56 protein-coding genes and 2 tRNA genes (2 of these 58 only partly in view) are annotated in these 55,149 nt (G+C 71.7%); 40 read left to right on the plus strand and 18 right to left on the minus strand.

Annotation, left to right across the window (positions count from 1 at the left end; genetic code table 11):
• The 6 genes in view from ACZ6Y1_RS07880 to ACZ6Y1_RS07905 are tightly spaced (at most 1 nt apart) and all read right to left on the minus strand, a layout consistent with a single transcriptional unit that may run on beyond the window.
• Positions 1-1,186: the 5' portion of a methylaspartate mutase gene (locus tag ACZ6Y1_RS07880; protein WP_469624677.1), read on the minus strand. Its footprint begins 71 nt before the window's first position; 1,186 of the gene's 1,257 nt are visible here — the first part of the coding sequence; the start codon lies at positions 1,184-1,186; its stop codon lies beyond the left edge, outside the window.
• A gap of 1 nt (position 1,187) precedes the next feature.
• Positions 1,188-2,705 (minus strand): PqqD family protein, encoded by a 1,518-nt coding sequence (locus ACZ6Y1_RS07885; RefSeq protein WP_469624680.1) that lies wholly within the window; start codon positions 2,703-2,705, stop codon positions 1,188-1,190.
• Complete coding sequence (locus ACZ6Y1_RS07890) at positions 2,702-3,943, minus strand: ATP-grasp domain-containing protein (protein ID WP_469624682.1); 1,242 nt, start codon at positions 3,941-3,943, stop codon at positions 2,702-2,704. The genes ACZ6Y1_RS07885 and ACZ6Y1_RS07890 overlap by 4 nt, the downstream gene beginning before the upstream one ends.
• Positions 3,943-4,431, minus strand: coding sequence for a cobalamin B12-binding domain-containing protein (locus tag ACZ6Y1_RS07895; protein WP_469624685.1), 489 nt, complete (start codon positions 4,429-4,431; stop codon positions 3,943-3,945). Before ACZ6Y1_RS07895 ends, ACZ6Y1_RS07890 begins: the two co-directional genes overlap by 1 nt.
• Positions 4,428-5,678, minus strand: a complete 1,251-nt coding sequence (locus ACZ6Y1_RS07900) for an MFS transporter (RefSeq protein ID WP_469624687.1) — start codon at positions 5,676-5,678, stop codon at positions 4,428-4,430. The genes ACZ6Y1_RS07895 and ACZ6Y1_RS07900 overlap by 4 nt, the downstream gene beginning before the upstream one ends.
• Positions 5,675-6,778, minus strand: coding sequence for an LLM class flavin-dependent oxidoreductase (locus ACZ6Y1_RS07905; protein ID WP_469624689.1), 1,104 nt, complete (start codon positions 6,776-6,778; stop codon positions 5,675-5,677). The genes ACZ6Y1_RS07900 and ACZ6Y1_RS07905 overlap by 4 nt, the downstream gene beginning before the upstream one ends.
• A 448-nt stretch (positions 6,779-7,226) precedes the next feature.
• Between ACZ6Y1_RS07905 and ACZ6Y1_RS07910 the strand changes: the two genes are divergently transcribed.
• Both ACZ6Y1_RS07910 and ACZ6Y1_RS07915 read left to right on the plus strand, forming a co-directional pair.
• Positions 7,227-8,222, plus strand: a complete 996-nt coding sequence (locus ACZ6Y1_RS07910; protein ID WP_469624691.1) for an asparagine synthetase A — start codon at positions 7,227-7,229, stop codon at positions 8,220-8,222.
• Positions 8,219-9,493 (plus strand): glutamate synthase-related protein, encoded by a 1,275-nt coding sequence (locus ACZ6Y1_RS07915; RefSeq protein ID WP_469624693.1) that lies wholly within the window; start codon positions 8,219-8,221, stop codon positions 9,491-9,493. Before ACZ6Y1_RS07910 ends, ACZ6Y1_RS07915 begins: the two co-directional genes overlap by 4 nt.
• 89 nt (positions 9,494-9,582) lie before the next feature.
• Here the strand turns inward: ACZ6Y1_RS07915 and ACZ6Y1_RS07920 are convergent, their stop codons facing one another.
• A complete protein-coding gene (locus ACZ6Y1_RS07920; RefSeq protein ID WP_469624697.1) occupies positions 9,583-10,500 on the minus strand; it encodes a ketopantoate reductase family protein in 918 nt (305 codons plus the stop codon).
• Between the two features lie 314 nt (positions 10,501-10,814).
• Between ACZ6Y1_RS07920 and ACZ6Y1_RS07925 the strand changes: the two genes are divergently transcribed.
• The 12 genes from ACZ6Y1_RS07925 (at position 10,815) to ACZ6Y1_RS07980 (ending at position 17,589) form a co-directional block, all read left to right on the plus strand.
• Positions 10,815-11,240 (plus strand): argininosuccinate synthase domain-containing protein, encoded by a 426-nt coding sequence (locus ACZ6Y1_RS07925; RefSeq protein ID WP_469624891.1) that lies wholly within the window; start codon positions 10,815-10,817, stop codon positions 11,238-11,240.
• The gene (locus tag ACZ6Y1_RS07930) at positions 11,164-11,493 is read left to right on the plus strand and encodes a hypothetical protein (protein WP_469624903.1); all 330 of its coding nucleotides are present in this window, start codon (positions 11,164-11,166) and stop codon (positions 11,491-11,493) included. The genes ACZ6Y1_RS07925 and ACZ6Y1_RS07930 overlap by 77 nt, the downstream gene beginning before the upstream one ends.
• Before the next feature lie 349 nt (positions 11,494-11,842).
• The gene (locus tag ACZ6Y1_RS07935; protein ID WP_469624699.1) at positions 11,843-13,636 is read left to right on the plus strand and encodes a sensor histidine kinase; all 1,794 of its coding nucleotides are present in this window, start codon (positions 11,843-11,845) and stop codon (positions 13,634-13,636) included.
• A gap of 29 nt (positions 13,637-13,665) precedes the next feature.
• Positions 13,666-14,100, plus strand: a complete 435-nt coding sequence (locus tag ACZ6Y1_RS07940) for a roadblock/LC7 domain-containing protein (RefSeq protein WP_469624893.1) — start codon at positions 13,666-13,668, stop codon at positions 14,098-14,100.
• The gene (locus tag ACZ6Y1_RS07945) at positions 14,097-14,537 is read left to right on the plus strand and encodes a DUF742 domain-containing protein (protein WP_469624701.1); all 441 of its coding nucleotides are present in this window, start codon (positions 14,097-14,099) and stop codon (positions 14,535-14,537) included. Before ACZ6Y1_RS07940 ends, ACZ6Y1_RS07945 begins: the two co-directional genes overlap by 4 nt.
• The gene (locus tag ACZ6Y1_RS07950) at positions 14,515-15,117 is read left to right on the plus strand and encodes a GTP-binding protein (protein WP_469624703.1); all 603 of its coding nucleotides are present in this window, start codon (positions 14,515-14,517) and stop codon (positions 15,115-15,117) included. The genes ACZ6Y1_RS07945 and ACZ6Y1_RS07950 overlap by 23 nt, the downstream gene beginning before the upstream one ends.
• Positions 15,114-15,659: a GAF domain-containing protein gene (locus ACZ6Y1_RS07955; RefSeq protein WP_469624705.1), complete on the plus strand. Its 546-nt coding sequence runs from the start codon at positions 15,114-15,116 to the stop codon at positions 15,657-15,659. Before ACZ6Y1_RS07950 ends, ACZ6Y1_RS07955 begins: the two co-directional genes overlap by 4 nt.
• Before the next feature lie 83 nt (positions 15,660-15,742).
• Positions 15,743-16,108 (plus strand): MmcQ/YjbR family DNA-binding protein, encoded by a 366-nt coding sequence (locus tag ACZ6Y1_RS07960; RefSeq protein ID WP_469624707.1) that lies wholly within the window; start codon positions 15,743-15,745, stop codon positions 16,106-16,108.
• Between the two features lie 93 nt (positions 16,109-16,201).
• Positions 16,202-16,278 (plus strand) — tRNA-Pro (locus ACZ6Y1_RS07965).
• A 349-nt stretch (positions 16,279-16,627) separates the two neighbouring features.
• Positions 16,628-16,900 carry a hypothetical protein gene (locus ACZ6Y1_RS07970; protein ID WP_469624711.1) on the plus strand — a complete coding sequence of 91 codons (273 nt, stop codon included), beginning with the start codon at positions 16,628-16,630 and terminating at the stop codon, positions 16,898-16,900.
• Between the two features lie 55 nt (positions 16,901-16,955).
• Positions 16,956-17,231 carry a hypothetical protein gene (locus tag ACZ6Y1_RS07975; RefSeq protein WP_469624713.1) on the plus strand — a complete coding sequence of 92 codons (276 nt, stop codon included), beginning with the start codon at positions 16,956-16,958 and terminating at the stop codon, positions 17,229-17,231.
• Positions 17,232-17,382: 151 nt separating this feature from the next.
• Entirely contained in the window at positions 17,383-17,589 is a 207-nt protein-coding gene (locus tag ACZ6Y1_RS07980; RefSeq protein WP_469624715.1) for a hypothetical protein, read from the plus strand.
• 81 nt (positions 17,590-17,670) lie between these two features.
• Here ACZ6Y1_RS07980 and ACZ6Y1_RS07985 read toward each other — a convergent pair whose 3' ends face one another.
• Both ACZ6Y1_RS07985 and ACZ6Y1_RS07990 read right to left on the minus strand, forming a co-directional pair.
• The gene (locus ACZ6Y1_RS07985) at positions 17,671-18,741 is read right to left on the minus strand and encodes an NUDIX domain-containing protein (RefSeq protein WP_469624718.1); all 1,071 of its coding nucleotides are present in this window, start codon (positions 18,739-18,741) and stop codon (positions 17,671-17,673) included.
• A gap of 151 nt (positions 18,742-18,892) precedes the next feature.
• Positions 18,893-19,516: a LysE/ArgO family amino acid transporter gene (locus ACZ6Y1_RS07990; protein ID WP_469624720.1), complete on the minus strand. Its 624-nt coding sequence runs from the start codon at positions 19,514-19,516 to the stop codon at positions 18,893-18,895.
• 69 nt (positions 19,517-19,585) lie between these two features.
• On the opposite strand from ACZ6Y1_RS07990, the gene ACZ6Y1_RS07995 reads away from it, so the two are divergent.
• From ACZ6Y1_RS07995 to ACZ6Y1_RS08025, 7 genes are all read left to right on the plus strand, one after another.
• The gene (locus ACZ6Y1_RS07995) at positions 19,586-20,503 is read left to right on the plus strand and encodes a LysR family transcriptional regulator ArgP (protein ID WP_469624896.1); all 918 of its coding nucleotides are present in this window, start codon (positions 19,586-19,588) and stop codon (positions 20,501-20,503) included.
• A gap of 10 nt (positions 20,504-20,513) precedes the next feature.
• Positions 20,514-20,906 (plus strand): TOBE domain-containing protein, encoded by a 393-nt coding sequence (locus ACZ6Y1_RS08000; RefSeq protein WP_384580467.1) that lies wholly within the window; start codon positions 20,514-20,516, stop codon positions 20,904-20,906.
• 272 nt (positions 20,907-21,178) lie between these two features.
• Positions 21,179-22,261, plus strand: a complete 1,083-nt coding sequence (gene corA, locus ACZ6Y1_RS08005; RefSeq protein WP_469624723.1) for a magnesium/cobalt transporter CorA — start codon at positions 21,179-21,181, stop codon at positions 22,259-22,261.
• 78 nt (positions 22,262-22,339) lie between these two features.
• Positions 22,340-22,942, plus strand: a complete 603-nt coding sequence (locus ACZ6Y1_RS08010; RefSeq protein ID WP_469624725.1) for a GNAT family N-acetyltransferase — start codon at positions 22,340-22,342, stop codon at positions 22,940-22,942.
• Positions 22,943-23,012: 70 nt separating this feature from the next.
• Positions 23,013-23,855 carry a chitosanase gene (locus tag ACZ6Y1_RS08015; RefSeq protein ID WP_469624727.1) on the plus strand — a complete coding sequence of 281 codons (843 nt, stop codon included), beginning with the start codon at positions 23,013-23,015 and terminating at the stop codon, positions 23,853-23,855.
• 125 nt (positions 23,856-23,980) lie between these two features.
• Positions 23,981-24,340: a DUF805 domain-containing protein gene (locus ACZ6Y1_RS08020; RefSeq protein WP_469624730.1), complete on the plus strand. Its 360-nt coding sequence runs from the start codon at positions 23,981-23,983 to the stop codon at positions 24,338-24,340.
• A 199-nt stretch (positions 24,341-24,539) separates the two neighbouring features.
• The gene (locus tag ACZ6Y1_RS08025) at positions 24,540-26,759 is read left to right on the plus strand and encodes an NADP-dependent isocitrate dehydrogenase (protein ID WP_469624731.1); all 2,220 of its coding nucleotides are present in this window, start codon (positions 24,540-24,542) and stop codon (positions 26,757-26,759) included.
• A 59-nt stretch (positions 26,760-26,818) separates the two neighbouring features.
• Here ACZ6Y1_RS08025 and ACZ6Y1_RS08030 read toward each other — a convergent pair whose 3' ends face one another.
• From ACZ6Y1_RS08030 to ACZ6Y1_RS08040, 3 genes are all read right to left on the minus strand, one after another.
• Positions 26,819-27,754 (minus strand): formylglycine-generating enzyme family protein, encoded by a 936-nt coding sequence (locus ACZ6Y1_RS08030; RefSeq protein WP_469624733.1) that lies wholly within the window; start codon positions 27,752-27,754, stop codon positions 26,819-26,821.
• Positions 27,755-28,092: 338 nt separating this feature from the next.
• Positions 28,093-28,509, minus strand: coding sequence for a hypothetical protein (locus ACZ6Y1_RS08035; RefSeq protein ID WP_469624735.1), 417 nt, complete (start codon positions 28,507-28,509; stop codon positions 28,093-28,095).
• 238 nt (positions 28,510-28,747) lie between these two features.
• A complete protein-coding gene (locus ACZ6Y1_RS08040; protein ID WP_469624737.1) occupies positions 28,748-30,157 on the minus strand; it encodes an MFS transporter in 1,410 nt (469 codons plus the stop codon).
• 151 nt (positions 30,158-30,308) lie between these two features.
• Between ACZ6Y1_RS08040 and ACZ6Y1_RS08045 the strand changes: the two genes are divergently transcribed.
• The 3 genes from ACZ6Y1_RS08045 to ACZ6Y1_RS08055 all read left to right on the plus strand — a co-directional run bounded on the left by ACZ6Y1_RS08045 (position 30,309) and on the right by ACZ6Y1_RS08055 (position 34,565).
• Complete coding sequence (locus ACZ6Y1_RS08045; protein ID WP_469624899.1) at positions 30,309-31,130, plus strand: helix-turn-helix transcriptional regulator; 822 nt, start codon at positions 30,309-30,311, stop codon at positions 31,128-31,130.
• Between the two features lie 85 nt (positions 31,131-31,215).
• On the plus strand, positions 31,216-33,105 hold the full coding sequence (locus ACZ6Y1_RS08050; RefSeq protein ID WP_469624739.1) for a glycoside hydrolase family 71 protein: 1,890 nt from the start codon (positions 31,216-31,218) through the stop codon (positions 33,103-33,105).
• 275 nt (positions 33,106-33,380) lie between these two features.
• Positions 33,381-34,565: an aminotransferase class V-fold PLP-dependent enzyme gene (locus ACZ6Y1_RS08055; RefSeq protein ID WP_469624742.1), complete on the plus strand. Its 1,185-nt coding sequence runs from the start codon at positions 33,381-33,383 to the stop codon at positions 34,563-34,565.
• Here the strand turns inward: ACZ6Y1_RS08055 and cobF are convergent.
• Complete coding sequence (gene cobF / locus ACZ6Y1_RS08060) at positions 34,552-35,304, minus strand: precorrin-6A synthase (deacetylating) (RefSeq protein ID WP_469624744.1); 753 nt, start codon at positions 35,302-35,304, stop codon at positions 34,552-34,554. The two genes, ACZ6Y1_RS08055 and cobF, sit on opposite strands and share 14 nt — an antisense overlap.
• 18 nt (positions 35,305-35,322) lie before the next feature.
• Between cobF and ACZ6Y1_RS08065 the strand changes: the two genes are divergently transcribed.
• From ACZ6Y1_RS08065 to ACZ6Y1_RS08080, 4 genes are read left to right on the plus strand one after another with little or no spacing between them, the layout of a single operon-like run.
• Complete coding sequence (locus ACZ6Y1_RS08065; protein WP_469624747.1) at positions 35,323-36,078, plus strand: (Fe-S)-binding protein; 756 nt, start codon at positions 35,323-35,325, stop codon at positions 36,076-36,078.
• On the plus strand, positions 36,075-37,547 hold the full coding sequence (locus ACZ6Y1_RS08070) for a lactate utilization protein B (RefSeq protein ID WP_469624749.1): 1,473 nt from the start codon (positions 36,075-36,077) through the stop codon (positions 37,545-37,547). Before ACZ6Y1_RS08065 ends, ACZ6Y1_RS08070 begins: the two co-directional genes overlap by 4 nt.
• Positions 37,544-38,185 (plus strand): LutC/YkgG family protein, encoded by a 642-nt coding sequence (locus ACZ6Y1_RS08075; protein ID WP_469624751.1) that lies wholly within the window; start codon positions 37,544-37,546, stop codon positions 38,183-38,185. Before ACZ6Y1_RS08070 ends, ACZ6Y1_RS08075 begins: the two co-directional genes overlap by 4 nt.
• Before the next feature lie 4 nt (positions 38,186-38,189).
• Positions 38,190-38,582, plus strand: a complete 393-nt coding sequence (locus tag ACZ6Y1_RS08080) for a VOC family protein (protein ID WP_469624755.1) — start codon at positions 38,190-38,192, stop codon at positions 38,580-38,582.
• Here the strand turns inward: ACZ6Y1_RS08080 and ACZ6Y1_RS08085 are convergent.
• Complete coding sequence (locus ACZ6Y1_RS08085) at positions 38,579-39,058, minus strand: DUF309 domain-containing protein (protein ID WP_469624757.1); 480 nt, start codon at positions 39,056-39,058, stop codon at positions 38,579-38,581. The two genes, ACZ6Y1_RS08080 and ACZ6Y1_RS08085, sit on opposite strands and share 4 nt — an antisense overlap.
• A 115-nt stretch (positions 39,059-39,173) precedes the next feature.
• On the opposite strand from ACZ6Y1_RS08085, the gene ACZ6Y1_RS08090 reads away from it, so the two are divergent.
• Positions 39,174-39,247: transfer RNA gene (locus tag ACZ6Y1_RS08090), tRNA-Pro, on the plus strand.
• Between the two features lie 241 nt (positions 39,248-39,488).
• Here the strand turns inward: ACZ6Y1_RS08090 and pabB are convergent.
• From pabB to ACZ6Y1_RS08105, 3 genes are all read right to left on the minus strand, one after another.
• Complete coding sequence (gene pabB, locus ACZ6Y1_RS08095) at positions 39,489-41,612, minus strand: aminodeoxychorismate synthase component I (protein ID WP_469624759.1); 2,124 nt, start codon at positions 41,610-41,612, stop codon at positions 39,489-39,491.
• 22 nt (positions 41,613-41,634) lie between these two features.
• Entirely contained in the window at positions 41,635-42,501 is an 867-nt protein-coding gene (folP, locus tag ACZ6Y1_RS08100; RefSeq protein WP_469624761.1) for a dihydropteroate synthase, read from the minus strand.
• Between the two features lie 145 nt (positions 42,502-42,646).
• Entirely contained in the window at positions 42,647-43,852 is a 1,206-nt protein-coding gene (locus tag ACZ6Y1_RS08105; protein ID WP_469624763.1) for a cytochrome P450, read from the minus strand.
• 270 nt (positions 43,853-44,122) lie between these two features.
• On the opposite strand from ACZ6Y1_RS08105, the gene ACZ6Y1_RS08110 reads away from it, so the two are divergent.
• From ACZ6Y1_RS08110 to ACZ6Y1_RS08160, 11 genes are all read left to right on the plus strand, one after another.
• Positions 44,123-45,556, plus strand: a complete 1,434-nt coding sequence (locus tag ACZ6Y1_RS08110; protein WP_469624765.1) for an AMP-binding protein — start codon at positions 44,123-44,125, stop codon at positions 45,554-45,556.
• Positions 45,553-45,810 (plus strand): acyl carrier protein, encoded by a 258-nt coding sequence (locus ACZ6Y1_RS08115; protein WP_469624767.1) that lies wholly within the window; start codon positions 45,553-45,555, stop codon positions 45,808-45,810. Before ACZ6Y1_RS08110 ends, ACZ6Y1_RS08115 begins: the two co-directional genes overlap by 4 nt.
• A gap of 45 nt (positions 45,811-45,855) precedes the next feature.
• Positions 45,856-46,233: an ectoine synthase gene (locus ACZ6Y1_RS08120; protein ID WP_469624769.1), complete on the plus strand. Its 378-nt coding sequence runs from the start codon at positions 45,856-45,858 to the stop codon at positions 46,231-46,233.
• A 10-nt stretch (positions 46,234-46,243) separates the two neighbouring features.
• The gene (locus ACZ6Y1_RS08125) at positions 46,244-47,404 is read left to right on the plus strand and encodes an acyl-CoA dehydrogenase family protein (protein WP_469624771.1); all 1,161 of its coding nucleotides are present in this window, start codon (positions 46,244-46,246) and stop codon (positions 47,402-47,404) included.
• Positions 47,405-47,416: 12 nt separating this feature from the next.
• Positions 47,417-48,121: a transglutaminase-like domain-containing protein gene (locus tag ACZ6Y1_RS08130; RefSeq protein WP_469624773.1), complete on the plus strand. Its 705-nt coding sequence runs from the start codon at positions 47,417-47,419 to the stop codon at positions 48,119-48,121.
• 17 nt (positions 48,122-48,138) lie between these two features.
• Complete coding sequence (locus ACZ6Y1_RS08135) at positions 48,139-49,506, plus strand: TrpB-like pyridoxal phosphate-dependent enzyme (protein ID WP_469624775.1); 1,368 nt, start codon at positions 48,139-48,141, stop codon at positions 49,504-49,506.
• Positions 49,503-50,771 carry an ATP-grasp domain-containing protein gene (locus tag ACZ6Y1_RS08140; protein ID WP_469624776.1) on the plus strand — a complete coding sequence of 423 codons (1,269 nt, stop codon included), beginning with the start codon at positions 49,503-49,505 and terminating at the stop codon, positions 50,769-50,771. The genes ACZ6Y1_RS08135 and ACZ6Y1_RS08140 overlap by 4 nt, the downstream gene beginning before the upstream one ends.
• Before the next feature lie 28 nt (positions 50,772-50,799).
• Positions 50,800-51,312: a hypothetical protein gene (locus ACZ6Y1_RS08145; protein ID WP_469624778.1), complete on the plus strand. Its 513-nt coding sequence runs from the start codon at positions 50,800-50,802 to the stop codon at positions 51,310-51,312.
• A 300-nt stretch (positions 51,313-51,612) separates the two neighbouring features.
• Positions 51,613-52,926 carry an MFS transporter gene (locus tag ACZ6Y1_RS08150; RefSeq protein WP_469624781.1) on the plus strand — a complete coding sequence of 438 codons (1,314 nt, stop codon included), beginning with the start codon at positions 51,613-51,615 and terminating at the stop codon, positions 52,924-52,926.
• Positions 52,927-52,969: 43 nt separating this feature from the next.
• Positions 52,970-54,208 carry an ATP-grasp domain-containing protein gene (locus ACZ6Y1_RS08155; protein WP_469624783.1) on the plus strand — a complete coding sequence of 413 codons (1,239 nt, stop codon included), beginning with the start codon at positions 52,970-52,972 and terminating at the stop codon, positions 54,206-54,208.
• A gap of 70 nt (positions 54,209-54,278) precedes the next feature.
• Positions 54,279-54,884, plus strand: a complete 606-nt coding sequence (locus ACZ6Y1_RS08160; RefSeq protein ID WP_469624785.1) for a malonic semialdehyde reductase — start codon at positions 54,279-54,281, stop codon at positions 54,882-54,884.
• A 68-nt stretch (positions 54,885-54,952) separates the two neighbouring features.
• On the opposite strand, the gene ACZ6Y1_RS08165 is transcribed toward ACZ6Y1_RS08160, so the two are convergent.
• A protein-coding gene (locus ACZ6Y1_RS08165; protein WP_469624787.1) for an alpha/beta fold hydrolase crosses the window boundary here: on the minus strand, positions 54,953-55,149 show its 3' end. Its footprint extends 595 nt past the window's final position; the window shows 197 of its 792 coding nt (coding positions 596-792); the start codon falls outside the window, past its right edge; the stop codon is at positions 54,953-54,955.

Genomic DNA, 55,149 nt, shown 5'->3' on the forward strand with positions numbered 1-55,149 from the left:
CGGAGCTGAAGTCGTGGAATCCGCGGCTCCCGGACACGGCGGGCAGCGGCAGGTTGCCGCGGGAACCCCACACCAGCGCCCCCCGGTCGTCGATGACGGACGTCACCGCGCCGGCGTTGTCGGGGTGCAGGCCGAACGGGATGTCGAGGATGCCCCGTTCGAACGCTTTCGTCAGCGCGGCGCCGACGTCGGGATCGAGGCCGAGCACCGTGTCGACGAGCAGCCTCGCCTCTTCCAGCACCTCGTCGTGGAAGGCGTCCTCCAGAGCCGTGGACGCCGCCGGGGTGCCGCCCGACGCCTCGGCGGACAGGCGCAGCGCGGCGAGGTTCTCCGCGACCGTGGGGATCTGCCACGCTTCGGAGACCGTCTTGACGATCATCCGCTCGCACCCGGAGTCGCGGGCGAGCCGGGCGCTGTCGCGGATCAGGGCCGTGGCACCGTCCGGCGTCTTGGGGAACAGACCCATGTACGTGTAGAGCACGACGTGCCAGTTCACCCCGGACAGGTGCTCCGCGGCGAGGGTGCGCAGTGCCCGCAGCGCCCCGCGGTCCTGCTCCGTGAGGACCCCCTGGGCGAAGCTCAGGGACATGTGGCGCAGTCCGTGCTGCCGGAAGAAGCAGCCCTCCAGCACGGAGGTGGCCACCAGCAGCGAGGGCGGGCAGAGCTGGCCCAGCAGACACCCGCCGAAGCTCTCGATGTGACCGGACTCGGTCTCGCCGGCCAGGAACCGGCAGCTCTCCGCCCAGGCCGCGACGGCACGGGCGAGGGGCAGCCGGCTGTAGGGGAGGCAGTAGGAGACCGGGCCCCCCTCGGTCGCGTCGAGGCCGACTTCGACCAGCTTCTGGAAGACCCGCAGCGGAAGCGCCGTGCCGTGCCGCACCTGGACCGGGAACCCCGGTCCGTACAGCCCGTCGAGCAGGGCTTCGGTGGCCTGTGCCGGATGGGAGACGAGCGGGTACCCGTTCACCTCCTCACCGGCGGCCAGCCGCTCCAGGGGCGTGGTGTAGTCGCCCACCCTGGTGTAGCTGTCGAGCGTGAGCGTCCCGACGGCCGGCAGCCCGAGCGACGCGACCTGGGACAGCCCGTCCCGCATCGCCCGGAGGCTGCCGAAGCCCATCCGCGGTTGAACGACCACCCTGCCCCGGTCGCGGCTTTCGGAGATGAACCGGTCGAAGTGTCCGGTCACGTCACCGACCTGATATCAGTTCGAGAACGGGCAGACCGGTGACCGGGTCGACCGTCTTCACCTGCGCCTTGTGCGGGTCGCCGGCGCGCACCCGGGACATCATCGACTGCGGCGCCGTGAAGTCCACCAGGGTGCTGCGGTACAGCGTGCGCAGGTCGGTCATGGACAGCGCGGACACCTTCTCCAGCCACTTCGCCGCCTCGTCCGTGGCCGCCTGGTCCGTGCCCGCCTCGCCGCGCAGCGCGGCGTGCAGCAGATCGGTCCGGCCGGTCATCTCCGGGTGGCAGGTCTCGACGAACGCCTCCAGCCGCGCGCCCTCGTTCGTGAAGGGCGAGAAGACCATGGCGACGAGGGAGTCCTCGCTCAGGCCGAACACGTCGCGGGCGTAGGCCGCGGAGAGCTCGCGCCGCTCGACCTGCTTCGCGGGCGAGTCGTAGCGGCTCAGCGCGAGCCGGATGAGGTTGTCCGGCATCTCCTTCTTGCGCATCATCGTCTCGGCCAGTTCCAGGTACTCGGCGATGCCCGCCTCGTAGGTGCGGCCCTCGGCGTACTGGGCGCGCAGACCGCGCAGGTGAGCCATCAGGGTCGGGTTGGCGCAGTCCGACTCGGTGAAGCTGAACGCGAGGTCGTCGAACCGGAAACCGAGGAAGTCGACGATCAGGTCCCAGTGGTCGTGGACCCGGTAGCTGACCATGTCGTAGATCGAGACGAACTCGGGCTGCATCGAGCGGTCCCCGGTGGAGACGCTGCGCTCGGCGACCTCGGCCTCGCGGTCGGCGCCGAAGAGCTCGCGGAAGTACGCGTCACCGATGCCGCGGAGGGCCGTGAGCAGGCCCTGGAAGCCCATCCGGCGGCATTCCTCCACGTCGATGCCGCTCGCCTTCGCCAGACGCAGGATCCAGGCCGAGTAGAGCGCCTGTTCGCGGCGGGAGTCGCCGGTCATGATCACGTCGACGCCGCCCTCCCACCATGCGGCGCGACCGTAGAAGTCGGCCACCGCCAGGTTGCAGCTGTTGCAGAACGTCGGGCGTCCGTCGCCGGCCGACCGGTGGCCGTTCATCAGCACGTCGAGCCGGTTGAGGTCGACCAGGCGCTCGGGGAGCGGGAGGTCGACGCGGAAGCGGCGGATCTCGGTGTGGTCGATGGTGAGCAGCTCCGCCCGCTCGTCGTCGAGCAGACCGAGGGCGTCGTACACCCGGTGGATGTTCTCCATCACGGCGAGCGGCACGCCGGCGTGCCGCATGTTGGCGACGCGCATGACGAAGGTGTGGCCGTGGGTGAGCTGGAGGTGCAGTTGCACGGCCCGGACGAAGGCCACCACGTACGTGCTGTCCTTGCCGCCGCCGTAGGCCACCATGACCTTGCGGTCGGGCAGCAGGGCGGGGCCGCCCACGGCCTCGACGAGACGGTCTCCGACGGCGGCGATGCCCTTCAGCTCGGTGTCGCTGAGGAAGGCGGCCAGCTGCTCGTAGCGTTCCTGGTCGCCGAGGGGCAGGGCAGGGGTCGGCTGGTCGTTCACGGTGCGGTTACCTCGAATTCGAAGGTCTCGATGATGCGGTGGATGTCGGCCTCCACCTGCTCCTGGTCGTCGTGCAGCAGGATGAAGCGGCCCGCGTGCAGGGCGTCGTAGGCACCGCCGGGTTCCAGTACCTCGCCCACGGCGGGCAACAGCTCGCGCCACACGGTCGGGACGGCCGCCCGTACGGAGGAGGCCTTGCGGACCACCGCCGGAAGGTTCGCCGGCTTGGGCACGACCAGCCAGCCGCCGGACGGGTCGCCCGCCCGGGGGGAGGGCGCGATCGGCTCCCCGCAGGCGGCCCGGAGCCAGACCTCGAAGAGGTTGACCCCGAACAGCTTGTTGAGGAGGTGGGGCACCTCGCTGCCGCCGACGCGGCCGCCGATCTCCAGGAAGACGATCTCGTCCTCGGGCGTGACGAACAGCTCCAGGTGGAACGGCGTGTCGGTCATGCCGAGGATGCGGACGCAGTCGCGGGTGAACTGCTCGATCCGGTCCCGGAGGGCGGAGTGCTGCAACACGACCGAGCCCAGCGGTTCGCCGCTGCCGAAGGACAGGCAGTCGTTGACGTACCGTGACGCGACCTGGAACCCCACCTCGGAACCGGCGCCGGCGAAGCCGTCCACGTGGTGGATGGTGCCGGTGACGAACTCCTCGATCTCGTAGCGCTCCAGGTCGACCGTCGCCAGGAGCTCGCCCAGCGTCGTCTCGTCCTCCACGCGGTGGACTCCGATGCTCGCGGCCCCGTCCACCGGCTTGAGGATCACCGGGTAGCCGCACGAGCGGGCGAAGGCGAGCCCGGCCTCGACGTCGGTGCACGCGGTGAACCGGGGAACCCGGACGCCGGCCTCGGCGAGGATCTCCTTCATCCGCACCTTGTCCCGGTAGACCGCGACCTCGGCCGTGGTCGGACCGGGCAGACCGAGGTCCTCCCGGACCTTGGCGGCGATCTCCAGGGTGAACTCGGACAGGGCGATCAACTGGTCGACGGGACCGACCTTCTCGGTCACCTCGACGACCGCCGAGCGCAGCGCGTCGACGTCGTTGACGTCGTCGATCCGCACCAGGTGCGCGATCTTCGCCGGGTCGGCCAGCACCCCCTCGGCACCGAGCCGGTCGACGACGTAGCTCACCTGGTGGGCGTCGTGGTCGATGAACTCCTCGTACCGGGTGAGCTCGTTGTCCCACCGTACGTCGTCTTCCTTGAACCGGGGCCACCGGTTGACGATGACGATGTGCATCAGCGCACCTCCATGGTGCTGAGCCCGGCGAGGTCCCACGGCGGGATGACCGCGGCGTCGGCCTGCCAGGCGGAGAATCCTTCGGACTTGCCGAAGTGAAGGAAGGCGAGGAACCGGTCGATGGCGTCCTCACCGGTGAATACGTCGGTGTAGCCGTGCGCGAGGAGCGTGCGGCGCGTGCGGTCGTTGTCCGACTCGGCGGTGGTCAGCTTGCCGCCCACGACGCTCGGGACGTCGAGCCGCCGCTCCCGCAGGGCCGAGAGCAGCTCACGCGCCCCGTGCAGGCCGTGGCCGTTGACGCTCGACACGACCAGCAGGTCGGGCCGGTTCTCGGAGACGGCCTGCACGACCTCGGCCACGGGGGTGCACGCGCCCAGGTTCTGCACCTGGGCGCCGTTCTCCTCCAGAAGCTTCTGCAGGTAGACGAGGTTCCAGATGTGGGAATCCGATTCGACGGTGCTCAGCAGGCACCGGAAGGCTTGGGTCATGCCGTGACTCCTAGGGCTGCCGCGTCGTCGCGGAGGGCGAGCGCTCTGTGGAAGCTGCGGATCGTCAGGGGCAGGAAGACGGCGCCGAAGAGGCAGAGCAGCACCGCGAGTACGACGACCAGCTGCTGCGGACCGGCTGCCGATCCGATACCGGCGACGAGCAGGCCGGCGATGGGGAAGGAGAGCAGGTTGAGGAGGTAGAAGGGACCCATGATCTTCCCCAGGTGCTCCTCGGGGATCACCTTCAGCCGCTGTGTCCGGTTGAAGACGTTGTAGTAGGCGTCGCCGATGAGCATGGCCACGAAGGCCGTGCCGTAGACGGCGAAGGACGGGGCGAAGCCCGCCGACAGCAGCGCGGCGCACAGCAGGCCGAAGCCGATGACTCCGAGCCAGCTGACGCTGAGCCGGCGCAGCAGGAGCGGGATCACCATGAGGTTGAGCAGGCCGATGACGCCGACCATCGTGTTCAGCAGCCCGAACGACGAGTCGGGAGCCTTGAAGACGTCGGTGACCATCGCCGCGTTGACGCTCAGCACGCTCGCCATCACGAAGTTGATGGCGAAGTTGAGGATGCCCAGAAGCAGCACGGGCTTGTTCCCGACCAGCAGCCGCCAGCCGAGAGCGAGTTCGGAGAAGATCTGCCGCGTGCCGGTCGCGTCGGCCGGGACGGGCGGGCGCAGCCCGCGGGGCAGCGGCAGCCAGGTCGCCGAGGAGACCGCGAAGGCCACCGCTGCGATCAGGAGCAGCCACACCTTGCCCAGGACGGACGCGGCCAGGATGGCGAGGGCGGGACCCAGCGCCATGGCCAGCAACTCCATGTTCTGGACCAGGGACTGGGTGCTCGCCACCTTGTCGCCCTTGGCCAGCTGGGGGACCATCTTCTCCACGGCCATCCGGGTCGGAGCCATGAAGACGGACAGGAAGGCTCCGCCCGCCATCAGGGCCCCGGTCGTCCACGACGGTTGGGTCAGACAGATCAGGAGCACGCTCAGCAGCACGGCGGCCCGCGCCGCCGTCACGCGCGAGAAGAGCCGGGCGCCGCCGTCCCGGTCGGCGATGAGCCCCGCGAAGGGGTAGGCGATGAGAGCGGGCAGCCATTCGAGTGCGAACGCGAAACCGAGGCTCGCCACCTGATGGGTGTCTTGGTAGATCAACAGCGGCACCGCGAACATCACGACCTGTTCCGCGATGAGCCCGAGCAGCACGCCGGAGGCGAAAAGGCTCCGGTGAAGCCGATTGTCCATCATGCGGACAACTCGTTTTGCTCGAGTTCGCGGATCAGCGGGAGCACATGCGTGTAGAACGTCCGCATCTCGTCGCGGGTCGGCCAGCCGGAGAAGATGAACTCGCTTACCCCTGCGGCCTTGTAGGAGTGCAGGTAAGAAGCTACTTCCTGGTAACTCCCCACCACGCACAGGGCGGGGCCGCCGCGATAGGCGACGGCGCCGGAGTAAAGGACCGGGGAGAGCCAATCGCCGTCGGCCTGTTCGGCCAGTCGGAAGGAGTTCTTGACGGCTTCGGAATCCGAGGCCGCGACGAACTTGGTGACCCATTCGCGGTGGTCCTCGTCCGGGTCGCGCATCATCTCGGCGAGGTCGGCGAGCGCCTCGGCGCGGGTCTCGCGAGCCAGGACGTGCATGCGGATCCCGAGCCGCCCGCCCTTGGCCAGTACCGGTGCGGCGGCCTCGGCGATCCCCTCCGGGGTGTCGCCGTAGCGGAGCCAGCAGTCGCCGTGCTGGAGCGCGGTCTCCTGGGCCGGGCCGGAGGCACCGCTGATGTAGACCTCCGGACGGCCGCCACCGAGATATCCGAGACCGAGCTGAGCCTCTTCGATGCGGTAGTGCTCGCCGGTGTAGCTTAGCGGGGTTTCCCCGCGCCAGAGACGGTGGAGGATGTCGAGGAATTCGTTGGTGCGGGCGTATCGGCCGTCGTGCGCGACGAAGTCTCCGTAATAGGCCTGCTCGGCGGGGGAAATACCGGCAACGAGATTCAGCGATATGCGCCCGTCGGACATCCAGGAGACCGTATTGACGATCTGGGCGAAAAGCGTCGGAGAAAGCAACCCCGGGCGGTACGCGAGGATGAACTTCACGCGCTCGGTTTCGCGGACCAAGGCGCCGATCATCGGCAGCGGATCGGGCATGTGATAACTGATTCCCATCAGGAGGGAATCCACGCCGAGCTGATCGGCTTCCTTGGCGAAATCGACGATTCCATTGAAGTCGAGGTGGCCGACCTGGTACTTCTCCGTGGCCTTCTGCTGGCCACTGTCCAGGGGGGAGCACCAGTGGAACCTAAGCTCCTCGGATCCCGGTTCGCGCTGGTCAGAAGGGTTGCTCAAACCCATGGTGCTACCTCCGGTTGTGTGACGCACCTGACTGTCTCGGCACACGGAAGGCCGGCCGGCGGGGAGGCTCCACCGCCTCCGGCTGAACTCTCGGCGATTCTTTTTCAGCTGTTCTTACGGAATTCACAGCGTGATCGCCCGAGATCGTGAAATGACGGGCATAGCAATCCCGTAGCCATTGATCCGTGCTTGAGGGATCTTGACATGGAAGCCCCATATGAGTCAAGATCAATTCCCGGGCGGCGGCGCCTTGTGGGGTGACGGCGGGGTATGCGTTTGAAGATTCCCCTACCTCCGTGATCCCGGCCACACTTCTCCGGCGGCGGATGTGGAATTCCAGATTCCAATGTTGCGGTACATTGCCCGAATTAGCCCGGCTTCGGGCTCGAACCGGAGTGCCGCCCCCCTAATGACCCACCTCGCCACAGCACTCGAACGGAACGAGAGATTGTCCGCAGAGAACACGGGGGCCGTGCTCCCGACGCCACGCGCTCACCTGACCGCGGAGCGCACCCGCGCCGCACTGCTCGTGCAGAACCGGTTCCTGGCCGGCGCCCGGGACTTCCTCACGGGTGAGGGCTTCACCGAGCTGTTGCCGCCGACGATCGGCCCCGTGACCGACCCGGGTGCCCGGGGTGCCAAGCAGGTCGACATCGACTACTACGGTCACCGCTACAAGCTGATGACGAGCGGCATCCTGTACAAGCAGGCCTCCCTGCTCAGCTTCCCCAAGATCTTCCACGTCGCCCCGAACGTCCGGCTGGAACCCCTCGAAACGACGGTCACCCACCGTCACCTGACCGAGTTCCATCAGCTGGACGTCGAGATCGCCGGCGGCTCGCGCGAGGACGCGATGCGCGTCGCGGAGGACCTGACCCGGCACTGCGTCGAACACGTCCTGCGCACCGCCGGGCGGGAGCTGGAGATCCTCGGCCGAGACCTGGACAGCCTCAAGAAGGTCCTCGACGCTCCGTACGGCCGCAAGAAGCACTCGCAGGCCGTGGCCGAACTGATCGAGGGCGGCTACGGGCAGGCCGAGAACACGGAGATCGAGTGGGAGGGCGAGGAGATCATCTCCGCGGCCGCCGACCAGCCGTTCTTCATCACCGACTACCCCAAGGGCTCGCGCGGCTTCTACGACAAGGAGAGCACCGAGGAGCCCGGCGTCCTGCGCAACTTCGACCTCATCTTCCCCGGCGGCTTCGGCGAGATGATGAGCGGCAGCGAGCGGGAGTCCGACTACCGCAACCTGATGATGCGGATCCGTGAGACCGGCGAGAACCCGGCCAAGTACGAGTGGTACCTCACTCTGGCGCGCGAGGGGATCCCCTCCAGCGCCGGCTTCGGTCTGGGCGTGGAGCGGTTCACCCGCTTCCTGGGCGGGCTCGACGCGGTCTGGCAGGCGACGGCCTACCCGAAGCTGCCGGGCGAGCTGCGGCCGTGAGCGGGCTGACGGCCCCCGGGTTCCCGGAACAGCAGGTACGGGCCCGCGCCCGGCACGGCGCGGCCGCGGCCTTCCCCGAGAGCGGGACCTACGGGACCACGCTGTACGGCGAGCACGGCGTGCAGACCGCCCAGCCCCTGGACGAGATCGACCGGGCCCGGCTCGTGCCGCCCGTCTTCGTGCCCCGCCGCATGGAGAAGCTCTTCGACCTCGGCCGGGAACCGGTCTGCGGCGACGTCGACCTGGCCACGGTGATCGGCGGCTTCAACTCCACCCTCCCGGTGTTCATCGCGGCGTTCGGATCGACCCGGGTGGCCAGCGGCGACCTCGGGGAAGCCGTCGCCCGGCAGGCCGGAAGCCTCGGCATACCCATGGTCATCGGCGAGAACATCGTCCCGGTGTCGGGCTACGGCCGGGTCGCCGACGAGAAGGAGAGCTCGCTGCTGCGCCGCATCACCGAGTACGCCTCGGCGGCGCCGGACGGACTCGGCGGCGTGGTGGTCCAGCAGAGCACCGAGGACGCCGACGCCGAGGTCTGGAACCTGGTGTACAGCGACCCCTCGGCCCGTCCCCTGCTGGACAGCGGCCGGCTGGCCTTCGAGCTGAAGGTGGGGCAGGGCGCCAAGCCGGGCGTGGGCGGCATGACGCTCGTCCCGCGTGATCGTGCGGCCGAACTGGCCGCGCAGTACGACGTCCTGGACATCTACGACCAGGCAGAGGACTCGGTGCTGCGCTGCAGCAGCCCGGGAACCTTCACGGAAGAGATCCTGCGTCAGCAGATCCGGCTCATGCGCAACAACTACCCCCGCTGCCGCGTGTGGGTGAAGCTTCCGCCCTCGCGCGACGTCCACCTGGCGGCGGCGGTCGCCTGGGCCGCCGGCGCGGACTCGGTCACCGTGGACGGGGCGGAGGGCGGCACCGGCTGGGCCCCCCGGGCGTTCCTGCACCACGTGGGGCTGCCGCTGGCGGAGTGCCTGGAGAGGCTCGACCCGCAGGAGAACTCCCTGCTGGTGAGCGGTCGTATCTGGGAGGGTGCCCGCGCGGTCAAGTGCCTGGCACTCGGGGCGTCCGCGGTGGGTCTCGGACGGTCCGCCCTGGTCGCCTCGGACGAGGACCCGAAGGCGGGCCTGACCAACTTCGTCGACTGCCTGGCGCTGGAGATGCGCCTGCTGATCAGCGCCCTGGGCAAGTACCGGGTCGCCGAGGTGGGCGCGGAGGACATCTGGACCGAGACGCGTTCCGGGGAGGGATCCGTCCCCCGGAACGCGTGACCGATCGGCCGCCCACGGGCCGGTACCGGCGAGCAACTCCTCGGCGGTACCGACCCGTACGGCGTTCCCCGCGGAGCGCGGCGACGTGCTCAGCCGGTGGTGAGCTCGGACATCAGCCGGGTCGCGATGGGCGCCGGCACGCCGTTCCGCTCGGCCGCTCGCAGGAGGGCCCCTCCGATGGCGTCGAGTTCCAGCGGCCGATCCGCCTCCGCGTCGCGCTGCATGGACGATTTGCTGTGCGCCGGGAACGCGTCGTACAGCGCCAACGCCTTGGCGGGATCGGCCGGTACGCCACAAGCGAGGCTCACGGCGGCGGCCTCCTCGACCAGGGCCACCAGTTCCTCGCGGCGCTCGGTGCGGACTTCGCCGATGGTGAGTCCGTATCGGGTGGTGAGCAGGGCGAAGGGTGCCAGGAAGGCCAGCTTGGTCCAGAGAGCGGTCGCCTCGTCATCGGACACCCGAGTCTTCACACCGGCTTCGGTGAGTACGGCGGCCAACGGGGCGAGGCGCTCCTGCGCTCCGGCCAGGTCGATCTCCGTGAACGGGCTGCCGTGCACGATCACGCCCGGTGCCGTGCGGGTCGACTCCACACGGATCACGCCCGCGGCGACCTGCTGTGCGGCGTAGTGCTCGCGCAACAGGTCTGCGTGCTCAAGCCCGTTGAGCAGGGGAAGGATCAGTGCCTGGCCGGCCGCGCGGGGCGGTATCCGCTCCAGCGCCTCGGCGAGTGCGGTCTGCTTGACCGTGATCAGACACAGGTCGACGGGCTCGCGCAGCTCCGTCTCCGCTTCGACCTGCGCGGTGAAGTCGCCGAACTGCTTGCTCTGTACGCGGATGCCGTCCTGGCGCAGCGCGTTCACGGTGTCCTGTCCCGCGAGGCAGATGACCCGGTGCCCGGCCTTGGAGAGCAGACCTGCCAGCAGGCCGCCCACACCTCCGGGTCCGAGCACCGCGACCGTCCAGGGGCGGGTGGCACCGGTTTCGGTGAGCTGGGATGAAGTGGACACGTGTGGTTCCTCTCGGACAGGGCTCGGGACCATCGAATCATCAACTGCCACCGGGGTACGCGGGAAGATTCATGTGCCATGCCTCACAGAGCACCTGATCGTGCGTTAATCACGTTTCAACCCGGTGGAATTGACAAGATATCAGATGCAGGTGTGTTGATCGTTTGCCAATTGGCCGACCTTGGGTAAACCGGACATGTTTCACGATCGACGCCCTGTGGTGCAGGCCACATTGCATGGGGGTCGCGTCTCGATAGGGTGAAGGCGGTCGTGCTGATCGATCGAATCCCGTGGCCTGCATCGACTTTGCGGAAATGCCCGCAAAAAATGTCCGAAACTCAATTGCACTGAGTGCGCCTCGGCTCCGCGGCGCGGGATTCGCCGACGTCCACGCGGTCGGCGTCGACCTCGCCGAAGCGTGCGGCGCGAAGCTCCACATCCTCGACTGCCAGCCGGAGTTCGCCCGGGACGTCGTATCCCCGGCCATCTCCGCGCAGGCCGTCCACCTGGGACTACATCCCGGCAGCTCCACTCTGAGCCGCCCGCTCATCACCCTTCGTGCCGAAGAGCCGGCCGCGTCGCCCGGTGCGCAGGCGGTGCTCCACGCGGCGACGGCTCCTCGGCTACGAAGGTCTGTACGGAAGCCCGTGCGACCTGGAGCCGGTGGGCCGGGCCGACAAACTGTTCGCGCCGGCCGATTCGGGAATCGACCTGCTCAAGGGCCGGTCGGTCAGCGGTGACTCGAATCCCTGGTGCCGCGAATTCGAATCGGGACTCGCTGTTCCAGTGGAGCGCGGTGAGGAGGGCGTCGAACCCTGCGGCATCTCCGTCGCCATCGGGTCCGGAATTCCGACTGCCATGGGCGGCCGGTGGATAACGCTCGTGGAACTCATCGCCGAACCCAACGAGCGTGTGGGCGCCGCCTGTGGAGGGGGGCGCTGTTCCGGGCCGGAACACCTGGACAACGGTGAGAAGGTTCTGGAACTCCGGTAGATGCCCGCCGCCTGGCTCCTCCTCCGCACCTACCGGCACGTCGAAGCGGCCTTGCCGCGCAGCCGTCCGGCCGGACGTGGCCGAGCGGTGCGCGGCGTCCGCTGTGGCGCACGCCTCCTCTCATCCGCGTGCCGCCGCGGTGAGGCGGTTGCAGGTGGCCGCCTGACGCGGGGCGCCGTCGGGATATTCGGGCTGCCGTACGAGCGCTCCACCGGGAGCGGGAAGCACCCCCGCGAAGTTCCACAACTGGCGCTCGGGGGCGGGACGGTGCGGTCTAGCGTGGGTATCCGGTGATCAACACCGGGCCCCGGGACCGCTGGGGGCCGGGCCCCACGTACCGAGGACGCAGATGTCCGGACTCCGCGCAGCCCGCCACACCCCGTCGAGACATGCCGCCACCGGTCCCGGCCGGCAGATAAGGCCCCAGCTGATCCGCGCCGCCGTGCTGCCCACGCTCGCCGCCGCGCTGAGCGGGGCCGCCGCGGTGATCTTCACGCTGCAGCTCGGCGGGGGAGCGGGGGAGCGGGACGCCCGGCTGTGGCCGGTGCTCACCGGCTGCGCCCTGCTGGTGCTCGGCGCCCTCGCCGCGGCGCTGCTCGGGGCCCAGCGTGCCGCCAAGGCCGTCCGGGACCGGTGCGAGGCGCTGCGCCGGTCCAGCGTGCGCGGCCGCCAGGAGCTGCGCACCACGGCCGAGCGGCTGGAGCGCGGCGAGGGCGCGCCGCGTCCGCTGCGTGGCGGCGGTGGCGGCACGGCCGGTCCTCGCTCCGGCGCGGACCCGGCGGGTATTGACGAGTTCTGGCTGCTCTCCCAGGAGTTGCGCGGGGCGCGGGAGCACGCGCACGCGACCCTCGTCCGCCTGGCGGGACCGGTGGCTCCGTCCGACAGCGACCGCAAGGTCGAGGTCTTCGTCAACCTCGCGCGGCGGCTTCAATCCCTCGTGCACCGGGAGATCTCCCTGCTGGACGACCTCGAGGACACGGTCGAGGACCCGGACCTGCTCAAGGAGCTCTTCCACGTCGACCACCTCGCCACCCGCATCCGCAGGCACGCCGAGAACCTGGCCGTGCTCGGGGGCGCCGCCTCCCGCCGCCAGTGGACACGGCCCATCGACCTGAGCGAGGTGCTGCGCTCCTCCGTCGCGGAGGTCGAGCAGTACACCCGGGTCAAGGTGGTACCCCCGGCCGGCGGCAGCGTGCGCGGCCACGCCGTCGCGGACGTGGTGCACCTGCTGGCCGAACTGGTCGAGAACGCCACGGTGTTCTCCGCGCCGGACACCGATGTGGTGGTGCGTGCGGAGCGGGTCACGGCCGGGATCGCGGTCGAGGTGGAGGACCGCGGACTGGGCATGCCGGCGGAGGAACAGCACCGGATGAACGCGCTGCTGGGCGACCCCGACCAGATCAGCGTCCGGCACCTGCTCGCCGACGGACGCATCGGCCTGTACGTGGTCTCGGCGCTGGCCCGCCGGCACGGCATCGCGGTCGAGCTGAAGTCGAACATCTACGGCGGCGTACTCGCGGTGCTGGTGCTCCCGAAGGAGTTGCTGGGCGCCCCCGACGCGGCCCCGCTTCCCCACCTGGAACCGGCCAGGGTCCCCACCCCGCCGCGGCGCACCGGGTCCGGCCCCTCCGTCTCCGCGCCCTCCGTCTCCGCAGCCCCCGTCGCGGGCCCCGGGCAGACCGCCGCCCCCGATCCGCATCCGCACCCGCATCTGGATCCGCACCCGGCCCCGGTCCGTCTGTCCGCGGACTACCCGGCGCCCGCCCCCGCCCCCACTTCCGCCCCCGCCCCCGCCTCTGTGCCGGGCCCGGTTCCCGGCGGCCTCGACCTGGGTTCCGGTGTCGGCGGGGCCCCGGGGGCCGGTGCCGGGTTCATGGTGCCCTCGCCCCGGGCGGAGGCCCGGGCCGTGCCCACGCCGTTGCCGGTGGGGCGCGCCGGGGCGGCCGGGGAGCCCGTCGCCGACGGGACGGGGCGGCCCGAGCTGCCCCGGCGGCAGGCCCAGCAGCACCTCGCACCGCAGCTCCGCGAGGCCCCCGCGCCCCGGCCGGCGGCCGACGACGCCGAGCGGCCCGTGCACGACCCCGGCCTGATGGCCGCCTTCCAGCGGGGCTTCGGCCTCGCCCAGTCGGAGAACCAGACATGACCCTTCACAGCGGCAAGGAGCACACCCCCATGGGCGGCGAAGTGGCGACCAGGGCCGGCAGCCGGCTCTCGGACCTCGACTGGCTGCTCAGCGGCCTGGTGCAGCGCGTGCCGTACACGCGCAGTGCCGTACTGCTCACCGCCGACGGGCTCGTGACCTGCGTACACGGCCTGGACGCCGACAGTGCCGACCATCTGGCCGCCCTCGCCTCCGGGCTGTACTCGCTCGGCCGGAGCGCCGGCGCCCGCTTCGGGGAGGGCGCGGAGGTGCGGCAGGTCGTGGTCGAGCTCGACACCGCGCTGGTCTTCGTCTCGGCGGCCGGCTCCGGCACCTGCCTGGCCGTGCTCGCCGATCGCGAGGCCGACGCCGGCGTGCTCGGGTACGAGATGGCGATGCTGGTCAAGAGCGTACGACCGTACCTGGCGGCCCCGCCGCGTCGGCCCGCCGCCGACCCGGAGCGATGAGGGCCCGCACGAGGGGGGCGTACGCGCACCGGGACACACCGTGGCTCGACGACACGGCGGGCCGGGTGATGCGCCCGTACACCGCCAGCGGCGGCCGCACCCGGCCGGGCGTCGCCCTCGATCTGCTCTCCCTGGTGACCGCGACCGGCGTACGGCCCCGCGTCCCGCTCGGGGCCGAGCACACCCTCGCACTCCGCACCTGCGCGGGCGCCGGTGCGGGCGCCGTCACGGTCGCAGAGGTGGCCGGGCAGCTGCGGCTGCCCGCCGCCGTGGCCAAGGTGCTGCTGGCCGACCTGGTGGAACACGGGGCCGTCGTGGCGCGGGCACCCCGGTTCCCCGGCACCGGCGGAGCATCCCAAGACCCCTTCGGCGCGTTCGCCGCCGCCGACCAGGACCTGCTCAGGGCGGTGCTCGATGGCCTGCGCGCACGACTGTGACGCCGCGGCCCCGGCGGCCGTCCCCGCGACCCTGAAGATCCTGGTCGCGGGCGGGTTCGGCGCGGGCAAGACCACGTTCGTGCGTGCGGTGAGCGAGATCGAACCGCTGTGCACCGAGGAACTGCTGAGCGACCTCGGCGCGGCCGACGACCCGCTGGACGGCGTCGAGGCCAAGTCCACGACCACCGTCGCGCTCGACTTCGGCCGGATCACCCTGGACGACCGGCACGTCCTCTACCTCTTCGGCACGCCCGGCCAGCACCGCTTCTGGTTCCTGTGGGAGGAGCTGTGCGCGGGCGCGCTCGGGGCGGTGGTCCTCGCGGACACCCGCCGGCTCGCCGACTGCTTCCCCGCCGTGGACTTCTTCGAGCGGCGCGGGATCGCCTTCGTCCTCGCCGTCAACGAGTTCGACGGGGGCCACCGCTACACGCCCGACGAGGTGCGCGAAGCGGTGGGACTCGGGCCCGGGGTGCCCGTCGTACGGTGCGACGCGCGCCTGACCGCTTCCGGGACGGGCGCGCTCGCCGCCCTCGTCCGCCATCTGCTGTGCCTGTCCGACGAGCCGGGGGGACCGCCATGACGTACTACGAATCGACCGGACACCTGCTGCTGACGCCCGTGGACCGGGAGGCGCCCGACCGCGTCGTCCGGCTGCGCGAGCTGGGCCTGGGGGAGCGTACGGACACCGAACTGGACGCCTTCGCGCGCCGCGTGGCCGACACGCTCGAAGCGCCGTACGCGGGGGTCAACTTCATCGGCGAGGAACGGCAGTTCTTCGCCGGCCTGCACCACGCGGCCGGTGCCCCGGCGAGCGGCTACCCGGCACGGGTCCTGCCCCGCGACCACGGCTACTGCCCGCACGTGGTCGTACGCCGCCGGGCTCTGGTGCTGGAGGACGTACGGGACTTCGCCCGCTTCGCGGGCAACGCCGTCGTGGACGGGAGCGGGGTGCGCTCGTACGCGGGCGCACCGCTGACGGACCGGCGCGGGATCGTCCTGGGCACGGTGTGCGCGGTGGACGTGATCCCGCGGCGGTGGGGCACGGAGGGGCTGGCCACGGCGAAGGCCCTCGCAGCCGAGCTGATGGAACTGCTGCACGAGAGGGAGGACCGGGGCGCGTGAGCCTGGTGCGGGCCGCGACTGTCAGTGGCCGGCCGTACGGTCGTGGGACGAGGTTTCACCGGTGGCTGAGAGGAGCCGCGACGATGGCCACAACCGCGCGGGACGTCCGCGTGATCGCGCTGTCGCTCCCGGACAGCACCGAGAAGCTCGCCTGGGGCATGCTGACCTTCCGGGTCGGCGGGAAGATCTTCGTGTCGCTGGCCGACGACGACACGGCGATCGGGGTGAAGTGCCCGAAGGAGGACCGGGCCAAGCTGATCGCCGCGGAGCCGGAGAAGTTCTTCGTGCGCGAGGGCCACGACGACAACTACTCCTGGCTGCGCGTCCGGCTCTCGGCGGTCCAGGACGTGGCGGAGCTGCGGACCATCCTGACCGACTCCTGGCTCCAGGCGGCCCCGAAACGGCTGGCCGCCGCCCACCCGGAACTGACCGCCGAAGACGCCTCCTGACCGGGCGGCCGAAAGGCGCGCGCGACGACCCTGTGAAGTGCGGTATTGTTCTCCTGCGCCTGCAACCGGGGGAAACCCCAGGTCAGCGGGCATCGGGACGTGGCGCAGCTTGGTAGCGCACTTGACTGGGGGTCAAGGGGTCGCAGGTTCAAATCCTGTCGTCCCGACCACGCGGAAACGCAGGTCGGAGGCCGTTCTCTCACTCGTGGGAGGGCGGCCTTCCGTGCGTCCGGACCGGGACGGGCCGTGCCCCGCGTCCGTGCCGTCACCCGGCGCGACCGTCTCCCGGTGACCAGGACGGGCGGGGGAGAGGGTGCGACCCTGGACTGAGGGCCCGTGAGTGGAGGTCCGGGTGCGTCCCACCCGGGCCGCGGCATCTCTGCCGGCCCGGTTACCGCCTGAACCTGCGGACCAGGGGCACGGGCACCCACTCCACGGGCGTCGCCAGGAGGCGTTGCCGCGCGGATCCGGCCCGCCGGGCCAGGAGCGCGCGACCGACCCGGAAGGCAGGTACGTCCCATGCGCACGTCCACCCGTATCGCAGGTGTCCTCACCGGCCTGACCCTCGCCCTCGGCGGCGCGGCCCTCATCGCGCCGGCCGCCCACGCGGACGTCACGGCCTGCATCAACCAGGTCGAGCGCGAACTGCGGGGCGGTGAGGCCCCGGACTACGTCCGCATGGCGTGCTATGTCGGCCTGACCGGAGACGACGCGCAGTGCGTGGCCGGCCTGACCGGTGGTGGTGTGACCAATGGGACGGCCGTGAGCGCCTGCCGGGTGGCCCCCGACTGACAGCCGGCGAGTCCCGTTCCCTGACCGAGCGAACGTCTGGAGAGCAGGTGTCCCCATGCGTAGTCCGATCCGTACGGCCGGTGTCCTCGGCGCGCTGGCCCTCACCCTCGGTGGCGCGGTCATCGCCGCCCCCACGGTCCGGGCGGACATCCCCGCCTGCACGCAGATGGCCACGCAGGCCGGTGCCACCGACCCCGATGCCGTCTCGGCCGCCTGCAGCCGGGGCGTGGTCGGAGACCTGCAGAGCTGTGTGAGCGGGCTGTCCGCGGCCGGAGTGGCGGGCGGCGCCGCGACCGCCGCCTGCCGCGCGGCGGCCTACGAACCGCGCTAGGGGGTGTTGCGAAAGTCCCGCACGTGCCGTGACCGGAACCAGGTCGGCAGGCGGGCGCCGCGCGGAGCGCCCATGCTGGGAACGAGGGCGCCGTCGTCCTGAGACTTGCCCTTCCCGAGGGCCGAACGAAGGCGCCCGGGAGGAGGAGGTCATGCGCATCCGAAGAATCCTCGGTCTCGCCCTGGCCACGGCGACCCTGGCCGGCATCAGCGCCGTCGGCGCGGTCAGCGCCCAGGCCGCCTCGTCCCCGAACATCAGCAGGGACGACTGCACGGCCGCCGGCGGACAGATCGTGGCACGTCCTTACGCCGGCTACGTCTGCACGCTGCCCGACGGGACCTCGCCGCCGGTCACTTGACGGACGGGGGCGACAACCCGTACCCGGCGGGGCACGGTGTATGCCAGGGCTGGTCAGTGATGGAGACGGCAGGCGCGGAGTTCAGTCCGCCGGACGGCCCGCGTGGAGTTCCAACGGGCCCGTGCGGGTGGTGCGGGCCGTGAGGGAGGCTTCGATCTGGCGGCGCAGGGCGCCCTTGACCAGGGAGCGGAGTTCCGTCCGGGGGACCGTGCGCCATGCCAGGAGTTCGACCGGGTCCAGGCGGATGCGGGCGAGGGCCGGGGCGTCGAGGACGCCGCCGTCGTAGAGGAAGCGGACGCGGGCCGGGCGGCCCGGTTTGTGGGACCAGTTCACGGCGAGGAGGCGGCCCGGCGGGAGGTCGAGGCCCAGTTCCTCCCGGACCTCCCGGCGGGCGGCGGCGCGGGGGGTTTCGCCCAGGTCGCTGTCGATGCCGCCGCCGGGGAGGTGCCAGCGGAGGGTGCTGCCGTACGCGGGGCGGACCAGCAGGATCCGGTCCTCGGCGTCGGTGAAGAGCACGCTCGCCGCCGTCAGGGCCTTGGGGCGGTTGGCCCGGTGGCTCGCGGCGTCCAGGGCGCCCGCGTGGCCCAGCGCGGCCCGGCGGGCCGGGTCCAGACCGGCCGGGGAGCCGGGCTGGGGCACGCCGTCCACCAGGTGGGCGAAGGAGCCGGAGTGCAGGGCGGCCAGGCCGGCGCGCAGCCGGGGCGCCACCCGGGCCGGCAGGGCCTCGTACGCCTCATCGGGCGGAAGCCAGCGGGCCTCGGTGATCTCGCCGTCGGGGAAGGAGAACCCCGCGGCCTGCTCGGCCGTCAGCGGTCCGACGAGGTGCACGTGGACGATGAGGGAGCGGCCGAGCGCCCCGGGCGGCCGGGAGTCCACGGCGAGCAGCCGGCCGACGGGCACGCGGAGGTCCAGCTCCTCCTCCAGCTCGCGCGCCAGGCCCTGTTCCGGGGTCTCGGTGTCCTCGACGGTGCCGCCGGGGAGTTCGAGCTCGGGCTTGTAGGAGGTGGTCAGTACGAGGACCCGCCCCCGGGTGTCGAGGACGATCCCGGTGGCGGCCACGAGCGGGGCCGGCTGGGCGGCGTAGTACGCGCGGACCTCGTCGGGGGAGGGGCGGTCGGGCACGGCGGGCTCCAGCTCCACGGGGTCGGTCACCCGCACTATGCCACGCGCGGTGCCGGGGGCCGGCGGGCCCGCGCCGGACGCCGCGCGGGTGTCACGGGCGCGTCGGGCGGAGGCCGGGCCGGACGCCACGTGGGTGTACACGGGCGCGTCGGGCGGAGGCCGGCCGGGCGCCGCGCGGGCCTCAGGCGCGGGCCAGGAGCAGGCCGCCCATGGTGACCATCGTCGCGGCGACCAGGCCGTCCAGGACCCGCCACGCCGACGGGCGGGAGAGCAGGCCGCTCAGCAGCCGGGCCCCGTAGCCCAGGGTGGAGAACCAGGTCAGGCTGGCCAGGCCCGCCCCGATGCCGAAGGCCCAGCGCAGGTCGCCGCGGTCGGCGGCGAGGGAACCGAGCAGCAGCACGGTGTCCAGGTAGACGTGCGGGTTGAGCCAGGTCATGGCGAGGCAGGTCAGTACGGCGGCCCGGCGGCCGGAAGCGGTGCCGCCCTCCGTGGTGAGCCCGGCGCCCGGTGCGGGGCGCAGCACGCGGCGGACCGCGAGGACCCCGTAGCAGATCAGGAACCCGCCGCCGGCGATCCCGACGGCGGTCAGGGCGGCCGGCCAGGCGGTGACGAAGGCGCCGACCCCGGCGACGCCGAGGGCGATGAGGACCGCGTCGGACACGGCGCAGATGGCGACCACGGCGAGGACCGCGTGCCGGCGCGCCCCCTGGCGGAGGACGAAGGCGTTCTGGGCGCCGATGGCGACGATGAGGGAGAGGCCGGTGCCGAAACCGGCGAGGGCCGCCGTGATGATGCCGTGTGTCATGACCTTGACGGTAGGCAGCGGGCCCCATTCAGTACAGCTAAAGATTTTTACGTACCATTAGCGCTCGTGATGGAAGAGCTTCCCCTGGACCAGGTACGGACCCTGCTCGCCGTGGTGGACGAGGGCACCTTCGACGCCGCGGCGGCCGCCCTGCACGTGACGCCCTCGGCGGTCAGCCAGCGGGTCAAGGCCCTGGAGCAGCGGACCGGGCGGGTGCTGCTCATGCGTACGAAGCCGGTGCGGGCGACCGCGTCCGGGGAGGTGGTGGTGCGCTTCGCCCGCCAGCTGGCCCGCCTGGAGCGCGACGCCCGGGCCGAGCTGGGCATGGCCGACGGGTCGGGCCCGGTGCGGCTGCCGATCGCGGTGAACGCGGACTCGCTGGCGACCTGGTTCCTGCCGGCGCTGACGCGGCTGCCGCAGGACCCGCCGGTCTGCGTCGAGCTGCACCGCGAGGACGAGGCGCACACGACGGAACTGCTGCGGGAGGGGCAGGTCATGGCCGCCGTGACCTCCTCGCCCGACCCGGTCGCGGGGTGCGCCTCGCGGCTGCTGGGACTGGCGCGGTACCTGCCGGTGGCGAGCCCGGGCTTCGCGGCCCGGTACCTGACGGGGGCGCCGGAGCGGGACCTGCCGATGGCGCCGACCATCGTGTTCGACCGCAAGGACGAACTCCAGGACGTGTTCGTGCGGGAGCTGACGGGCGACCCGGGAGCCGGCGCGGGGGCGTTGCGGCACTACATCCCGACGTCGGAGGGGTTCCGCGACGCGGTGGTCGCCGGGCTCGGCTGGGGGCTCGTGCCGGAACAGCAGTCGGGGCCGCTGGTGCGGGAGGGGGAGCTGGTGCTGGTGGCACCACGCCGGCCGTTGGACGTACCGCTGTACTGGCAGCAGTGGAAGCTGGACTCGCCGGCGCTGTCGGCGGTCGCCGAGGTGGTCGCGGCCGCGGCCCGCGAGGCCCTGCGACGCCCGCCCGCCGGCGGATCGTAGGCTGCGGGTCATGGAGTCCTACACGATCGGTCAGGCGGCACGGCTGCTTGGCGTCAGCGTCGACACGGCGCGGCGCTGGGCGGACGCGGAACGGTTCCCCACCCGCAGGGAAGGCACCCGGCGGATGGTGGACGGGCCGGACCTGGCCGCCTTCTGCGTGGAGGCCGCGCAGGAGGGCGCCGACGGTGAGGAGGCCCCGTACTCCTCGGTGCGCAACTCCTTCCCCGGGATCGTCACCGGCGTGAAGCTGGGGTCGGTCACCGCGCAGGTGGAGATCCAGGCGGGCCCGCACCGCATCGTGTCGCTGCTGACGCGGGAGGCGGTGGAGGAACTCGGCCTGGAGGTGGGCGCACGGGCCACGGCGCGGGTGAAGTCGACGAGCGTGTTCGTCGACCGCACCTGACCGGCGGGCTGCGCCGCCCTCCGGCGAACGAAGACCCGCCCCCCCTGGCTGTGCCCCCCGGCATGCGGCGCGCCGCCCCCCGGCAACGCCGGCCGTGCGGGGCTGCCGTACCCCGGCCGCTCCGGCGTGTGGGCCCCCGCCGTGCCGTGGTCCGGTGCCGCGGCCCGGTGCCCGGGGTTGTGTACCGGCCGGGCGGTGGTCCGGGCCTAAGGGCGTGTGGCGGCGGTGGCAGACTGGCCGCTGATCCGCCGAAGGGGAGTACGCCGTTGTCCATGTTCAGCAACCTGCGCAGGGCGGTCCGCCGCGGATACCGGCGGGCCGTCGACCTCAGCCACCCCGCCCGCTCCCCGCTCGGCAGCGCGGTGGTCAACTGCGTGGTCTACCAGGACGGCGTACGGCAGGACGGCTGCGCGGAGGCCGAGGAGGCGCTGCGCCGGGTCCGCAAGACGGGCGAGGGCTTCGTCTGGATCGGCCTGCACGAGCCCTCGCAGGAGGAATTCGCCGGGCTCGCCCAGCTCTTCGGCCTGCACCCGCTCGCCGTCGCGGACGCGGTCAACGCCCACCAGCGCCCCAAGATCGAGCGCTACGACGACACGCTCTTCGCCGTCTTCAAGACCGTGCGGTACGTCGAGCACGAGGAACTCACCGCGACCAGCGAGGTGGTGGAGACCGGCGAGCTGATGGCCTTCACCGGCCAGGACTTCGTCATCACCATCCGGCACGGTGGCCGCGGCACCCTCGGTCCGGTCCGCGAGGCCCTGGAGGCCGACCCGGAGCAGCTGGCCAAGGGCCCGGCGACGGTCCTGCACGCCATGGCCGACCACGTGGTGGACGACTACGTGGCCGTCACGGACGCCGTCCAGAACGACATCGACGCCGTGGAGACCGCGGTGTTCAGCGAGCACGGCGGCCGCGGCGACGCCGGCCGCATCTACCAGCTCAAGCGCGAACTCCTGGAGCTGCGGCGGGCGGTGGGCCCGCTGAGCCGGCCGCTCCACCAGCTGGCCACGCAGCCGATACCGGTCATCCCGCCGGAGGTCCGCGCCTACTTCCGGGACGTCGCCGACCACCTGACCCGGGCCACCGAGCAGATCGGCGCCTACGACAACCTGCTCGACTCCATCCTCCAGGCGCACCTCGCCCAGGTGACCGTCGCCCAGAACGAGGACATGCGCAAGATCACCGCTTGGGCGGCGATCGTCGCCGTCCCGACGATGGTCTGCGGGGTCTACGGCATGAACTTCGACCACATGCCCGAACTGCACTGGACCTACGGCTACCCGGCCGTCATCGGCGTCATGGCGGTGGCCTGCCTCGTCATCCACCGGGGCTTCCGCCGCAACGGCTGGCTCTGAATCCGGATGAGCCCGGGCCGGGCCGCCGGTTAGGGTCCGGCCTGTCACTGATGGTCACGGAGAACAGGCAGGTCGGACATGCGGCACACATCGGGGGAGACCCACGGCGGCGCGCTGGCGGGTGAGCGCGTACGGCTGGAGCCGCTCGCGCACCGCCACCACGACGGCCTGTGCGAGGCGATCCGGGACGGGAAGCTCTGGGAGCTCCCGGTGACGGTCGTGCCGCACCCGGACGAGGTGGCCGGCTTCATCGACGACGCGCTCGCGGCGCGCGAGGCGGGCACCCAGCTCCCGTACGCGACGGTCGACCTCGCCACGGGCCGGATCGCCGGGTCCACCCGGCTCATGGTGATCAACACCCAGTTCCGGCGACTGGAGATCGGCTTCACCTTCCTCGGCGCGTCCTGGCAGGGCACGGGGATCAACACCGAGGCCAAACTGCTCATGCTCACCCACGCCTTCGAGGCGATGGGCATGAACCGGGTCGAGATCCTCACCGACGTGCGCAACGGCCGTTCCAGGGCCGCGATCGAGCGGCTCGGCGCCACGCACGAAGGGGTGCTGCGCCACCACATGCCGATGCGGGACGGCTGGATCCGCGACACCGCCGTCTACAGCGTCATCCGCCCCGAATGGCCGGAGGTGAAGCGGGCGCTCGCCGCCCGCGTGCAAGGGTCTTGAGAAGCCGAGAAGGCTGGTAGTAAAGTTTCCTAACCAAACCGGGAAGCCTCAACTACCCCACGGAGGCCTTGTGTTCACCCCCCACCGCAAGACGCTGGTGGTCGGCGCACTGCTCGGCAGTGCGCTGATCGCCTTACCGGTCACCGCCCACGCCACCGCCCCGGCCGCCCCCGCGGCAACCCTCGCGGCCCCCGCCGCGGCGGCGACCGGGCTCGACGATCCGGCGAAGAAGGAGATCGCCATGAAGATCGTCTCCAGCGCGGAGAACTCCTCGCTGGACTGGAGGGCGCAGTACAAGTACATAGAGGACATAGACGACGGCCGCGGCTACACGGCGGGAATCATCGGATTCTGTTCCGGCACCGGCGACATGCTCGACCTCGTCGAGTACTACACCCAGGTCAAGCCGGACAACGTCCTCGCCAAGTACCTGCCCGCGCTGCGCAGGGTCGACGGCTCCGACTCGCACGCCGGTCTCGACCCGAACTTCACCAGGGACTGGGCCAGGGCCGCCCAGGACACCGAGTTCAAGAAGGCCCAGGACCACGAGCGCGACCGGGTCTACTTCAACCCGGCCGTCAAGCAGGGCAAGGCCGACGGGGTCGGTGTGCTCGGGCAGTTCATCTACTACGACGCCATCGTGATGCACGGCGACGGCGGCGACTCCACCAGCTTCCGCAACATCCGCAAGCGCGCCCTGGCCAAGGCCAAGCCCCCGTCGCAGGGCGGCGACGAGACCAAGTACCTGAACGCCTTCCTCGACGCCCGGGTCTGGGCGATGAAGCAGGAGGAGGCGCACAGCGACACCAGCCGCGTCGACACCGCCCAGCGGGTCTTCCTCAAGAAGGGCAACCTCAACCTCAACACCCCCCTCGACTGGAAGGTCTACGGAGACTCCTTCCACATCGGCTGACGTGCGCGGGGCCGGTCCCCCCGGGCGCCGTCGGCAGAACCTTGACCCGCGAGTAACAGAGGCATAGGTTCGGCCCGGCTTGCTCCAGAAGGACGGGCCCGACATCCGTCCTCCGGGGGGACCGCATGCGCTACTACACCGACGTCCTGAAGAAGTACGTGGTCTTCTCCGGCCGCGCGCGCCGGCAGGAGGTCTGGATGTTCATCCTGTGCAACTGGCTCGTCGAGGCCGTCGTCCTGACCGTTGACCTGCTGGTCGGGGCGCACTTCATCCTCTACGGGGTCTACACCCTGGCGATCCTCCTGCCGGTCGTCTCCCTGGCCGTTCGCCGTCTGCACGACCTCGGCAGGTCCGGCTGGTGGTACCTGATCAACTTCATCCCGGTCATCGGCTGGATCTGGATGATCGTCCTCATGGCCACCGAGGGCGAGCGCACCACGAACGCGTACGGTCCGAGCCCCAAGGCGGCCTACGCGCACCTGTAGCCTCCCCGCACCCGTGCGCGCGTACCCGAGCGCCGCCTCCGACGGAACCCGTCGGAGGCGGCGCTCCCGCGTGACATGTGCGACACGCCCCGGCCGGACCTCGGAGGCGGGGGGCTGTCCTGAGCGGCCCGATCACGAGATATCTTGATGTCGAGCAATGTTGCAGACGAGAGACGCAGACTGTGGAGCGGAGCAACCGGTGACTGACTCGACCATCATCTACACGCACACTGACGAGGCCCCGGCCCTCGCGACGTATTCCTTCCTGCCTGTGATCCAGGCCTACGCGTCGACTGCCGGTGTGAATGTCGAGACCCGTGACATCTCCCTGGCCGGTCGCATCATCGCGAGCTTCCCCGAGCACCTCGAGGAGGGCCAGCGCATCGCCGACGCCCTCGCCGAGCTCGGCGAGCTGGCGAAGACGCCGGAAGCCAACATCATCAAGCTGCCCAACGTCTCGGCCTCGATCCCGCAGCTGAAGGCCGCGGTCGCCGAGCTCCAGGGCCAGGGCTACGCCCTCCCGGACTACCCGGACGACCCGAAGTCGGACGAGGAGCGCGAGATCCGCGCCCGCTACGACAAGATCAAGGGCAGCGCCGTCAACCCGGTCCTGCGCGAGGGCAACTCCGACCGCCGCGCCCCCGCATCGGTCAAGAACTACGCCAAGACCCACCCGCACCGCATGGGCGCCTGGAGCCCCGAGTCCAAGACGAACGTCGCCACGATGGGGCAGAACGACTTCCGCTCCACCGAGAAGTCCGCCGTCATCACGGAGGCCGGCACCCTGCGCATCGAGCACGTGGACGCCGACGGCGCCACCACCGTGCTGCGCGAGTCCGTACCGGTCCTCGTCGGCGAGGTCGTGGACGCGTCCGTCATGCACGTCGACGCGCTGCGCACCTTCCTCAACGACCAGATCGAGCGTGCCAAGGCCGAGGGCGTCCTGTTCTCCGTGCACCTCAAGGCCACGATGATGAAGGTCTCCGACCCGATCGTCTTCGGCCACGTGGTCCGCGCCTTCCTCCCGAAGACCTTCGCCCGCTACGGCGAGACCCTCGCCGCCGCCGGCCTGTCGCCCAACGACGGCCTGGGCACCATCCTGAACGGCCTGGGCGCCCTGCCCGAGGGCGACGCGATCAAGGCCTCCATCGACGCCGAGATCGCCGAGGGCCCGGCCCTCGCGATGGTCGACTCCGACAAGGGCATCACCAACCTGCACGTGCCGTCCGACGTCATCGTCGACGCCTCGATGCCGGCCATGATCCGTACCTCCGGCCACATGTGGGGCCCGGACGGCAACGAGGCCGACACCCTCGCGGTCCTCCCGGACAGCAGCTACGCGGGCGTCTACCAGGCCGTCATCGAGGACTGCCGCGCACACGGCGCGTTCGACCCGTCCACCATGGGCTCGGTGCCGAACGTCGGCCTGATGGCCCAGAAGGCCGAGGAGTACGGCAGCCACGACAAGACCTTCGAGGTCGCCGCCGCGGGCACCGTCCGCGTCGTCGACGCCGCGGGCAACGTGGTCATCGAGCAGGAGGTCGCCGCCGGCGACATCTTCCGCGCCTGCCAGACCAAGGACCTGCCGATCCAGGACTGGGTCAAGCTCGCCGTCACCCGCGCCCGCGCCACCGGCGTCCCGGCCGTCTTCTGGCTCGACGAGACCCGCGCCCACGACGCGCAGCTCATCGCCAAGGTCAAGACGTACCTGGCCGGCCACGACACCGAGGGCCTGGACATCCGGATCCTCGCCCCGGAGGAGGCCACCAAGTTCTCCCTGGAGCGCATCCGCCGCGGCGAGGACACCATCTCGGTGACCGGCAACGTGCTGCGCGACTACCTGACCGACCTCTTCCCGATCCTGGAGCTGGGCACCAGCGCCAAGATGCTGTCGGTCGTCCCGCTGATGGCGGGCGGCGGCCTCTTCGAGACCGGCGCCGGCGGCTCCGCCCCGAAGCACGTCCAGCAGCTGGTCAAGGAGAACTACCTGCGCTGGGACAGCCTCGGCGAGTTCTTCGCCCTGGCCGCGAGCTTCGAGCACCTCGCCACCACCACCGGCAACGCCCGCGCCCAGGTGCTGGCCGACACCCTGGACCGCGCGACCGGCACCTTCCTCAACGAGGACAAGTCGCCGAGCCGCAAGCTGGGCGGCATCGACAACCGCGGCAGCCACTTCTACCTGGCGCTGTACTGGGCCCAGGAGCTGTCCCGGCAGATCGACGACCCGAAGCTGGCCGCGGCCTTCGAGCCGCTCGCCAAGACCCTGTCCGAGCAGGAGCAGGCCATCGTCGCCGAGCTCATCGCGGTGCAGGGCTCCCCGGCGGACATCGGCGGCTACTACCAGCCCGACCCCGCCAAGGCCGCGGCGATCATGCGTCCGTCCGCGACCTTCAACGAGGCGCTGGCCCTGCTGGGCTGAGCCGGCAGCGTTCTGGTGATCCGCCCCGGTCGGCCCTCTGCGCCGGCCGGGGCGGACCCCTACGCGGGGTCGGCCGCCACGCGGAAGCCGATGTTCCCGGCCGAGCTGTCCGGGGTGTTGCGGGTCCGGGCCGCGACCCGGTAACGGTTGCAGTACGAGTCGTGGCACATGTGGGAGCCGCCGCGCATGGCCCGCTCCGGGCCGCCCGCAGGGGAGAAACGGTCCGCGGACCACTCCCACACGTTGCCGACCGCGTTGTACAAACCGTACCCGTTGGGCCGGAAGGACTTGGCGGGCGCGGTGCCCGCGTACCCGTCGGCCCGGGTGTTGTGGACCGGGAAGTCGCCGTTCCAGATGTTGCACATGTACCGGCCGCCGGGCCGCAGTTCGTCGCCCCACGGGTAGCGCCTCTGCTCCAGCCCGCCGCGCGCCGCGAACTCCCACTCGGCCTCGGTGGGCAGCCGTGTCCCGGACCAGGCGCAGTACGCCTGCGCGTCGTTCCAGGAGACGTGCACCACCGGGTGGTTCTGCCGGGCGGCGAAGGAGGAGCCGGGCCCTTCCGGGTGGCGCCAGTCCGCCCCGGACACCGCACGCCACCACGGGGTGCCGGCCACCGCAGGTGACACGGCGGCGAGTCCGGGCTCCAGGAACCCCGCGAAGACGAAGCTGAAGCCGAACGACTCCGCCTCCGTGACATGGCCGGTGGCCTTCACGAACGAGGCGAACTGCGCGTTGGTGACAGTGGCCGGGGCGACACGGAACGCCCCGACCACCGCCTCCCGTACCGGGCCCTCGCCGTCCGCCGCGAACCCGTCCGGGTCTTCCGTCCCCATCAGGAACCTGCCGCCCGCGAGCGGGACGAGATCGCGGACGGCCCGTGCCGCGGCCGGATCGGCCGCCCGGACCGCGGCCTGCGGCGCCACCGGCCGGCGCACCAGGGCCAGCAGGCCGTCGGACGGCTCGCGGCCGGGGGTGCAGCAGGGCTTGGGCGGCATGGGGTTCTCCGAAGGAGGGACGGTCGGGGGTCAGGCCGTGCGGCCCACGGCACCGGTCCGGGGCGTGCCGATGCGCTCGCTCACGGAGGTCTCCTGACACGCGCGGGGAGTGTGACGTACGAACCGGGGACTTCCGGCGGCGCCGGCGACGCAACCGGAACCTGCAGGTCAGACCCTAGATTCGAGCGACCGGCCACTCAATGACCGGAGCATGGCAGTGCTGTTCCATTGCCGTGCCGGGGATGTGCCGGGGATGTTCCGGCGATGTGGCACCGTCATGAAGGCCACATGGCGGCGGTGCGGCCGATGCGACCGATGCGGCGGACACCGCGGGCGGTTCAGAGCCGGTGGACGCGTTCACCGTCGAAGCCCAGCGGCGACCGACCGGATGCCAGGATCCGCAGTCCCGGGGCCACGGCGAGCAGGTCCCGCAGCCAGGCGAGGGCGTCCGGCGCCAGCTGTTCCGCGCCGTCGACCACGAGCAGCATGTCCCGCTCGGCCAGCCAGGAGGCGACGCCCGCCGTCCTCCCGCACGGGGCCGGGGGCATCCCGGGCACTCCGCCCAGTTCGGCCGTCAGCTCGCGCACCCCGAGGAGGCCGCGGACCGGCTCCGCCGCGACGACGGCGACCCCGTCGTAGAAGTTCGACACGAGCCGCCGCGCGATCTCCCGGACCAGCACGCTCCGCGGCCCGCGTAACCCGCCGGCCACGGTCAGCACCCGCCCCCGCCGGACGGCGGAGAGCAGGCGGGACATCTCGGCGGATGTCGCGGGCAGTGTTCCGGACGGCGACCCTGAATCCCTCATCGGCACGATGCCCCCCATTGCATGCGTGACCAAGCGCGGCACCAGGGTTTCTTCGAGCCGCGTGACGACGATTATGCGCCACGTGGGGCAGAAGACCAGGGGAATACCGTATTCCGCCGCCTCGACCCCGGGGCCGCCCGGTACGGGCGGCCCACCGGGGGCCGGGGCGCGGCGCGGCGGTCAGGGCCTACGCGCGGCGGCGCAGGCCGAGGGCGACGAGCAGGGCCGCCGCCAGCACGATCGCGGCGTCGATCGCCAGGACCGTGCGCACCCCGCCGAAGAGCGAGGACTGCGTGGTGGCCAGCACGCCCAGCAGCGGGATGCCGATGGTCAGGCCGACCTGCTGGGTGGTGGTCACCAGGCCGGTCGCCAGGCCCTGTTCCGAGTCGGGCACACCGCTCGTCACCACCAGCCCGTACGAGATGATCGCGCCGAGGTGGAACATGCTCGCCAGCGACACCAGCACGGTCGCGAGGAGGGCGCCCGAGGACGAGCCCGCCGTGAGCAGCGCGCCGGTGAACACGGCCTGGCCGGCCAGGCAGACCACCAGGGTCCGGCGGGCGCCGACGCGGCCGATGACCCTGGGCGCGTACGAACCGGCGAGGACCGAGGCGACACCCTGGACGCCGAAGACCAGACCGGTGCGGAAGGCGGACAGCTCCAGCGTCTCCTGGAGGTAGAGGGTCAGCACGAAGACGACCGTGGACATCATCGAGAAGGTCACCAGACCGCCCAGGTTGCCCCAGGCGACCGTGCGCCGCTTCAGCATCGCCGGAGAGACCAGCGGAGCGGCGGACCTGGTTTCCACGGCCACGAACGCGACGAGCAGGGCCAGCCCGGCCACCAGGGTGCCCCAGACGTCCACGCCGCCGAAGCCGCGCTGGGCCGCCGTCGTCAGGGCGTAGATCAGCGCCAGCAGCGCGCCGGTGACGGTGACCGCGCCGGGCGTGTCCAGGCGCGGCCGCTCGGTCGTGCGCGACTCCCGCAGCAGGCCCGGGGCGAGGACCAGCACCACCACGGCGGCGACCGCGAGCAGGCCCATCGTCGAACGCCAGCCCAGGGTGTCGGTCAGGACACCGCCGAGCACCATCCCGACGGTGAAGCCGAGGGACAGCAGCGTGCCGGAGATGCCGAGCGCCTTGTCGCGCAGCGGACCCTCCGGAAAGGTCGTGGTGAGCAGGGACATGCCGGTGGGCACGATGACCGCAGCGCCCAGACCCTGCAGCGCGCGCCCGGTCAGGAAGGACGCCGGGTCCCAGGCCAGCGTCGCGAGCACGGAGGCCGCGCCGAAGACCGTGAGACCGGTCAGGAACAGCTTCTTGCGGCCGTACAGGTCCGCGATCCGGCCGAAGAGGAGCAGGAAGCCGCCGGACGGCAGCGCGAACGCGGTGACCGCCCACTGGAGGCCGGCCCGGCTCAGCCCGAGGTCCCCGCCGAGCACGGGGAGGGCCACGTTCAGCACGGAGAAGTCGAGCGCCACCATGAACTGCGCGGCGCAGAGGACGAAGAGGACCAGCCCGGCCCGGCCGGAGAGCCGGGCCTCCTCGGGAACCGCCGGGCGGGGCGGGTTGGTCGTGGAGTGTGTGTCAATCGCCATGGCCACCACCTTCGTGGCGCGGGAATGGCCGTGGAGAGTGGGAACTTATCCTGTTGGCGGCACCACCAGGCAGCAGCACATGTCGAACAGGGGGACGGGCGTGGCCACGCCGACCGAAGAGCACCGACGGACCGAGCTGCGCGGGTTCCTGATGAGCAGACGGGCCAGGATCAGCCCGGCCGAGGCGGGCCTGCCGGACGGCGGGGCCCGCCGCCGCACGCCGGGCCTGCGCCGCGAGGAGGTCGCCGTCCTCGCGGGCGTCGGGGTCTCCTGGTACCAATGGCTGGAGCAGGGCCGCGACATCACGGTGTCCTCGCAGGTCCTGGACTCGGTGGGCCGGGTGCTGAAGCTGAGCAGCGCCGAGCGCCGGCACCTGTACGTACTGGCCGGACTCAACCCGCCCGCCCTCGAAGTCGCCCCGGCCGACCGGGACATGTGCGACGGCCTGCAGCGGCTGATCGACGCGTGGATGCCGTTCCCCGCGCACATCATGGACGCGTACTGGAACACGGTGCTGTACAACGACGCGGCCGCGCTGGTGCTGGGGATGCGCCCCGAGATCGTGCAGAACTGCCTGATCGCCTTCTTCACGGACCCCGTCTACCGGTCCCGTTCCGCGCGCTGGGAGGAGAACGCCGAGTCGGTGGTGGCCCAGTTCCGCGCGGCCTGCTCGGAGCACCCGCACGACGAGGGGTTCCGGGCCGTCGTCGAGGAGGCCCGGGAACTCAGCCCGGAGTTCGCCGCGTTGTGGGAGCGGGGGGACATCCGTCCCGCCGGGCAGACCAAGAAGCAGCTGGAGCACCCGGTCGTCGGCACGCTGTACGTGGAGTCGACGCAGCTGCGCGTGCCGGCCCGCCCCGACCTGGCGATCGTGCTGCACAACCCGTTGCCCGGCACGGACACCGCCGCGAAGCTGGAGTGGCTGACCTCGCCCGAGGGCCGGCGGGGCTCGATGTACCCGATAGCGGGCTGAGGGGGCCCGCCGAGGCGGGTGAGGGCGGACGAGGGGGTCCGGGATGACGGAGCATCGGCGAGCCGGCCGGAGCACGGGAGGCAGCGTGGACGGCACGGCGGACGGCACGGCGGACGGCGCCGCAGGCCGGCAGGCCGGGCGGGCCGCGCACCGGGCACCCGGCGGGGGCGTGCGCGGGGGCGCGGACGGTACGGCCGACGGCAGCGCCGGCCGCGCCGGGGACCGGCGGTCCGGGCGGGCGGCACACCGCGCCGGTCGCGGGACCGCCGGGGCCCGGAGGGACGCCGCCACCGGCCGGGGCCGGCCGGGTGACGACGCGGCCCCGCGGTCCCTGCAGAGCCGGCACCGGCGGCGGAGAGGCTTCCGGGGACGGCGGCCGCTGCTGCTCCTGGTCTGCGGCTTCCTCCTCGTCGGCGTGTGCGCCGCCACCGGGATCGCCTGGGACCCCTTCGCCGCCGGACCCGACGGGAAGACCCCGGCGGCCGCCATCGGCACCCCCTGGTACGTCGGGCCCGCCGACGGCACGGCCGTGACTCCCGAGCCGCCGGCCGGGAGCACACCGCCCGCCGACGACCCGGCCCCCACGACCGACCCGCAGGCCGCCGCCGCCCCCGGCGGGGGCCCCCTGCCCTTCGACCTGCCCGCACCGGCCGCCCTGCGCTCCGGGGCGGCGGGCCGGAAGCTGGTCTTCGCGCACTACTTCACCCCGTACCCGCTCTCCCTCGACAACGAGAGCGCCGACAAGGACTACTACACCCGCAACTACCTCGACCCGGCGGGCGAGAACGGCAGGCACGGGGCGTACGGCGGACTGCTCCGCGACCGTCCGCTGCCCGTGCCGCCGCGGGGCGGTGACTGGGAGTACGCCAACCTCCAGCAGGAGGTGCGCACGGCCGCCGCGGCCGGCATCGACGGGTTCACCCTCGACCTGCTCTCCCTCTCCGGCAAGAACTGGGAACGCGCCCAGCGGCTGATGGCCGCCGCCCACGCCGTGGACCCGGGGTTCAAGATCATGCTCATGCCGGACATGACCTCCCTCGGGACCGACGACCCCGCCGTGCTGGCCGCGGCGATCGCCGAGCTCGGCGCGGCCCCCGCCGCCCACCGGCTCCCGGACGGCCGTCTCGTGGTGTCCCCCTTCAAGGCGGAGGCCAAGAACGTCGCCTGGTGGAGCCGGACCCTGGAGATCCTGGGCACCCGGCACGGCATCCGCACCGCCTTCGTCCCGCTCTTCCTCGACTTCGGCGCCCACAACGGGGACTTCGCCCCGATCAGCTACGGGTTCTCCGAGTGGGGCAGCCGCAGTTACGTCGGCCAGGAGGGCTCCACCCGCGACGTGCGGCGCGCCCACGACACGGGCAGGATCTGGATGCAGCCGGTCTCCGTGCAGGACGCCCGCCCCAACCAGGGCGTCTACGACGAGGCCGGCAACACCGCCACCCTGCGCGCCACGTGGACCCGGGCCATCGAGGACGACGCGGACTGGGTGCAGCTCACCACCTGGAACGACTACTCCGAGGGCAGCCAGTTCGCGCCCTCCCTGCACAACGGGCACACCTACCTGGACCTGAGCTCGTACTACCTGACCAGGTTCAAGACCGGCGGCTGGCCGAAGATCGTCCGGGACACGCTCTACCTGACCGCCCGCACCCAGTTCGCCGGCGCCGGCCCCACGGGCCCGCAGTCGCTGCTCATGTCGCCGCGCAAGGGGAGCGCCGCTCCCCGCGACACGGTGGAGGTGCTCAGCTTCCTCGCGGGGCCCGCCGTCGTCCGTACGGCCGTCGGATCCGCGAAGGACACCCACGAGGCCCCCGCCGGGCTGCACTCGGAACTGCTGCCGCTGAAACCGGGCACCAGTTCGGCCCAGGTGGTGCGCGACGGGAAGCCGGGGGCGGTGGTGGAACTGCCGTACCCGGCGGACCGCACGGCCGCGGTGCAGGACCTCCAGTACTACGGGGCGACAAGCGGACGCTAGGAGGGTGCGAAAGTCCCGCACGGCGACCCGCAGCACCCGCGGCACCCGCGGCACCCGCGGCACCCGCGGCACCCGCGGCGCCCACGGTGCCCGCGGCGCCCGGCACGCACTCTCGCCGCACCGGCCGAAGCCCCGAGTACGCCCCGTACGAGGGCCTTCACCCGGTACGCCGAGAGCACGCACCGGACACCGCGGGCACCGCACAGGCCTGGCGGCGCCGACGGCCGCGGGAGATGATCCGCACGACATACCGTGCCGCAACCACGGAGGATCCCGTGACCGAGCCGATACGACCCGCCGGCACCCAAGCCGGGTCACCCGCCGACCCGCCGGGGGAGTTCCCCGGCGGGCAGGCCCTGTTCCGCCTCGCCCCCGGCGTCTCCCACCTGAACCACGGCTCCTTCGGCGCCGTGCCCGTGCCCGTCCAGGAGGTCCAGGAGGCGCTGCGCGCCGAAGCCCACGCCGACCCCGACGCCTTCTTCATCGGCGTCTCGGACCGGCTGGCCGAGGCCCGGGGCCGGATCGCCGGGCGCCTCGGCGCCGACCCCGGCCACCTCTCCTTCGTCTCCAACGCCACCGAGGGCGCCAACCTCGCACTCGACGCGATCGGCTTCGCCGACGGCGACGAGATCCTGGTCAGCGACCACGGCTACGGCACGGTCGTCGCGGCCGCCGCCCGCCGCGCCCCGGTCACCAACGTCGCCCTGGACCCGCGGCTGCCCGACGAGGACGCCGTACGGCAGGCCGTGCTGGCCGCGGTGACCCCGCGGACCAAGGTGGCCCTGCTCGACCACGTCAGCTCGCCCACCGCCCGGATCATCGCCTCGCCCCGGCTCCTCGCGGAGCTGCGCGAACGCGGGGTCACCACGGTCGTCGACGGCGCCCACGCCCCCGGCATGCTCGCCGACCCGCTCGCCGGCGGCGCCGACTTCTACTTCGGCAACCTGCACAAATGGGGGTACGCCCCCTCCGGCACGGCCTTCCTCGCCGTCGCACCGCAGCACCGCGGGAGCGTCCGCGCCCTCGTGCCCTCGTGGGAGGACGAGCAGGGCTTCCCCCGCTCCGTCGAGTACCGGGCCACCGTCGACTACACCGGCTGGCTCGCCGCGCCCGAGGGGCTCGACCTCCTGCACCGCCTCGACGCGGCCAAGGTGCGGGCCCACAACAGCGCCCTCGCCGCCCACGGCGCGGCCCTGCTCGCCGAGATCCCCGGGATCACCCCGCTCCCGTACGACGACGCCCTGGCCATGCGGGCCCTGCGTCTTCCGCCCGGGGTCGCGGAGACCAGGGACGAGGCGGCCGCACTGCGCGAGCGGATCGCGGCCGAGCAGGGCATCCGGGTGCTGATCTGGCCCTGGCCGGGCGGCGGAGGCATCCGCGTCTGCGGGCAGATCTACAACCGCCCCGCCGAGTACGAACGCCTCGCCGCCGTCCTGCCGTCCTACCTCAGGCGCGCCTGAGCAGGTACGTGTCCATGATCCAGCCCTTGCGGGCCCGGGCCTCGGTGCGCAGCTCCTCGATCCGCCCCGAGACCTCGGCCAGCTTGCCCTGGACCAGGATCTCGTCCGGGGTGCCCACGTAGGCGCCCCAGTAGATGTACAGGTCCTGGTCCAGGTGGGCCGTGAAGGCGTGCCGCGCGTCGAGCATCACCACCACGTCGTCCACGTCGTCCGGCCAGCCCTGGGCGAGCCGGCGCCCGGTGGTGATCTGGACCGGCCGGCCCACCCGGTTCAGGTTGGTGCGGTGCCGGGCCAGCAGGGCGGAGATGCTGCTGATACCCGGTACGACCTCGTGCTCGAAGGCCACCCGGCCCCGTTCCAGGACCTCGTCCAGGATCGCGAGCGTGGAGTCGTACAGGGACGGGTCGCCCCACACCAGGAACGCCCCGGTCTCGCCCTCCGACAGGTCCTCGTCGATGAACCGCTCGAAGAGCTCGGCCCGCGCACTGCGCCAGCCGTCCACCGTCGGGGTGTAGTCGGCGGGGGTCCGGTCCCGGTCCGGGTCGCGGCCCTCCACCAGGCGGTGGCCGGGGCGGGCGTGCTCTTCGAGCATCGCGCGCCGCAGCCCGGTCAGGTCCGCCTTCTCCTCGCCCTTCTCCAGGATGAGGAATGCGTCCGCCGCGCCGATCGCCCGGACCGCCTGGAGGGTCAGGTGGTCCGGGTCGCCCGCGCCTATGCCGATCACTGAGAACTTCTTCACCCGGCTATTGTGCCCATCATGCGCGTCGCCCTGTTCGTCACCTGCGTCAACGACGCGCTGTACCCGCGGACCGGCATCTCCGTCGTACGCCTCCTGGAACGGCTCGGCGTCGGCGTCGACTTCCCGGCCGCGCAGAGCTGCTGCGGCCAGCCGCAGTACAACACGGGCTATCGGTACGAAACGGAACCGCTTCTGCGGCGTACGGCGCGGGCCTTCGCCGGATACGAGTACGTGGTCACCCCCTCCGGCTCCTGCGCCGCGATGATCCGCGAGCACTACCCGCGCATCGGCCGCAAGGCGGCGGGGGAGGGGCGCGGCACCGGACTCGCCGAGGCCGCCGCCTCGCTCGCCCCGCGCGTGTACGAGCTCACCGAGTTCCTCGTCGACGTGCTCGGGGTGACCGACGTCGGCGCGTACTTCCCCCACACCGTCACATACCACCCCTCCTGCCACGGCCTGCGCGGCCTCGGGCTCGGCGACCGGCCGCGCCGCCTGCTGGCCGCCGTCAAGGGCCTGCGCCTCGTCGAACTGCCCGGTGCCGAGGAGTGCTGCGGCTTCGGCGGCACCTTCGCCGTCAAGAACCCCGACGTCTCCACCGCCATGGGCGCCGACAAGATCGCCAACGCGGCCGCGAGCGGAGCCGAGGTGCTGTGCGGCGCCGACAACTCCTGCCTCGCCCATCTCGACGGCCTGCTGCGCCGCGCGGACGCCCCGCTGCGGGCCCTGCACCTCGCGGAGATCCTGGCCGCCACCGAGGAGGAACCCCTGACGTGACCGGCACCCACCTCGGCATGCCCGCCTTCCCCGAGGCCGCTCGCGACGCCGTACGGGACGACGTCCTGCGCGCCAACCTCCGGCACGCCACCCACACCATCCGCGACAAGCGGGCCCGGGCCGTGGCCGAACTGGCCGACTGGGACCGGCTGCGGGCCGCCGGAAAGGCGATCAAGGACCACACGCTGCGCCACCTCGACCACTACCTCCTCCAGTTGGAGGAATCGGTGACGGCCGCGGGCGGCACCGTCCACTGGGCGGCCGACGCCGACGAGGCCAACCGCATCGTGACGGACCTGGTGCGGGCGACCGGGCAGCGCGAGGTCGTCAAGGTCAAGTCCATGGCCACCCAGGAGATCGGCCTCAACGAGGCGCTGGAGGCGGCCGGGATCGCCGCCTACGAGACCGACCTCGCCGAGCTGATCGTGCAGCTCGGCCACGACCGGCCCTCGCACATCCTGGTCCCGGCCATCCACCGCAACCGCGGCGAGATCCGCGACATCTTCCGTACGGAGATGGGGAAGTGGGGCCGCCCGGCGCCCGAAGGGCTCGGCGACGACCCGCGTGAACTCGCCGAAGCCGCCCGGCTGCACCTGCGCGAGAAGTTCCTGCGCGCCGAAGTCGCCGTCTCCGGAGCCAACTTCATGGTCGCCGAGACCGGCACGATGGTCGTCTTCGAGTCCGAGGGCAACGGCCGCATGTGCCTGACCCTGCCCCGGACCCTGATCTCCGTCGTCGGCATCGAGAAGGTCGTCCCGACCTTCCGCGACCTGGAGGTCTTCCTCCAGACGCTGCCGCGCTCCTCGACGGCCGAGCGGATGAACCCGTACACGACGATGTGGACGGGCACCGAGGCCGGCGACGGGCCCGAAGCCTTCCACCTCGTCCTCCTCGACAACGGCCGCACGGACACCCTCGCCGACGAGACCGGCCGCCAGGCCCTGCGGTGCATCCGCTGCTCCGCCTGCCTCAACGTGTGCCCCGTCTACGAACGGGCCGGCGGCCACGCCTACGGCTCCGTCTACCCCGGGCCCATCGGTGCCATCCTCAGCCCCCAACTCCGCGGCACCGGAAGCGAGATCGACGCGACGCTGCCCTACGCCTCCACGCTGTGCGGCGCCTGTTACGAGGTCTGCCCCGTCGCCATCGACATCCCCGAGGTGCTCGTCCACCTGCGCGAGCGGGTGGTCCAGGGCGGCCCGGTGACCCGCGAGGGCGTCCGCGTGACCGTCCGCCCCGCGCACGGCCACACCGCCGAACGGGCCGCCATGCGCGCCGCGCGGCTGCTCCTGGACCGCCCGGCGGCGCTCCGCGTGGGCGAACGCCTCCTGGCCCGGGCACGCCGGCTGGCGCCCCGCAGGCTCCCCGGCCCCGGACGGGCCTGGACCGACACGCGCGAACTGCCCCCCGTCCCCGCGGAGTCCTTCCGCGACTGGTGGACGAACCGCGAACGGGAGACCCCGCAGTGAGCAGCAAGGACCGCATCCTGGCCCGCATCCGCCGGGCCGCACCGGGCCCGCACGCCCCCGGCCCGGACACCGGGATCCCCCGGGACTACCTGCGGGTCCACGGCGCCCGCACCCCCTCCGAGAGCGCCGACCTGCTCGCCGCCCACCTCGCCGAGTACCGCGCGAAGGTCCACCGCACCGACGAGGACGGCATCGCCCGGCTGCTGAAGCGGCTCCTGGCCGCGCACGGCTCGCAGACGGTCCTCGTACCACCCGCCCTGCCCCCGCACTGGCTCGCGGAGGCCGACCCGGTCCGCGTCCACGACCGGGCCGCCTCCACCCCGGCCCAACTCGACGCGGTCGACAGCGTGGTCACCGGCTGCGCCCTCGCCGTCGCAGAGACGGGCACGATCGTCCTCGACGCGAGCCCCGACCAGGGCCGGCGCCGCATCACCCTGATCCCCGACCACCACATCTGCGTGGTCCGCGTTCCCGACCAGCTCGTGGACTCCGTACCGCAGGCCCTGGAACGCCTCGACCCCACCCGCCCGCTGACCTGGATCTCGGGCCCCTCCGCCACCAGCGACATCGAACTCGACCGGGTGGAGGGTGTGCATGGCCCGCGCACCCTGGAAGTGGTCCTCCTCGGCGCACAATGAGGACATGCCCTCCCACATCGCCCTCACCGCCCTCGTCGTCCACGACTACGACGAGGCCGTCGACTTCTACACCCGCGCCCTCGGCTTCGACCTCGCCGAGGACACGCCCCGCCCGGACGGATCCCGCTGGGTCGTGGTGCGCCCGCCCGGCGCCACCGAATCGGCCCTCCTGCTGGCCCGTGCCAAGGACGACGCCCAGCGCTCCCGCGTCGGCGACCAGACGGGCGGGCGCGTCGGCTTCTTCCTGTACACCGACGACTTCGCGCGCGACCACGCCCGGATGACCGCCGAGGGCGTCCGCTTCCTGGAGGAGCCGCGCCACGAGCCGTACGGCTCCGTCGCCGTCTTCGAGGACCTGTACGGAAACCGCTGGGACCTCCTCCAGCCCGCCGGCTAGGACCCCGCCGGTCCGGTGAGCCGGGGTGCCTCCCGCGCCGGGTCGACGGGCCCGCCCGCCTCGACCCGGCCCGCCAGCTCCCGGGCCCACCCGGCCAGCCCCGCCACGTCCATCCCGTACGCCGCGTCCAGCCCGGCCAGCGACCCGGCCCCGCGGCGCAGCAGCCGCGCCCCGCCGACCGCGTTGCCCCGTGCGGCGTGCGTCAGCCCGACGGCGAGCTGCGCGAGCCCGCGCCACAGCGGGGCCTCCGCCGAGGGCCCCGACTTCCAGGCGTCCTCGAACACCTCGTGCGCGTGGAACGGCATCCCCGCGTCCAGCAGCCGCTGTGCCTCGCGCACGGTCTCCGCGGGCGAGCGCACCACCCCCTCGGGCTGCCGCTCCACTCCCGGAGCCCCGTAGGGCAGCGGCCGCCCCAGCCCGTCCCTGGGCCGGGCGCTCCGCGCCCGCCCTTCGCCATCCCGGTCCCGTCCGTTCACCGGTCCATCCTCCCCCGGGGCGGTTACCCGTGCATGCACACCCCTCGGCGTGGGGTAATGTTCTGCTTGTGCCGCCGGTCAGGGGAAACCCGCAGAAGACCGGACAAAGGCGCAACGGGACGTGGCGCAGCTTGGTAGCGCACTTGACTGGGGGTCAAGGGGTCGCAGGTTCAAATCCTGTCGTCCCGACTCGAAAGAGTCGCAGGTCAGAGGCTGTTTTGGAGCAATCCGAAACGGCCTCTTGATCGTTTTGGGGACCGCGGCGGAAAAGACCGGGCTCGCGGACGAGTCCCCTGGCCGGCCGTCAGGTTCGACGGCGGTGTCGCGGTCGTGCCGGCCGACCGGCGGTCGGAGCCTCTGGGCGGCCAGGGGACTTCGCCGCACCGAAGTGCGGCGAAGTCCCCTGCCTACGTGCGAATCGTCAGACCGTTCAGTGGACGGACAGCCCCGCCTCCCAGTCCAGGTGGACATCCACCGGGACGGGCGGGGGAGTCGGCTCGACCCGGCTCGCGGCGAGGGCTTCGGCCATGGCCCGCGCCTTGACGATCGTCTCCTCGAACTCGTCCGTCGGATCCGACAGCGCGACGATGGCGCCGCCCACGCCGAAGCTCACGGTGGTGGGGGTGGCCACGATGGTGCGGTTGACCACGTTGAGGTCGCAGCCACCGCTGAGCGAGAACCAGCCGAGCGCCCCCGAATAGACGCCCCGCGGCCCCTGCTCCAACCGGTCGATGATCTCCATGGTCCGGAGCTTCGGCGCGCCGGTCATCGAACCGCCGGGGAAGGCGGCCCGCACACAGTCCACGGCGGAGACGCCCTCGCGCAGCGTGCCGCGGACCGTGGACACCAGGTGGTGCACCTGGGCGAAGCTCTCCACCGCGCAGAGCGAGGGCACCCGGACCGAGCCGGTCTCGCACACGATGTTGAGGTCGTTGCGCACCAGGTCCACGATCATGAGGTTCTCGGCCCGGTCCTTCTCGCTGCCGTTCAGCGAGCGGCGGAGCTTCTCGTCCTCCTCGGCGGTTCGGCCGCGCGGGCGGGTCCCCTTGATCGGCTTCGATTCGACGTTTCCGTCGCTGTCGATGGTCAGGAACCGCTCGGGGGACGCGCTGAGGACCGCCAGCCCGGGGAAGTCCAGGAACGCCCCGTACGGGACGGGGCTGATCCGGCGGAGCTCGGCGTAGGTCCGCAGAGGATCGATGCTGGTGTGCACGACCGCCATGTTGGACAGGCAGATCTCGTAGGACTCCCCGTTCTGCAGCTCCTCCAGGCACTCGCCGACGAGATTGAGGTACGCGCCCTGATGGTGCCGCAGTTCCAGGGGCTCGACCGAGCGCGCGCCGCCCGACGCCGGGCGCGGCGCGTCCGGCCCGAGGGCCCTGGGGGCGGTGACGGCCTCGCGCGGCAGCACACGCAGACGGTCGCCCGTGGCGTCGAGCCACGCGGCCACCTCCGGATCGGCGTCCGTACGGCTGAGCCGCATCAGGTAGCAGGAGCGCTCCGCGTGATCGAGCACCAGGGCCCGGTCGGCGAAGACGAGGGCGGCGTCCGGCGTGGCGGCCCGATGCGTGGCCACCGAGCCGGTCTCGTCCCTGAGTTCGTACCCCAGATAGCCGACGTAGCCCAGGTTGAAGCCGAAGGGCAGGCTGTCGTCGGAGGGGAGGGCCCGGTCGCGCAGTTGGGCGTGGAGGTAGTCGAAGAAGGGGGTGGTGATCCGTTCCGTGGGCCGACCGGGCCGGTGCACCTCCAGGCAGCGGTCGGCGACCCGGTAGCTCAGGAACTCGCCGAGCGGACCCGATCCGTCGCCCATGATCGAGAAGCGGGCTCCCTGCTCGGCACCGGTGCTGCTGTCCAGCCAGAAGCCGTGCGCCTGGTCGGCGAACAGCTCGAGGTAGGCGGCCTGCGGATCGGGGGCCACGTCCAGCCGCCGCACGTGGAGACGGTACGCCGGGGTGGGGTCGTGCTCGGCGGTCGGCCGCCGCCAGGCCCGGGTGAGATCACGGAAGTTGGCCAGCAACTCGTGGCCGTACTGCGTGCTGATGGACTCCGGGTGGAACTGGACTCCCCAGATGGGGCGGTCCCGGTGGCGTATCGCCATGAGTACGCCGTCCTCGGACCAGGCGATGCCCTCGATCTCGTCCGGGAGCGAGCCGACGGCCAGCGAGTGGTAGCGCACCACGGAGAAGGGGGACGGCAGACCGGCGAAGAGATCCTGCCCGGAGTGGCTGACCTGGGAGAGGCGGCCGTGCCGCGGCTCGGGCGCGTGCCGCACCTCGCCGCCGAACGCCTGGCAGATCCCCTGATGCCCCAGGCACACCCCCAGGATCGGCAGCTCCCACTCCCGGATCACCCGGGAGCTGATGCCGAAGTCCTGCTCCCGGTCGGGGCGGCCGGGACCGGGGGAGATCACCACGTTGTCGAAGTCGGCGGAATCGAGGGCGGAGAAGTCGACGTCGTTACGGACGACCGTCGGTGCCTGCCCGTTCACCTCTGCCAGGAGCTGATGCAGGTTGTAGGTGAACGAGTCGTAGTTGTCGATGAGGAGCGTACGCATCACCACACCATGCCCTTCTTCATCATCGCCCGGCCAGCGCGGCGGCCTGGTCGGCCACCGCGCCGAAGACGGTCAGGGCGTCGTGCAGCGCGGCTGTGTCGTGCGTTCGGATGTAGTCCGCGCCCTCCAGAGCGGCGTACAACTCGGCCGCCAGCGTCGCCGGTCCGCTGTCCGCGATGTCACGTCCGGTCACCGACCGCAGGAACGACTTGCGCGAGGCGGAGATCATGACGGGCAGACCGAACCGCTCCTTGAGGCTGCGCACGCCGCTCAGCACGGCGAACGAGGTCTCCGGATTGCTGCCGAGGAAGTACCCGAGCCCCGGGTCGATGACGATCCGGTCCCGCGCGATGCCGGCGGCCTCCAGGGCCGCCAGCCGTTCGGTGAAGAACTCCTCGATACCGGCCCAGACTTCGGCCGGCCGCGTCGCGACCTTGGTGGCGGGTCCGAGGCGTTGGACGGAGTGCATGACGACCAGCCGGCAGTCCGCCGCCGCCAGCTCGGCGTACATGCCGGGGTCGGCGAAACCCTGGATGTCGTTCAGGTAGGCCGCACCGCCCGCGACGGCGAAGCGCTGGGTCTCGGGCAGGAACGAGTCGACGGAGGTCGCTATGCCCTCCGCGGTCAACCGCTCCAGGACCGGGCCCAGCCGCCGGCACTCCTCCCGCGCCGGGACGCGGGCCGAGTCCGGATTGCTGGCGGCCGGGCCGAGTTCGACGATGTCGGCCCCGTGCTCCCGCAGGAGCAGCGCGTGCCGCAGTGCATCCTCGGTGTCCAGATAGCGGCCACCGTCCGAGAACGAGTCCTCAGTGATGTTGACGATGCCGACAAGCAGGGGTCGGCGCTGCTCACTTCCGGGATACAGCTCACCGACGGCCAACTCGGCCATAGAACTCTCCAACTGCGAGGGACGGTCTGAGTGCCGCAAGACTACTGATCAAGTGACAGGCTGGCGAGAAAATCTCGCTCAACAGAGCAGAGCGGAGGGAGACTTTCTCGTCTGCACCCCGGGTGGCCGCACACCTGCCTGTGGATCAGAACGTCACCGGCACCGCCTCGGGTCGCAGGGTGATGTGGCCTCCCCGCCACTCGACCGTCTCCGGCTCCGCCGCCAGCGCGAGCCCGGGCAGCCGACGGGCCAGGGTACCGAGCGCGACCTGGACCTCCATCCGTCCGACGCCGGCCGCCGGGCAGTGGTGCGGTCCGTAGCCGAAGACCAGGTGCCGGTTGGCCGTCCGGGTGATGTCGAATCGCTCCGGTTCGGCGAAGTGCCGCTCATCGCGGGCGGCGGCGTGCATGAGCGGGATCACGCCCTCGCCCTTGCGGATGGTGGTACCCGCGAGCTCGAAGTCCTCGAGCGCGACGCGGAGCAGGCCCGCGTCGGAGGGCGGCGCGTACCGGAAGACCTCCTCGGCGGCGGACTCGGTCAGCTCGTCCGGGCGCTGGGTGAGCAGGTCCCACTGCTCGCGGTGGCGGAGGAGCTGGAAGATGCCCCGGCCCAGGGTGTTCACCGTGGTGTCGTGCCCGGCCAGCAGCAGTTCCGCCCCGAGCCAGGTCAGTTCTGCCTCGGTCAGCCGGTCGTCATCGTCACGGGCCTGGACCAGCGTGCTCAGCAGGTCGTCGCGGGGCTCCTCCCGCCGGGCGGCCACCAGCCCCCTGACGTAGCCGGTGAACGCCTCCCGGGCCTCGAGCCGGCGCTCGTTGGAGCCGACGCTCATCAGCGTCTCGGTCCACTCCTTGATCATGTCCCGGTCGGTGACCGGCGCACCCACGATCTCGCAGACCACCCAGATCGGGAGCAGGGCGCAGAACTCGGCGTAGATGTCCACCGGCTGCGGGAGCGTGGTCAGCCGGTCGATCAGCTCGTCGGCTATCTCCTGGGCCCGTGGCCTCAGGACCTCGGCGCGCCGCGGCGAGAAGGCCTGGGCGGTCATCCTGCGCAGCCGGGCGTGGTCCGCCCCTTCGAGGTTGAAGATGCTGTAGGGGTTGTCACCGAAGTCCGGGCCCTTGACGACCCGCACGGCACCCGGCTCCCGGAGCGCGGCGCGTGACAGACGCTGCTCCGACAGGGCCGCCACGACCTCGTCGTAGCCGGTGACGACCCACGCCTCGTCGCCGCTGGGCAACGACACCCGGCTGACCGGGCACTTGGCGCGCAGGCCGTCGAGCTGAACCGGCGGCTCGCCCAACGGGCCCGGTGCGAACGGGAAACTCGGCGTGGCGACCGAATCGTTGCTCACGATGTGACTCCTCTTCAGAGACCTGCCCTGTGTGAATGGGGGCCAGTCTGCAGGCTCCGGCAGCGCGCCGTCTTCGGGTCCGAGGCGTGCTTGTGGACCCGAAAGCCGGACCAAGGGACAGGTAGCGAACCGGTCGCCGGTCGGAAGTCCTGGTGGCGTCGGCTCCCGCAAGATGCTGTGCGGGAGGCACGGGGCTTCCGCGGACGGACCGTGCTGGATCGCCGGGTCGGGCCGCCGGGCTTAGCTGTTGGGAAGACATTGTCCAGATCATTGGCAGGCGACATCCTCGCCGTGGCCACGCGCACCCCGCATGCCCCGGCCCTGATCCCGGGCGGCGCCGACGCCCCCGTCACCTACGCCGAGCTGGCGGAGCTGACCCACCGCACCGGCGCCGAGCTCGGCGCACGATACGGCGAGGAGGGCGGGCCGCTGGCCCTGGTGGCCGCCAAGTCGCCCCTCTCGCTCGCCGTGATCCTGGCCTGTCTGTCGAGCGGCCGCCCCTTGTTGCTGCTCTCGCCCGAGCTCGGCGAGGCCACGCTGACGGCCCTGGTCCGGCGTGCCGGCGCGCGGGCGGTGCTGGCCGTCTCCGGCGAGGAGCTGGTCTGCGGGCCGATGCTGCCCGCGACCGAACCGGCCGCGGCGCTCCCCGCCGACACCAGCCTGATCCTCACCACCTCCGGCTCCACCGGACTGCCCAAGCTCGTCCCGTTGCCGGCGCAGGCCGTGGACGCCTTCACCGCGTGGGCGGGTGCGGCTTTCGCGCTGGGGGACGGCACCCGGGTGCTCAACTACGCGCCGCTCAACTTCGACCTGTGCCTGCTGGACATCTGGGCGACGCTGCGGCACGGCGGCTGCGTCGTCCCGGTCGCCCCGGACCGTGCCGTCGACCCCGCGTACCTCGTACAGCTGCTGGAGGAGACCCGGCCGCAGGTGGTCCAGGCGGTGCCGTTGTTCTTCCGGCTGCTGCTCGAAGCCCCGGGCACCGCGTTCCCGAGCGTCCGGGACGTGCTGCTGACCGGTGACCACGTTCCCCGCCCGGTCCGGGCCCGGCTCCCGCAGGCCTTCCCGCAGGCCCGGCTGCACAACGTGTACGGGTGCACCGAGACCAACGACAGCATGCTCCACACCTTCACCCCCGCCGAGGGCGCCGAGCTGGAGGTGCTGCCGCTGGGCGAGCCGCTGCCGGGCGTCGCCGTGGCGGTGCTGGACGGTGACCGGGAGCTGACCGGCGCGGGTACCGGCGAGCTGATCGTCTCGACACCGTTCCAGACCGGCGGCTACCTCGCCGACGACCGGTCGGCGGAGCGGTTCGTCCGCCGCGGCGACCGCACGTGGTACCGGACCGGCGACCTGGTGGAGCGGGGTGCCGACGGTGGGCTCGGCCTCGTCGGCCGCACCGACTTCCAGGTCAAGGTCCGCGGAGTGCGGGTCAACCTGGAGGAGATCGAGCGGGTCCTCAACAGCCACGGCGATGTCGTGGAGGCCGCCGTGGTCGCCGTCCCGGACGAGGAGGCCGGCAAGGCCCTGCACGCCTTCGTGCGTCCCGGCAGCGCCGAGCTGACCGGTCTGCGGCTGCGCACGCACTGCGCGGACCGGCTGACGCGGGTGGCCATCCCCGCCAGGTTCCACATGGTGGCCGATCCGCTGCCGGTCGGCCCGACCGGCAAGGTAGACCGCCGCCGTCTTCAGGAGGAATTGACATGACGTTGCAGCACGAGATCACCCAGCACATCGTGGCGGAGTACCTGCCCGGCACGCCCGCCGAGGAGCTGGAGGCCGACTACGACCTGCTCGCCACGGGGGTGGTGACGAGTCTTCAGCTGCTCCGGCTGATCGGCTGGCTGGGCGACCGCTACGACATCCCGTTCGGGGATCTCGACATCTCCCCCAACGACTTCCGCTCCGTGACCGCGATCACGGAGCTCATCACCCGGTGCCGGCAGACCTCGGACGTCTGACCGCATCCCTTCTCAACCTGCAATTCGAACAACGGGGGTAGTTCCATGTTCGTCCGTGACAAGGAAAAGACCGAGCCGGTCCACTGGGGCAACGGGCTCAGCTACCGGCTCCTGGTCGAAGCCGACCAGATGGGCTTCACCATCTGCCACACCACGGTGGAAGCCGGCACGAAGTCCCGCCTGGAGTACCGGCGCCACTTGGAGGCGTGCTACTGCATCGCGGGGTCGGGCCGGGTGGAGGCGGCGGACGGCAGTGTCGAGATCGACCTCGTCCCCGGCGTGCTGTACGCGCTCAACGAGCACGACGCGCACTTCCTCATCGCCTCGCCGGACGAGGACCTGGAGCTGATCAGCGTGTTCAATCCGCCGCTGCGCGGCGACGAGCGGCACTCGCTGGACTCCGACGGCTTCTCCCACTACTGAGGGCCGGCCCGTGATTCGTTGGAGCGAGGAACAGCAGGAGCTGCGGGCCGCGATCGGTGCGGTGGCAGCGAAGATCGGCGCCGGCCACATCGAGCGCGACCCGAGCGGGAGCTTCGACTGGGACGGCTGGCAGCAACTGCGTGACATCGGCCTGTTCGCCCTGCCGTTCGGGACCCAGTGGGGCGGCCTGGGCAAGGACCTGGTCACCACGCTGTCGGTACTGGAGGAACTCGGGTACGGCTGCCCGGACGCGGGACTGAGTTTCTCGGTCTCCACGCACATGGTGAGCACCGGCGTCGCGCTGCAGCGGTTCGGCTCGGCGGCGCTGAAGGAACGCTACCTGCCGGGGATCTGCGCGGGCACCATGATCGGAGCCCACGCGATCACCGAACCCACCGGCGGCTCGGACGTGATGAGCATGCGGACCTCCGCCGTCGCGGACGGGGACGACTTCGTGCTCAACGGCAGCAAGGCGTTCGTGAGCAACGGTCCGATCGCCGACCTGATCGTCGTCTACGCCCGTTCCGGCCGGCCCGGAGAGCTCGGCGGGATCAGCACCTTCCTGGTCCGCAGTGACACGCCGGGCCTGTCGATCGGCCGGCCGATCGACAAGATGGGGCTGCGGACCTCGCCGCTCGCGGAGCTGTTCCTCGATGACGTCCGGGTCCCGCGGGACCACGTGATCGGTGGAATCGGCGCGGGGTTCCTGATCCTCGACCACGTGATGAAGTGGGAGATCCTCTGCGGATTCGGCATCAACGCCGGTGAGATGCGCCGGCGGTTGGAGCGCTGCGTGGAGTACGCCCGCACCCGGACCCAGTTCGGCAGCACCATCGGGTCGAACCAGTCGGTCTCCAACCGGCTCGTGGAGATGCGGATCGACGTCGAGACCGCACGGAAGTGGATCTACGACACCGCCGAGAAGCTCCAGTCCAAGGCCGACGTCGCCGCCGACATCGCCATGACCAAGCTCGTGGTGAGCGAGGGCAACGTGCGCTCCGCCCTGTCGGCGGTGCAGATCTTCGGCGGCTACGGCTACACCACCGAGTACGGCATCGAGAAGGAACTGCGGGACGCCGTCTCCGGCACGATCTACTCCGGCACCTCGGAGATCCAGCGTCAGCGTCTGGCCGTGCTCATGGGCCTCGACCGACCCCTCAAGCCCGCCTAGGAGATGAGAAGCATGACAGCCGACCTCGACGCACTGCGGGCTCCGACCGAGTACCTCGACCACGAGTCGCCCGCGGTCCGCGCCTTCGTCGACAAGGCGCTGACCTCCGCCGGCGTCCCGGCCGACCGGCGCGGTGCCGACAGCGACCTCCAGAAGGCCATCGCCCTCTACTACGCCGTCCGCGACGGCATCCCGTACGAGGTGTACGGCGCCGACCTGACCCGGCGGGGCCTGAGCGCCAGCGGGGTCCTGGACCGCGGCCTGGGCTTCTGCGTGCACAAGTCCATCCTGTACGCGGCCGCGGTCCGCGCGGTGGGGATCCCCAGCCGCCTGTACTACGGCGACGTCCGCAACCACCTGGCCTCCCCGCGGCTGCGGGAGCTGGTCGGAGGGGACGTCTTCCACTTCCACAGCCTGGCTGTGGTCCACCTCGGGGGCCGGTGGGTCAAGGCGACACCGGTCTTCAACAAGATGCTCTGCAAGCTGTACGGCATCAAGCCGCTCGAATTCGACGGGCAGTCCGACAGTCTCTACCACCCGTTCGACGAAGAGGGCCGCCGGCACATGGAGTTCATCCAGGTGCACGGCGAGTTCGACGACGTCCCCTACGACCTGGTGGTCGACGGGATCAAGACCGCCCATCCGCGGCTCTTCGCCGGCTCACACACCACCACTGCCGGATCCCTGGTCGCCGAGGCGACCGCCAGCGCGCTCTGAACAGGAAGGACCCCACGATGGAGAGAATACGGTTCTCGCTGGACGAGGCCGACGCTCCGACCACCTGGTACAACCTGGCGGCGGACCTTCCCGGACCGGCCCTGGCCCCGCCCCTGAACCCGACGACGCGTCAGCCGCTCACCCGGGCCGAGATGGCGCACACGATGCCCGAGCCGCTCATCGAGCAGGAGCTCAGCACCGAGCGGGAGATCGAGATCCCCGACGAGGTCCGCCAGTTCTACGCGCTGTGGCGGCCCTCCCCGCTCTTCCGGGCCCGCCGGCTGGAGCGCGAGCTGGGCACGCCCGCGCGCATCTACTACAAGTACGAGGGCGGCGCGCCCACCGGCAGCCACAAGCCCAACACCGCGATCCCGCAGGCGTACTACAACAAGCTGGCCGGGAAGACCGGCCTGGTCACCGAGACCGGTGCCGGCCAGTGGGGCAGCGCCACCGCGCTCGCCGCCTCCTTCTTCGGGATGACCGCCAAGGTCTACATGGTCAAGGTGAGCTTCGAGCAGAAGCCCTACCGGCGCGCGCTGATGGAGACCTACGGGGCGACCTGCGTGCCCAGCCCGAGCCTGGAGACCGAGGTCGGGCGGACGATCCTCAAGGCCGACCCCGACTGCCCCGGGAGCCTGGGCATCGCCACCTCGGAGGCGCTGGAAGCCTTCGCCCAGGACCCCTCGCTGGGGTACGTGCTCGGCAGCGCGGCCAATCACGTGCTGCTGCACCAGACCATCATCGGCCAGGAGGCGCTCCGGCAGATGGACCTGGCGCAGGACTACCCCGACATCGTGGTCGGCTGCTCCGGCGGCGGCAGCAACCTGGCCGGTCTGACCTTCCCGTTCCTCGGCGAGCAGCTCCGCGGCGGCCGTCCGGTGCGGGTGATCGCGGTCGAACCGGCCGCCTGCCCGACCCTCACCCGCGGCACCATCGCGTACGACTACGCGGACACCGGCCGGCTCGGCCCGCTGTTCCGGATGCACACGCTCGGCCACGAGTTCGTCCCGCCGGCGGTCCACGCGGGTGGCCTGCGGGCGCACGGCATCGGCCCGATGATCAGCCGTTGCGTGGAGGACGGCCTGATGGAGGCGACCGCCGTGACGCAGACCAGCTGCTTCGAGGCGGGGGTCCAGTTCGCCCGCACCGAGGGCATCGTGCCGGCCCCGGAGTCCACGCACGCCATCCGGGTCGCGATCGACGAGGCGCTGCGGTGCCGTGAGGAGGGCACCTCCAAGGCCATCCTGTTCGGTCTGTCCGGCCACGGCCACTTCGACCTCGCCGCGTACGACAAGTACTTCGCCGGGACCCTGGCCGACGACCGGCCGGACGACGAGCTGCTGGTCCGGGCGGCGTCCGGCATCCCGGAGGTCGAGTCGGCATGAGCCGGCCCGTCACGGTCGCGATCGTCGACGCCGACGGCATCGGGGGGTTCCTGCCCGCCGCGCTGTCCCGTCACGGTGCGCGCAGCGTCCGCGTCCGGTCCGACGCGCCGGACGTCCATCTCACCGGCGGCCCGGCGGGCCCCGGAGCCGAGGTGGTGCACGCCGGGGACCTGGCGGCCACCACCGCCGCGCTGCGCGAGCACGGCGTCGGCTTCGTGGTGGCCGGGACCGAGTCCGGAGTACTGCTGGCCGACGCCCTCTCCGCGGCACTCGGCACCCCCGGCAACGGCATGACCCGGCCGGCGGCCCGGCGGGACAAGCACGAGATGGTGCGGGCGGTCGCACAGGCCGGTCTGGCCACCGCGGCGACGATCGCGACCACATCGGTGGACGAGCTGGTCGCCTGGGCCGAGCGGTCGGACACCTGGCCGGTGGTGCTCAAGCCACTGGCCAGCGCGGGCAGCGATCACGTGCTGTTCTGCCAGTCGGTGACGGAGCTGCGGGAGGGCTTCGCCGCCGTCCTGTCCGCCACCGACCGCTACGGCCGGCGCAACGAGACCGTCCTCGCCCAGCAGTACCTGCACGGCGACGAGTACTTCGTCAACACGGTCAGCCGGGACGGCGTCCACCACGTGGTCGAGGTGTGGCGCTACCAGAAGCGCCTGCTCGACGGCAGCCGGCCGATGTACGACTACGAGGAGCCGGTCCCACCACAGCACCCCGCGGTCGAGCGGATCACCGCCTACACCCTGGCCGTCCTGGACGCCCTGGAGATCCGCAACGGAGCGGCCCACACCGAGGTCATGCTGACCCGGAGCGGTCCGGTCCTGGTCGAGTGCGCAGCGCGGCCGGGCGGGTCGCACGAACCGGCGGTGGTGTCGCGCTGCCTGGGCATCGATCAGATCGAGTGCCTGGCCCGGGCGATCGTCCGGCCCGAGGAGCTCCTCGACGGCGCACTGCCGCAGTACCGGCTGCGGCGGCCGCTGCGGTACGTGACCCTGCTCAGCCCGTCGGACGGGGTGGTCCCGTCCGACGAGGGCCTGGCGGAGCTGCGCGCCCTCGGCTCCCTGACCGAACTGGTGCTCACCGCCCCGGCGGGATCGCCGGTCCGGCGCACGGTGGACCTGGGAAGTTCCCCCGGCTACCTCTACCTGAGCGCTCCCGACGCGGCCGAGGTCGAAGCGGACTACCGCCGGCTGCGGCAGCTGGAGGGATCCGGCCTGTACCGGCCGGCCGCCCTCACCCCCTCCCATCACCTCGGATGACAACCCGAACCGAAGCAAGGCGGCAACCATGACGTCCCAGACCATCGCGAACCTCGACGAGCTGGCCGAGTACCCGGCCGACTGGCAGCACACCGAGAAGCGGATCTTCCCCGGCGAGAACCTGAGCCTGCCGGACGCCTACTTGAAGTGGTACGACATCCGCACCGCGGAGCAGCCGGCCACCCCCGAGGTCAGCGACGAGGCCCGGGAGTTCCTGCGCGCCGAGGCGGCGTCGGGCCGGCTGGAGTTCCGCAAGGAGTTCGGCCACGTGCTGCTGCACCGGTGCGGCGACAAGTACTTCATGATCGTCTGCGTCTGGCGCAACAAGAACGAGATGTGCCAGGGCATCTACTACAAGGACGACGCCGGCTTCCTCCCCTACGAGGGCGCGCCCGGTTACCTGCGCGCGACCCAGGAGGTCGTCGAGCTGGACGCCACCGCCCACGAGCGTCGCGCCTGGTCGCGCTACCTGCAGTCGAACCGCGACGCCGCGGCCAAGCAGGCGTACATCGACGACGCCTGCACGGGACAGCTCATCTAGGACCTGTCCCCGAACTCCCCGCCGCCGGTGCGGAGCACGCACTGCCGGCGGCGCCGGACGGAGTGCGCGCGGCCTCGCTGCGGCGGGCGGGGGCGCACGCCGGGCTCGGTGCCTCGTGACCGACCGGCTCCTCCTGAGTGATGACGTACGTCGCCGGCTCCGCCCCGCCCGGGCTGCGGGAGCCGGCGGCGTGCATCACCTCGCTGGACAGGCCCACCGCGGCGGAGGTGCCGACGGCAGCCCGGACTCCCTGACCACCGACATCAGCTGCTTCCCCGATCTCCTTCAGGAAGGAAGGCCATGATCCTCTCGCCCGCCGCCGCGCGGAAACGCTGGAAGCGGTCCGTCGTCGGTCGCTCGCCCGGGCTCGGCGCACTGACCGGCAGCGCGATCCTGTCCGAGACCGCCGACCAGTTCGTCGGTGTCGCCCTGATCTGGGTCGTCCTGGTCACCACCGGTTCGCCGGCCGACGCCGGCCTGGTGGTGCTCTGCTGGCGCATCCCCGAAATGGTCTCCGGGCCGGTGCTCGGCTCATGGTTCGACCGGTGGCCGCCGGTCCTGCTCACCGCGATCGGCTACCTCATCCGTGGCGGCTCGGTGGCGGCCATGGCGGTGCTCTCCCAGCTGAAGCTGCTGAACCTCACCACACTGCTGATGCTCTGCCTCTTCATGGGGGTCGCCAACCCGCTGGCCAAGGTGGGCAGTCGGGTGCTCATCCCGCGGATCATCCCCAAGGACGACCTGCAGGTCGCCAACGGGGTGCTGACCATCGGGGACCAGTTCCCCTACCTGGTCGGTCCGGCACTGGGCGGAGCCCTGGCGGGCTTCTCCGGGGCGGCCGCGCTCTACGTGCCGGCGGCGATGTGCCTGGCAGCGGTGCTGCTGCTGGCGCGGCTGCGCCATGCGGACATCCGGCCCGCCCACGCGGACGGGGGCGGTGACGTGAAGCCCGCCGCCTCCAGTTCCGGGCGGGCCTCCTGGTTCGGCTTCAAGCCGATGGTGACCACGCCCGTGGTGCGCGCCATGATGCTGCTGACGGTCCTCTACTACATCTCCTACGGCCCCCTCCTCACCGCCATCCCGGTCTTCACCCACGACCGGCTGCACGCGGGCGGCGCGGGCTACGGCGCGATGTGGTCCGCGATGGGACTGGGCGCTCTGGCGGGCCTGGTAATGATCCCCTGGCTGACGAGGTTCCGCCCTGCCGTGGTCAACAGCGTCGGCGCGGCCCTCTGGGGCGTGGTACTGCTGCCACTCATGGTGGTGGACGCACTCCCGCTGGCCCTGGTGGTCATGTTCGTCGGCGGCATCGTCTGGGCCCCCTACGCCGCCACGGAGATCAGCGTCATCCAGCACACGGTGCCGCAGGAGCAGCACGGTGCGGTGTTCGGCGCCCGCCGGTCGGTCATCGTGGCCTCCTCACCGAGCGGCGCCGCCCTCGGCGGTCTGCTGCTGGAGCGGATGAGCGCCGTCCAGGTGATCGGTCTGTCGGCGGTGGCCTGCATCGCGGGTGGTGCTCTCTGCCTTGCCCTCCCCTCGGTGCGCAAGACCCTGCCACTGAGCCCACCGGCTCCCCGGCCGGAGGCCCAGCTGTCTTCCTCCGCAGCCGAATGACCCTCCACAGACCGAGACTTGGAACGAGAGAGTGACCAGTTCAATGACGTCAGCCCAGCGCCTGCTGCTCATCGGCGGCTCGACCGACCAACTGCGCAAGGCACACGCCACCGGCGCCGAGATCGTCTGGTGCCAGCTGCCCGAGGAGATCCGGCCCGAGGACGCCGCCCTGGCCGCGGAGATCATCCCCGTCGACTACACCGACTGGGATCAGCTTGGCCCGGTGGCGCGGGCGGCCCACGACAAGGGGAAGTTCACGGCCGCCGCGTCGCTGACCGAGCCGGGTCTGGACCCGGCGGCCCGGGTGAACGACCTGCTGGGTCTGGGCGGCACCGGCTACGAGGTGAGTCACCGGTTCACCGACAAGTGGCTGATGCGCCGCAGGATCGCGGAGGCCGCCACGCCGGGCCTCGCCGTCGTCGGCTCGGCGCTGGTCACGGACCAGGACAGCCTGGACGCCTTCGGCACCGAGTACGGCTACCCGTTCATCGTCAAGCCGACCAGCGGCACCGCCAGCTTCGGTGTGGTGAAGGTGAACGGAGCCGACGAGCTCGACGCCACCTGGCAGGAGGTCTGCCGACTGCGCGACTCCGGTCACCCCCTGGTCGACGCCTACGACATGGACCAGTTCATCATGGAGGAGTACGTCGAGGGGCCGCTCTGCAGCGCCGAGGCGTTCAGCTTCGACGGACACCACGTGGTGATGGCGATCACCGAGGCGATCACCGTGGAGAGCAACCACGTGCACGTCGGACACGCGATGCCCGCGCGGCTGACCAGCGAGCTGGAGGCGGCCGTGGTGCGCGCCACGACCGACTTCCTCGACGCGATGGGCTTCAAGGACGGCGCCACCCACACCGAGTTCAAGCTGAGCCCGGGCGGTCCGGTGGTCATCGAGTCGCAGAACCGCGTGGGTGGCGCTCTGATCAGCGACATGATGAAGTCGGTGTACGGGATGGATCCCCAGGAGATGGTGTTCACCTGGCCGCTCGGCTCCATACCGGCGCTCACGGAGCGTCCGGCCCGGCGGGGTGCGGCGGCCAGCTGGCTCATCGTGGCCGAACCGGGCCGGGTGCGGGAGCTGCGCGGACTCGACGAGGTGCGCGAGGCCCCCTCCACCCTGGCGGTCGACCTCTGGGTCGGACCGGGAGACGAGGTCCGGACGTTCGACGGTCAGTGGGACGGCCTCGGCCACGTCGCCAGCCGGGCCGACGACACGACCGCCGCGATCGAATGCTGCCGGCAGTCACTGACGAAACTTCAGATCATCACCGAGCGCTGACCGCGCACGGCCCCCGGCCGGTCCGGGGCCCCTTCATCCCCTCACACCCACCCGAACCGGGAGCTTCCTCATGACCGAGCTGCACGACGTCTTCGCGCTGGACAAGACCGCGCAGGACCTGCTGTTCCGCGACGCGCGCACCCCGAACACCTTCACCGACGAGCCCGTCGGCGAGGAGCAGGTGCAGGCGCTCTACGACCTGATCAAGTACGCGCCGACCTCGATGAACACCCAGCCGCTGCGCATCCTGCTGGTCCGCAGCCCCGAGGCGCGCGAGCGGCTCGTTTCGCACATGATGGCCGGCAACAAGGCCAAGACCGAGGCCGCGCCGCTGGTCGCCGTCCTGGCCTACGACCCGGAGTTCCACGAGCACCTGCCCACTCAGTTCCCGCACAACCAGGACGCGCAGTCCTACTTCAAGGACAAGCCGCACCGCTTCGACGTGGCCAAGCACAACGCTCTGATCCAGGTCGGCTACTTCATCCTCGGCACGCGGGCCCTCGGCCTGGCCGCCGGCCCGATGACCGGCTTCAAGGCCAAGGCCGTCGACGAGGAGTTCTTCGCCGAGACCGGCTACAAGTCGCTCGTGGTGGTGAACATCGGCAAGCCCGGCGAGGACGCCTGGTTCCCGCGCAGCCCGCGCCTCGACATCGAGCACGTCGTCACGTCGGTCTGAGGACCGGAGCGGACGTGAAGGACGGCGCCACGCTGTGCGTGGCGCCGTCTCTTCGATGGCACACCGGTTCACACGGCGGTCAGGTGCTCCACCAGGACGCCGGTCAGTTCCTTCGCCTCGGCCTCGGAGCCGACCAGGTGCCCCGAGTCGACGGTGGCCAGGCGTGCTCCGGGGATGCCGGAGCGCAGCTCCTCGGCGTGGGCGAACGGGGTGGCCACGTCGCGTGAGCCCGCGACGACGAGCGTCGGGGCCGTGATCCGCGGCA

The sequence above is a fragment of the Streptomyces sp. NPDC053432 genome (genome assembly GCF_055585365.1).

What these genes read in the sequence shown, in the direction of transcription:
- ACZ6Y1_RS07905 (WP_469624689.1), bottom strand. Translation starts at nt 6,778, where the DNA reads ATGGGTTTGAGCAACCCTTCTGACCAGCGCGAACCGGGATCCGAGGAG.
- ACZ6Y1_RS08000 (WP_384580467.1), top strand. Translation starts at nt 20,514, where the DNA reads ATGGAGTCCTACACGATCGGTCAGGCGGCACGGCTGCTTGGCGTCAGC.
- ACZ6Y1_RS08120 (WP_469624769.1), top strand. Translation starts at nt 45,856, where the DNA reads ATGTTCGTCCGTGACAAGGAAAAGACCGAGCCGGTCCACTGGGGCAAC.
- corA (WP_469624723.1), top strand. Translation starts at nt 21,179, where the DNA reads ATGTTCAGCAACCTGCGCAGGGCGGTCCGCCGCGGATACCGGCGGGCC.
- ACZ6Y1_RS07960 (WP_469624707.1), top strand. Translation starts at nt 15,743, where the DNA reads ATGGCCACAACCGCGCGGGACGTCCGCGTGATCGCGCTGTCGCTCCCG.
- ACZ6Y1_RS07980 (WP_469624715.1), top strand. Translation starts at nt 17,383, where the DNA reads ATGCGCATCCGAAGAATCCTCGGTCTCGCCCTGGCCACGGCGACCCTG.
- ACZ6Y1_RS08010 (WP_469624725.1), top strand. Translation starts at nt 22,340, where the DNA reads ATGCGGCACACATCGGGGGAGACCCACGGCGGCGCGCTGGCGGGTGAG.
- ACZ6Y1_RS07900 (WP_469624687.1), bottom strand. Translation starts at nt 5,678, where the DNA reads ATGATGGACAATCGGCTTCACCGGAGCCTTTTCGCCTCCGGCGTGCTG.
- ACZ6Y1_RS08150 (WP_469624781.1), top strand. Translation starts at nt 51,613, where the DNA reads ATGATCCTCTCGCCCGCCGCCGCGCGGAAACGCTGGAAGCGGTCCGTC.
- ACZ6Y1_RS07995 (WP_469624896.1), top strand. Translation starts at nt 19,586, where the DNA reads ATGGAAGAGCTTCCCCTGGACCAGGTACGGACCCTGCTCGCCGTGGTG.
- ACZ6Y1_RS08115 (WP_469624767.1), top strand. Translation starts at nt 45,553, where the DNA reads ATGACGTTGCAGCACGAGATCACCCAGCACATCGTGGCGGAGTACCTG.
- ACZ6Y1_RS08155 (WP_469624783.1), top strand. Translation starts at nt 52,970, where the DNA reads ATGACGTCAGCCCAGCGCCTGCTGCTCATCGGCGGCTCGACCGACCAA.
- ACZ6Y1_RS07940 (WP_469624893.1), top strand. Translation starts at nt 13,666, where the DNA reads ATGGGCGGCGAAGTGGCGACCAGGGCCGGCAGCCGGCTCTCGGACCTC.
- folP (WP_469624761.1), bottom strand. Translation starts at nt 42,501, where the DNA reads ATGGCCGAGTTGGCCGTCGGTGAGCTGTATCCCGGAAGTGAGCAGCGC.
- ACZ6Y1_RS08045 (WP_469624899.1), top strand. Translation starts at nt 30,309, where the DNA reads ATGAGCAGACGGGCCAGGATCAGCCCGGCCGAGGCGGGCCTGCCGGAC.
- ACZ6Y1_RS07990 (WP_469624720.1), bottom strand. Translation starts at nt 19,516, where the DNA reads ATGACACACGGCATCATCACGGCGGCCCTCGCCGGTTTCGGCACCGGC.
- ACZ6Y1_RS07925 (WP_469624891.1), top strand. Translation starts at nt 10,815, where the DNA reads ATGCCCGCAAAAAATGTCCGAAACTCAATTGCACTGAGTGCGCCTCGG.
- ACZ6Y1_RS07935 (WP_469624699.1), top strand. Translation starts at nt 11,843, where the DNA reads ATGTCCGGACTCCGCGCAGCCCGCCACACCCCGTCGAGACATGCCGCC.
- ACZ6Y1_RS08145 (WP_469624778.1), top strand. Translation starts at nt 50,800, where the DNA reads ATGACGTCCCAGACCATCGCGAACCTCGACGAGCTGGCCGAGTACCCG.
- ACZ6Y1_RS07955 (WP_469624705.1), top strand. Translation starts at nt 15,114, where the DNA reads ATGACGTACTACGAATCGACCGGACACCTGCTGCTGACGCCCGTGGAC.
- ACZ6Y1_RS08040 (WP_469624737.1), bottom strand. Translation starts at nt 30,157, where the DNA reads ATGGCGATTGACACACACTCCACGACCAACCCGCCCCGCCCGGCGGTT.
- ACZ6Y1_RS07945 (WP_469624701.1), top strand. Translation starts at nt 14,097, where the DNA reads ATGAGGGCCCGCACGAGGGGGGCGTACGCGCACCGGGACACACCGTGG.
- ACZ6Y1_RS08160 (WP_469624785.1), top strand. Translation starts at nt 54,279, where the DNA reads ATGACCGAGCTGCACGACGTCTTCGCGCTGGACAAGACCGCGCAGGAC.
- ACZ6Y1_RS07975 (WP_469624713.1), top strand. Translation starts at nt 16,956, where the DNA reads ATGCGTAGTCCGATCCGTACGGCCGGTGTCCTCGGCGCGCTGGCCCTC.
- ACZ6Y1_RS08020 (WP_469624730.1), top strand. Translation starts at nt 23,981, where the DNA reads ATGCGCTACTACACCGACGTCCTGAAGAAGTACGTGGTCTTCTCCGGC.
- ACZ6Y1_RS08035 (WP_469624735.1), bottom strand. Translation starts at nt 28,509, where the DNA reads ATGTCCCGCCTGCTCTCCGCCGTCCGGCGGGGGCGGGTGCTGACCGTG.
- ACZ6Y1_RS08030 (WP_469624733.1), bottom strand. Translation starts at nt 27,754, where the DNA reads ATGCCGCCCAAGCCCTGCTGCACCCCCGGCCGCGAGCCGTCCGACGGC.
- ACZ6Y1_RS08065 (WP_469624747.1), top strand. Translation starts at nt 35,323, where the DNA reads ATGCGCGTCGCCCTGTTCGTCACCTGCGTCAACGACGCGCTGTACCCG.
- ACZ6Y1_RS08135 (WP_469624775.1), top strand. Translation starts at nt 48,139, where the DNA reads ATGGAGAGAATACGGTTCTCGCTGGACGAGGCCGACGCTCCGACCACC.
- ACZ6Y1_RS07950 (WP_469624703.1), top strand. Translation starts at nt 14,515, where the DNA reads ATGGCCTGCGCGCACGACTGTGACGCCGCGGCCCCGGCGGCCGTCCCC.
- pabB (WP_469624759.1), bottom strand. Translation starts at nt 41,612, where the DNA reads ATGCGTACGCTCCTCATCGACAACTACGACTCGTTCACCTACAACCTG.
- ACZ6Y1_RS08140 (WP_469624776.1), top strand. Translation starts at nt 49,503, where the DNA reads ATGAGCCGGCCCGTCACGGTCGCGATCGTCGACGCCGACGGCATCGGG.
- ACZ6Y1_RS07970 (WP_469624711.1), top strand. Translation starts at nt 16,628, where the DNA reads ATGCGCACGTCCACCCGTATCGCAGGTGTCCTCACCGGCCTGACCCTC.
- ACZ6Y1_RS08130 (WP_469624773.1), top strand. Translation starts at nt 47,417, where the DNA reads ATGACAGCCGACCTCGACGCACTGCGGGCTCCGACCGAGTACCTCGAC.
- ACZ6Y1_RS07890 (WP_469624682.1), bottom strand. Translation starts at nt 3,943, where the DNA reads ATGCACATCGTCATCGTCAACCGGTGGCCCCGGTTCAAGGAAGACGAC.
- ACZ6Y1_RS07895 (WP_469624685.1), bottom strand. Translation starts at nt 4,431, where the DNA reads ATGACCCAAGCCTTCCGGTGCCTGCTGAGCACCGTCGAATCGGATTCC.
- ACZ6Y1_RS08080 (WP_469624755.1), top strand. Translation starts at nt 38,190, where the DNA reads ATGCCCTCCCACATCGCCCTCACCGCCCTCGTCGTCCACGACTACGAC.